This is a genomic window from Mycobacterium sp. 134, assembly GCF_048282715.1.
Lineage (GTDB): Bacteria > Actinomycetota > Actinomycetes > Mycobacteriales > Mycobacteriaceae > Mycobacterium > Mycobacterium septicum.
In genome coordinates this window covers 2,380,429-2,434,370 of sequence record NZ_JBLVUN010000008.1, presented here as the reverse complement: position 1 = coordinate 2,434,370, position 53,942 = coordinate 2,380,429, and the positions used below count along the sequence as shown (strand labels likewise).

Here is a 53,942-nt window from a genome sequence, read left to right as displayed (position 1 = left end):
CTGAGTTGGACTGCACGTTGGCTCGCCGTCTTGTGCGCTGTGGCCATTACGGTCAGCGGGCTGCACCTGATCGCACCCACTCCGCAGCAGCCCGACGGTGGCGTGGCGGTGACAGCGGCATCAGCGGTCGAAGGGTTCGCCGATGGCGCAGTTGCCGCGTTCGGAGACTCGGCGGTGGGTGCAACAACCCAATAACTTTACGGACGCGGCACGCAGCCAGGCCACGGATGGCGTCCGATCCCACAGGACGAGCGACCGCTCCAACAGCAGCAGCCAACGGGGCGCCGACAAGGCAGGGAAGAAAGACCGCAAGTCAGGTTCCAAGAAGCAGCGCGGCAAGAAGAGCGAGAAGAAAAGAACGAAAAAGAAGAAGCAGAGCAGCCGCCATAAGAAGCGCAAACGAAATAAGGGATCGAACTAATCAGATTGTGAGCCGCCATGAGCACAGCACCGTCAAATAAGCTGATCGCCGAACTATCAGTCTTCCCCGATCACGGCACGATCGTCATCGGAGATGCTGGCGAGAGCGTGTTGCCCGACAATCCGCCAACGCGCGGCGAAGCCTTGGCCACCGCAAGTGAGCACACTCTGCTCATCCTCACCATGACCGCCGATACGGCCGACGACCTGGGACGTGATGTCGCCGTGCGGGTTTATCGAGGCTCTGATCCTGCAGGACTCGGTGACCTGGCCTTCGACGGCACCCTGACCTTCACCGAGCCGAACCTGGCAATCGGCGAAATATTGGATACCGCCGAGGATCGCCGCAAAGTCCCGATCAACCGGACAGGACGGGTCCCGCTCCACGTCTACGCACGTACCACGATTCCCGGAGTCCCGGCCAGCGACGCAACAGATATCAACATCCTGCTCGATGACGTCGAGTGACCCGATGAGCGTTGCCCTCAAGCCAAAAGGATAGACATAGTGCCAGACCCGCAGAACGTGTTGATTCTGGAGGCGGAAGTGTTTCCCGACTACCACCGGGTCCATATTGAGGATTTCGACACTTCCGACGGTGCGGAGTCTGGCGAGTCGCCGTGCACCTACACGGACCATTCTGTGCTGGTGAAGACCATAACCTCGGATGAAGCAATTGACAGCGACACCGACATTCGAGTGAGGATTTACAAGGGAACGTCCGAACACTCTCTGTGTGAGCGCATCTATTCGGGCGAATTGACCCTCGACAGTGGATATCTCGCGGTAGGAAATTCAGAAGACACCATCGCCAAGTGCCCCTTTGAGCTCGGTGAAACGATCCATCTCCAGATCTTTGCGGACAGGCCGTCAGCAGCGCGTGAGGTCAACGTACTGATAGATCCCAAATGATCACGGCCAACTCGATGGTGGGGCGGGCGGGGCTCGAACCCGCGACCAAGGGATTATGAGTCCCCGGCTCTAACCAACTGAGCTACCGCCCCCGGGCGCATCTGCGCCGCAATATGGTCGCACACGCCGCAGGCACAGACGCCAATGAGGGGCCGCAGGCAGGCTTGTCGCGGCTACGCTCACCCCATGATCCGCTTTCTGCTGCGCATCGCGATCTTCCTGGGCTCATCGGCCATCGGCTTACTCGTCGCCGCGTGGCTGGTTCCCGGGGTCTCGGTGTCGGCATGGGGCTTCGTCACCGCGGTGGTGATCTTTGCCGTCGCGCAGGCGATCCTGTCGCCGTTCTTCCTCAAGATGGCCAGCCGCTACGCGTCGGCGTTCCTGGGCGGCATCGGGCTGATCTCCACCCTGGCCGCGCTGATCCTGGCCTCGGTGCTCACCCACGGCCTCACCATTCGCGGCATCGGCTCCTGGATCGCCGCCACGGTGGTGGTCTGGCTGGTCACGGCCGTAGCGACGGTGGTGTTGCCTGCGCTGTTCGTCAAGAAGAAGGTCGCCTCGAAGTAGAGCTCGTCGGTGGGATCATGGCGGACGTGCCTTCTCATGCGTTCGCCTCGGACAATGCCGCGCCCGCACACCCGAAGGTGATCGACGCGATCGTCGCGGCCAACGACGGCGCCGTCGCGTCCTACGGCAACGATCCCGTCACGCAGCGTGCGGCCGAGGCCATCAAGACGGCGTTCGACTCCCCCGGCGCCGAGGTGCTGTTCGCGCTCACCGGGACGGCGGCCAACATCATCGCGCTCGCCTCCGCGGTGCGGCCGTGGCAGGAGATCCTGTGCAGCGATATCGCACACTCACTGGTCGACGAGGCCGGCGGCCCGGTCCGGCTCTCCGGCGCTCCGGTGACGAAGCTGCCCAGTGACAACGGCCTGATCGACCCGGCAGTGCTCGACGTTCACGTGGTACGCCGCGGGCCGGTGCATCACTCGCAGCCGCGCATCGTCACCATCACCCAGTCCACCGAGAACGGCCGCGTCTGGACGCCGCAAGTCATCAAGGGCTTCGTCGACCACGCCCACGATCTCGATCTGCTCGTTCACATCGACGGCTCCCGCATCGGCAATGCGATTGCCGCACTGGACATCTCCGCCCCAGATGCCATCGCCGATGCCGACATCGTCACCGTCGGCGGTACCAAGAACGGCATGCTGATGGGCGACGCGATCCTGGTCCGCCGCCCCGAGCTGTTCGACGGAATCCACTTCGTGCAGAAACAGATTGGCCAGCTTGCCAGCAAGCAGCGTTTCATCGCGGCCCAGTTCGAGGCGATACTGCGCGACGGGCTGTGGCTGCAGACGGCCGCCCATGCCAACCGGATGGCCACCCGGCTCAGCACCGGCTTGCAGGCACTCGGCCTGACGCTGGCCTCCCCCACGGAAGCCAACGAGATCTTCGTCGACCTCGACCCCACCGCCTACGCCGCGGTCTCGTCCGGTTACGCCGTCCACCGGCCCGACCCACTAAAGCCCACCGTGCGGTTCGTCTGTTCGTGGGCGACCACCGAGGCCGAAGTCGACGGCGTTCTGGAATTGCTGGCGTAAACCGGCGCGCCGCGCGGGACCATGAAGCGATGAAGGCGTCGCGCCTCGTCGTCGCATCGGCACTGGCCATCGTGGCATGTTCAGCGCCGGCGCCGCCTGCCCTCAAGACCATCGACGCCGCCAACTTTCAGACGGTCGTGGAGAACGCCGCCACCGCGCTACGGGTGCCGGGAGCATTGGTGCTGCTGCAGACCCCGCAGGGCACGTTCATCGCCAAGGTCGGCACCACCGAACTGGGCGCGGCCTCGCCTCCGCAACCCGATACCCACTTCCGGATCGCCTCCAACACCAAGACAATGACGTCCGCGTTGATCCTGCTGCTGGCGCAGGACGGCAAGGTCACGTTGGACAACCCGATCTCGGAGTACGTCCTCGACGTACCCAACGGCAACGCCATCACCTTGGCCGATCTGCTGACGATGCGCAGCGGGTTGTACTGCTACACGTTCGATCCGGCGCTGTCGTCCCAGCTCGACGCGGACCAGGCCCGGGTCTGGACCCCGGCGCAGTTGCTGGCCATCGCGTTCGCCCATCCACCGAATGCGCCGCCGGGCACCACCTATGAATACTGCAACACCAACTACGCGCTGCTGGGCCTGGTGGCGGAGAAAGCCGGCGGCTCACCGCTGGCCGAGCAGTTCAACCGCCGCTTGTTCGGCCCGCTCGGCATGGACGACACCACGCTGCCGGCTGCCGGCGACACGTCGCTGCCCGAGCCCTACTCGCATGGCTACATGTACGGAAAGACGTTGTACGCGTTGGCCGATGAGCCCTACCCAACGGATCTGGTGGCCGCGGCGCGAGCCGGAACGCTGCAGCCGATCGATTACACCCATCAGAATCCGTCGTACGCCACCGCGGCCGGCGGTGCCATCTCCACCGCCGACGACCTGGCGATCTGGATCCGGGCACTCGTCACCGGCACGGTCTTCGACGACCAGTTCACCCAGCGATGGCGCGACAGCCTGCGCCCCGAAGATCCGGACCACCCCGACGGCCAGCAGTACGGCTACGGCATCAGCTATCAGCGCTTCGGGCCACGGGCGGCGATGTACTACCACGGCGGCGAACTTCCCGGGTTCAACTCGTTCATCGGGTACGACCCGGATAACGATGTGGCGCTGGTCATCTGGACCAACCTGACGCTCTCACCGGAGGGCAAGACCACGGCCAACGCACTGCTGCCCACGGTGCTCGACCAGATCTACACCGGTTTGAACCTGGGTTAGCTGTAGATCGGCTGCCCGTCGGCGCCGAGTCGGTACTCCTCGGTGCCCTCGTCGATGCGCGCCGCGTCGGCGCCCAGGGCGACGGCCACCTTGTTGCACGCGTTGCGCATGACATCGAGGGTCAACTCGACGGCCTCGTCCTGCGAGAAGTGTTGGCGTAGTTCATCACCGGACACCTGGGCCGGGGTCCAGATGAGCGCGTCGACGTAGCGCAGCGCGGCCTTGTGGCGATCGGACAGGTCAGAATTCTCGAAGTCGTCGATGCCGTCATAGTCCGACTCGGTGGCACCGGCCTCCAGTGCCGCGGCCTCCCGCAGCGACTTGCACAGTCGGCAGTTGTGCTGACGGGCCCCGCGCAGCCTCACGATCTCGGAGGTCACCGGGTCCAGTTCGCGCAGCCGACCGACGGCGGGGACAAAGGTGTCCAGCACATAGTCCGCCGGGTTGGTGTCGTGGTCCCACACCACGTCGCCGGCGGGCCAGGCCACGTCCAGGGCCGACAGCCCGGCGCGCATCCGCGGCACGAAGTCGGCCACATAGATCAGCGTCGTCACCGTGAACACGTCCCGCCCGAGAAGATCGGCGAACGCGGCCCGCTGCGCGGTGTTGATGCCCGTGACGTCGATGCTGAACTGCTCGGCGAACTCGGTGACCAGCGGGTCGACGGCACCGCCGCGGGTCTCGGCCGGCAGGGGCGGCAGCCCCAGCGTCGAGGCACACACTTCACGGACCGCGGCGTTGATATCGGCCAGCCGCGGCGGCGATACCGCGACCAGGCCGGTCAACTCACTGAGCACATCGGCAGACACACCGGCAGTATCCATCAACACGGGCGTCGTCGTGCGATTACCTGGGCTCCGATTCCAACACCTCCAAACCGGAGGCATAACTCTCCTTGACCACGTCCAGGTGGACCCAGCTGTCGACCACGCCGACCCCGGGCAGCGCCCGGATGGCGTCGAGGATCTCGACCAACTGCGCGGCCGAAAACGCCCGCACGGTGGCCAGCAGATCGAACCGGCCGAGCGTGCGGGCCACGAAGATCACCGACCGCATGCCCCGTAGCGCCGACACCACCTCGTCCCCCGCTCCGGTCAGCCGGATACCGAGCCCGAGCGCACTCTGACGGTCCTGCCCGGAATGGCGGACCACGGCACCGATGCGCACCACCTGCGACTCCACCAACCGCACCACCCGCCGTCGCGCTCCGGCGGGTGAAAGTCCCACCGTCTCGGCGAGATCCACATAGGAGGCCCGTCCGTCATCCTGCAGCGCGCGCAGCAGGGCCAGATCCAGATCGTCGACCTCCACGCTGACGTCACCGACCGGCCCGACAACGTCGCGCAATACCTCGACATAGGTGAGTGTGTCGACACCCACGACCCCTGCCATCTCGCGCAACTCGGCGATCACGCCGTCGATGTCTCGGATCGACCCGACCCGCACCTCGGCGATCAACCCGTACGCACCGCTCGTCAGCGACAGGAACGCGACGTCGACGCGCTCGGCCAGACTCGAGGCGATCCGCGCCACCGGCCCGGCGACCATCACGCTCACATGGGCCAGCGCTCCACGGCCGAGCACGGCGGGATGCACGACGCCGCGGATCACGACCTGCCCGCCGTCGATGAGGCGCTGGGTCCGGGCCGCCGCCGCCGATCGCGATAAGCCCACGCGCTGGGCGATATCGCGGTGAGTCAGCCGCCCATCACCTTCGAGCAGGCTGATGATCGCCTCGTCCACCTCGTCCATCGGGGCACCGCCTGAAAATCGGTCGAAGAATTTTCGTCACAAATCTACCGGCAAAAAGATCGCCGAATCGCTAATAAGGCGCTTCTTCTGATCCAAATGACGCATACAGCAGGCATATCAAAACTATCTACGCCTGAGTCACGATCGAATCGATTGCATGCTCTGATCTGCGGGTTTACCGTAACCCACATCACATTCACATCGGGCAATGCGTCCTCGCCCCGAGTGACAACAGACCCGAACGCGCCCCAACCGCAGAGGAAGTGACAGCATGACCGCCCCGATCGGCCCCGTCGACGCGTCGAAGATCCCCCGCTTTGCCGGCCCGGCCACCTTCGCCCGCCTGCCCCGTCTCGACCAGGTGACCATGGCCTCCCAGAAGGCAGATGTCGTCGTGGCCGGGGTGCCCTTCGATTCCGGTGTCTCCTACCGGCCGGGCGCCCGGTTCGGCCCCACCCACGTGCGCGAGTCCTCACGCCTGCTGCGTCCGTACAACCCCGCCATGGATGTGTCCCCGTTCGAGCTCATCCAGGTCGCCGATGCCGGCGATATCGCGGTGAACCCCTTCAACATTCACGAGGCCATCGAGACCATCGAGGGTGCGGCCCGCGACCTCACCGCCGACGGCACCAAACTCGTGACCATCGGCGGTGACCACACCATCGCGCTGCCCTTGCTGCGCGCGGCCGCCGCCAAGCACGGCCCGGTCGCGCTGGTGCACTTCGATGCCCACCTGGACACCTGGGACACCTACTTCGGCGCCGAGTACACCCACGGCACACCGTTCCGCCGCGCCGTCGAAGAAGGCATCCTCGACACCGAGGCGTTGTCGCACGTCGGCACCCGCGGGCCGTTGTACGGCAAGAAGGATCTCGAGGACGACCGCCGGTTCGGATTCGGCATCGTCACCTCGTCCGACGTGTATTACCAAGGCGTGCGCGAGGTTGTCGACAAGCTCCGGCAGCGGCTCGGGAACCGGCCCGTCTACGTGTCGATCGACATCGACGTGCTCGACCCGGCCCACGCCCCCGGCACCGGCACCCCCGAGGCCGGCGGCATGACCAGCCGTGAGCTGCTGGAGATCCTGCGCGGGTTCCGCGGGCTGAACCTGGTGGGCGCCGACGTCGTGGAGGTCGCCCCGGCCTACGACCATGCCGAGATCACCGGCGTCGCCGCGTCCCACGTCGCCTATGACCTGGTGTCCCTGCTGGCCTTGGGGCCCGATGCGTAACGGCGGCGACCTCGTCGTCGAAACCCTTAGCGCGCTGGGTGTCTCGCATGTATTCGGCATCCCCGGCCAGAATGCGCTGGGCCTGTTCGACGCCATCCGGCGCAGTGACCTGACGTTCGTCAGTTCGCGCGTGGAGAACAACTCCGCGTTCGGCGCCGATGGCTACAGCCGGGTCACGGGCGAGGTCGGTGTGCTGTTCCTGTCCACCGGGCCAGGTGCGTTGACCGCGCTGGGCGCGCTGCAGGAGGCCTACGCCACCGGGGTGCCGGTGCTCGTGATCGCCAGCCAGGTACCGCGATCGGGTATGGGCCTGCGCCGCGGCATGCTGCACCAACTCGACGATCAGAAGGCCAGCGCGGTCAACGTCACCAAAAGCGTTGCCACCGTGCGCCACGCTGCCGAGATTCCCAGCTTGATCGCCGACGCCTACGCGTTGGCACGCTCAGCGCCCGCCGGGCCGACCTGGGTGGAGATCCCGCAGGACGTCCTGTTGGAGCCGACGACGGTGCCGCCGGTGGCCGCGCTCGATGTGGCGCCGACGCAACGCGGCCCGCGGTCCGAGTTGATCCGGGAAGCCGCGGCACTGCTGAATTCCGCTCAGCGACCGGTCATCTTGGCCGGCGGCGGTGTCCGCCGGTCAGCCGGAGGACCCGAAGCGTTGGTGGAGCTGGCCGAAAAGCTGGGTGCGCCCGTGGTATCCACGGTCGGCGGCAAAGGCGCCATCGCCTTCGACCACCCGCTGTCGGCTGCCTCGTGGATCGAGGACCGCTACACCACCGAGATGCTGGAGGACGCTGACGTACTGATAGCCGTCGGCACCGCGATGGGTGAGGTCACCAGCAACTACTTCACGTTCGCCCCGCAGGGCCGGCTCATCCACATCGACGCCGAGGCGCGCGTGCTGGAGGCCAACCACCCCGCGCTCGCCATCCACGCGGATGCGGCGCAGGCCATGAAGGCATTGACCGAGCACGTCGACGCCCGCGACAACTCCGCGGGCGCCGCTCAGGCTGCGGAGTTGCGAAAAGCCGTGCAGGACCGGCTTGCCGGACAGGACCTGGCCACCGAACTTCGTCTGATGGCCGACCTCCGGGCCGCCGTACCCTCGGGCACCGACACCTTCTGGGATATGACGATTGCCGGCTACTGGGCCTGGTCGGTGTGGGACCCACAAGATGGCGGGTTCCATTCCGCCCAGGGCGCAGGCGGTTTGGGTTACGCGTTTCCGGCCGCGCTTGCCGCGGCGATCGCCACCGGCCGGCGCACCTTCGCGGTGTCCGGTGACGGCGGGAGCATGTACTCGATCGCCGAACTGGCCACCGCCCGTCAGCACGACGCCAACGTCACCTGGCTGATCGTCGACGACGGCGGCTACGGCATCCTGCGCGAGTACATGACGGCCGAGTTCGGCACCGCGACCGCCACCGAACTGGCCCGCCCCGACTTCGCCCGACTCGCAGCCAGTTTCGGGATCCCGGCCCACACCGCCACGCCCGACAACGTCGGAGAGATCGTGGCCGCCACATTCGGCACCGACGGTCCCGCCGTGGTTGTCCTGCCCGCAGTGCTGAAGATGTTCGCTCCCACTCACCTCTGACCGAAGGATTGACATCGTGGGTAAACCAGTCGATATCGCGATCGTCGTGATCTATCTCCTCGCGATGCTCGCCTTCGGGTTCTGGGGTAAGTCCCGGACCAAGGACTCCGCGGACTTCCTGGTCGCGGGCCGACGCCTCGGGCCCACGTTGTACACGGGCACCATGGCGGCCGTCGTACTCGGCGGCGCCTCGACCGTCGGCGGTGTGGGCCTGGGCTACAAGTGGGGGGTTTCCGGCATGTGGCTGGTGGTGGCAATCGCCATCGGCCTGCTGGCCCTGAGCCTGTTCTTCGCCGGACCCATTCAGCGCCTTCGCGTCTACACCGTCGCGCAGATGCTGAGCCTGCGCTACGGAGTCGACGCGACCTCGGCTTCCGGGCTGGTCATGGCCGCCTACACGCTGATGCTGTCGGTCACCTCGACCATCGCCTACGCGACGGTGTTCAACGTGCTGTTCGGCACGGGCCGAACGCTTTCGGTGATCATCGGCGGCGTGGTCGTCATGCTGTACTCGTCGATCGGCGGCATGTGGTCCATCACCCTGACCGACATGGTTCAGTTCGTCCTCAAGACGATCGGCGTGTTCTTCCTGCTGCTGCCGTTCACCTGGCACCGGGCCGGCGGCTTCGACGGCATCCGGGAGCGTGCCGGTGATGCGGTGTTCGACCTGACCGCGATCGGCACCGACACCATCATCACGTTCTTCGTGGTCTACAGCTTCGGAATGCTGATCGGACAGGACATCTGGCAGCGGGTGTTCACCGCACGCTCCCCCCAGGTCGCCCGATGGGGTGGAACGACGGCTGCGCTCTACTGCGTGCTGTACGGAATCGCCGGGGCGTTGATCGGCTTGGCCGCATCGACCTTCATGCCCGACGTCAAGGCCAAGGACGACGTGTACGCCCAGATCGCGGAAGCGATTCTGCCCGTCGGGATCAGCGGCATCGTGCTCGCCGCGGCCGTCGCCGCGATGATGTCGACCGCATCGGGCGCGCTGATCGCGACCGCCACGGTGGCCCGCACCGACATCAAGCCGCTGCTGCTGCGCCTGGTGGGGCGCAGTCCTGCCGAGGCCGAAAACCCGGAGGTGGACGTGCATTCCGACCGCCGCTATGTTGCGGTGCTCGGCGTCATCGTCATCATCATCGCCGCACTGCTCAACGACGTGGTCGGTGCCCTGACCATCGCCTACGACATCCTCGTCGGCGGCTTGCTGGTGCCGATCCTCGGCGGGTTCCTGTGGAAGCGGGCCACCGGTGCCGGTGCGCTGGCGGCGATGGCGGTCGGCACGCTCGTCACGCTGGGCACCATGGCGGTCGTCGGGGACGTGCTGGCCAACGAGCCCATCTACTACGGCCTGGTTTCCAGCCTGATCACGTACATCGTTGTCAGCCTGGCGACTCCCCGCACGTCCACGGAGGTGCTGCAGGTGTGGGACGACCGGCTGGCCGGACGCGATACCGCCGAGGTCGACGAGGTGGCCGCTACCTAGCTCCGTCCCGTTCCCACGGCCAGGTCATGAGCGCCCACACCACAGTCACCAAGGCACTGGCCACCAGGACGTAGACCGGCCACGGCCCCATCAGATCGAGCAGCGACGCGGTGGCGGGCTTGGCGTTGAGGAACCCATAGTTGGTACCTGCAATGCCGTTGAACGCCATGGTGACTCCGGCCCACAACGTGGTCACCACCACCACGAATCGATAGTCACGCCAACGGGGGCGCATGCCGCGACCCCAGGTCAGATAGATCGCCGCCCAGACCACGAGCAGGTGGATCGACCAGAACGCCAGGAACTCGTAGTGCGGGAAATCCGGGCTCTTGAGCACCGGCGAGATCAGCGCCTGCGTGCTCAGCACCAGACCCCAGTAGTAGGTGAGCACATACGCCCAGTGCCGCTGCGACCACAGCGCGTAGGCGCCGACGACGGTCGCCAAGTCGGTCAACCGCAACGGCACGGACCGTTCGATGGACGGCGGGATGAGCGTGTAGGCGAGCATCGCGACGTAGATCGCGGCCGTCAGTGCGCCGAGGATGCGGCCGAACACCCGGGATTGGCGTTCGGTCTGACGGCGGCCCAGCCAGACCACCAGCACCGCCCCGACGACAAACACGGCGATGGCGGCCCAGTGCGACGGACCGTAAGCCGTGAATTGCCGCCCCGACAGCACATCGGCCTCCCTAGCTCATTGCGCTTGGCTCACCGAGGACATGTGGAAGTCCGGGATCCGCAGCGTCGGCATGGACGCGCGGGTGGCCCAGTCACCCCATTCGCGCGGCAGGGTGACCTCACTGATGCCGGCTTCCGTGGCGCGCCGCAACAGATCCAGCGGGCTCTCGTTGAACCGGAAGTTGTTCACCGCGGCGGTCACCTCGCCGTCTTCGACCAGATAGACGCCGTCCCGGGTCAGCCCGGTGAGCAGCAGTACGGTCGGGTCGACCTCGCGGATGTACCACAGTGTGGTCAGCAGCAGGCCGCGTTCGGTGCCGGCGATCATATCTGCCAATTCGGTTGTGCCACCGGTCATCAGCAGATTGTCGGCGGGCACCGCGACCGGCGTGCCGTATTCGGCGGCCACGGCCCGCGGATAGGCAAGTGCGTTGACCACCCCGTCGCGGATCCAGTCCACCCGGCCGATGTCCATCCCGTTGTCGAAGATCGACACCCGCTCCGAGGAACTCGGCACGGCGACGAACGGTTGGCAGGCCAATGACTGCGCGAACGGGTCGGAGTACAGCGTCAGGCCCAGATCGGTGAGCTTCTCCCCCACCCGGGTCCCGCCCGGCGCCGACAGCGCGCTGCGCCCTTCCTGCGCCCCGCGGCCGTCCATCGCCCAGGTCAGATAGATCATCATGTCGGCCACGGTCGAGGGCGGCATGAGCGTCTCGTAGCGGCCGGCCGGCAACTCGACGGTCCGCTGCGCCCACCCCAGCTTCAGCGACAGCTCGTCCAGCATCGAATCTACCTGTACGTCAACGAAATCCGGGGTGCTCACCCCGGCCCACACACTCGCCCCGTCGCGCTTGGCGTTGATCTCCACCGATCCGGTCGGCTGGGTGTAGCGACGGCGCAGGCCCGTCGAGGTCGCCAGGAACGTCGTCTCCATGACGTGGCGCGCATATCCGTAGAGCTGGTCGGAACCGGCGAAGCCCTTGGCCAGGTCTTCGGCGATGCCGGTGAACACCCGCGCACCGGTGCCCACCACCGGCGCATCCCAGTCAGCCGGCGACCCCGCACCCGGCAACGGCGGTGCGGCATCACGGGCCTCGGGTGAGGCCACCGCGGCGCGCTGGGCGGCGGCCACCAGGTCGGGGATCACCGCCGGATCCACTTCGGTGGAGCGCACCGATCCGACATGCGCGGTGTCCCCTCGGCGCACGATCGAGATCACCGTGATGGTGCGGCTGACCGTCTCACCGTTGGTGGTCATCGAGTTACCGGCCCACCGCAGCGATGCGTCGGCCCGCTCGGTGACCAACACAATCGTCTCTGTGCCCGGATCAGCTGCGGCCAAGGCGATGTCGACGACCTGCTGTGCGCCGATCATCGGCCGCCCTCCGTCCGGGTGTTCAGTACGTTGATGCCGCGGAACAGGGCGCTCGGGCAGCCGTGGCTGACCGGGGCCACCTGCCCGGGCTGGGCCTTGCCGCAGTTGAACGCCCCACCCAGGCGCCAGGTCGACGGTCCGCCGACAGCCTCCATCGCGCCCCAGAAATCGGTCGTGGTGGCCTGGTACGCCACGTCGCGCAACTGCCCGTCGAGCCGGCCGTCGCGAATCCGGTAGAACCGCTGGCCGGTGAACTGGAAGTTGTACCGCTGCATGTCGATTGACCAGGACTTGTCGCCCACGACGTAGATGCCGTCGGACACCCGTGAGATCAGATCCTGCGTGCTGAGATCTTCCGGCCCCGGCTGCAGCGACACATTGGCCATCCGCTGGATCGGGACATGGTGTGGCGAGTCGGCATATGAACAGCCGTTGGAACGGGTCTGCCCGAGGCGGGGAGCGAACACCCGGTCGAGCTGATAGCCGACGAAGACGCCGTCACGCACCAGGTCCCAGCTCTGCGCCCGCACCCCCTCGTCATCGAAACCGACGGTGGCCAAGCCGAATTCCACGGTGCGGTCCGCCGTCACGTTCATCACGGGCGAGCCGTAACGCATGGTGCCGAGCTTGTCCGGGGTGGCGAACGACGTCCCGGCGTAGGCCGCCTCGTAGCCGATCGCCCGGTCGTATTCGGTGGCGTGCCCGATCGATTCGTGAATCGTCAGCCACAGATTGGACGGGTCGATCACCAGGTCGGTGGGGCCCGCGACCACTGAGGGCGCCTTGGTCTTCTCGGCGAGCAGTGTCGGCAGCTCGGCCAGCTCAGAAGTCCAGTCCCACACGTCGTCGCCGGCCAGCGCTTCCCAGCCCCGCGCCATCGGTGGGACCAGCGTGCGCATCGTCTCGAACGACCCGGCCGCCGAATCGACGGCGACCGCCTCCATCGTCGGCATCACCCGCACCCGCTGCTGGGTGATCGAGGACCCGAAGCTATCGGCGTAGAAACTCTGCTCCTTGACCGCGTGCACTCCCGCCGACACGTGGTCCACACCGTCGGCCGCCAGCAACCGGCCGGAGTATTCACCGAGCAAGGCGATCTTGTCGGCGGCCGCGACGATGAACGGGTCGACACCGTAATCGGACACCCAGGTCACATCGGTATAGACCGGTTCGCCGGCCAACTCGATGCGCTCGGCGTTCAGCGGAGCGAGCGTCGTGGCCACCTGCACCGCGCGGCGGGCCGTCTCGGCCGCCACCTCGGGCGCGAGTTCGGCATGGGAGGCGAACCCCCACGCGCCGTCCACGATCACCCGCACCGCCAGGCCCACCTCGCGGTTGACCACAGACATCTCCAACTCGCCGTCGCGCAATTGGATGATCTCGGTGGTGATGCGGTGAATCCGCAGATCGGCATAGCTGGCGCCGGCGGCGGCCGCCGCGGACAGTGCCGCGTCAGCCAACTCGAACCGGGGCAGCTCCAGGAAGTCGGCGTCCACGCGTCGTTGAGCTGTCACGCTCCTACGGTAGCGGCGACGCGGGGTGACTTGGTTCAGGCGGGAGCAACGCGGCGCAGCCAGGCTTCGACATCGCGGTGGCGGGTAAAGCGGACGATGTGCAGGTGGGGCACCTGCGATCCCAGCGCAGGGACGGTGTCGCGGAGCTTGTTTCGGGTGCGGAATCCCCAGCGCAAGATGTGATCGCGATCGGTGAAGATCGTGCGCAGCGGCGGTTCGGTGTTGCCGTTCCACAATTCGAGGCGGCCGAGGCGTCGGCGAAGGGTGCGCCGCGTCAGCTGGCGCAGCGCCACCGGGGTCGGCAGGTCCAGCCACAGCAGCGTGTCCGCACGCGCCAAGATCTGGCCGCGCACGGCGCGGTACTGCCATTCGATCACCCAGGAATCTCCCGCGATGAACCGCTCGACGTCGCCGATGAACGTGGTTCGCGGTTCCCACCCGGGCCCGTGATAGAGGCTGTCGATCTCGACGTACGGAAGATCGAAAGCGCGCGACAGACGCGTCGCAAGAGTTGACTTGCCCGAACCCGATACCCCGGCGACGGCGATGCGCCGCGGCTCCCAGGTCACTGGATCTTGAGCCGTCAACACCCGACCGATCGTAGCGAGGCCTAACGTGAGGACATGGCAGAGCTCAGCAGGCGGACAGTCCTAGGTGGTGCGGCAGTGGCCGCCGGCGCGGCCGCGGTCGGATTCGGCGGCTACGAACTGCTGGGCAGACGCGGCCCGGATACGGCCGGCCGGCCCAACATCCTCGTCGTCATCGTCGACCAGATGCGGGCCCCGCAGTGGTTCCCCGATACCCAGCAGCTCGGCGCGTTGTTGCCGAGCCTGGACCGGCTGCGCGCCCGCAGCACCTCGTTCGGCTCGCACTACAGCGCGTCGAACATGTGCACGCCGTCGCGCGGGGTGCTGACCACCGGGCTGTACTCCCACCAGACCGGGTGCCTGTACACGGGCGAAGGCCCCACCGAGTCGACGCTGGCGGCCCGGTTCCCGACCTGGGGGACGATGCTGCGCGACGCCGGCTACCGCACCTGGTGGTGGGGCAAGTGGCACCTGGGCAGCGTGGCCGACAACACCCCCGACGGCCTGGACGTCCACGGCTTCTCCGGCGGCACGTACCCGTCCCCCAACGGAGCACCGAACCAGGGCCTGCAGCAGGACCCGTCGATCGTCGATCAGTTCGCCGGGTGGTTCGACGCGCACGCGAACGAGGGCCCCTGGTGCACGACCGTGTCCCTGGTCAACCCGCATGACATCTGCTGGTGGCCGAAAAATCCTTTGCCAGAAGACGTTCCGCACCGGTTCAGTGCGAAGCCGGTCAACTTCGAGACCGCCGATGACCTGCATCGCCGCGGGAAGCCGCAGTTGCAGATCGACTACATGAACTTCATGTCGCCGCTGATGACCGGCGCGATGGACTACACCGGGCCCGAGTCGGCCGCGCAGTGGGCGCGTTGCCTGGACATGTACCTGTGGCTGCATCAGCAGGTGGACACCCAGATCGGCCGCGTGCTTGACATCCTGGCGGCGCGGCCGGACATCGACGACAACACCGTCGTCGTGTTCACCTCCGACCACGGCGAGTACGCGGGGTCGCACGGCCTGCGCGGCAAGGGCGCCGCGGTCTACGAGGAGAGCATCCGGGTGCCGCTCTACATCCGCGACCCGTCGGGTCACCTGACACCCGACCCGGGCGACAGTCGCACCCAGCTGACTTCCAGCGCCGACCTGGCGCCGCTGTTGCTGACCATCGCGCACGGCGGGACGGACTGGCGCTCGGACTCCCGCTACTCCTACCTGGCGAGCCGCGCCGACATCGCCGGGATCGCCGCCGATGCGGCGGCACCGGGGCGGCCGTGGATCGCGCACGCCACCGACGACATGTCGGTGGAGGAGATGGCCGCCTTGATGAAATCCCCACTGGCAAAGAAGTTCTTCGGCACGGACGGCCCGCCCACCGAGATCCCGACGTCGGCACCCAGCCACATCGTGGCCGTGCGTACCCAGGATGCCAAGCTCGGCATGTACACGTACTGGAAGCCCGGCAGCATGGACATCGACACCTCGCGGCCCATCCAGCACGAGTTGTACGACTACTCAACCGATTCCGGTAGTCAGGAACTCGACAACCAGGCCGGCCGCAGTGCCAAGCAGGCCGACCTGCAGGCATTGCTCGACCACGAGGTGCTGCCCGAACTGCGGGCCCCGCTGCCGGAGTTCCTCAACGAGGCGCAGGAGCAGGGACTGGCGAACATGAAGGAGCTCGCCACGTTGCGCGGAGGCTGAGCCGACAAATACGGCACGGAGGCTGAGCCGACAAATGCAGCACGGAGGCTGAACCGGTAGCTGAAATCGCTTCCCGGCGCCGCCTGACGTACTAGCGTCCTTCCGACGGTCGTTGGTCCGCTAGGAGGTTGGCGTCATGCGCGTGTTGGTCACCGGCGGTACCGGATTTGTGGGTGGGTGGACCGCGAAAGCGATTGCCGACGCCGGTCATTCCGTCCGATTTCTGGTGCGCAATCCGGACCGGCTGCACACCAGCGTCGCCAAGCTCGGGGTCGACGTCGCCGACCACACGGTCGGCGACATCACCGACCGCGACTCGGTCATGCGTGCGCTCGAGGGTTGCGACGCCGTCCTGCACAGCGCGGCGCTGGTCGCCACCGATCCGAGCCAGACCGCGCAGATGATGAGCACCAACATGGACGGTGCGCGCAACGTTCTGGGCGGCGCGGCAGAACTCGGCCTCGATCCGATCATCCACGTATCGAGCATCACCGCGCTGTTCAACCCCGATGTGGAAACGCTGGAAGCGGACCTGCCGGTGTTCGGCGGCACCGACGGCTACGGGCGGTCCAAGGCGCAGGTCGAGATCTACGCCCGCGGAATGCAGGACGCCGGTGCGCCGGTGAACATCACCTATCCCGGCATGGTCATGGGTCCGCCGGTCGGCAACCAGTTCGGCGAGGCCGGCGAAGGTGTCGCCGCCGCACTGCAACTCGGCGCGATCCCCGGTCGCAGCGCGGCCTGGACCATCGTCGACGGTCGTGACCTGGCCGCCCTGCATGTTGCTCTGCTCGAGCCGGGCCGCGGACCCCGCCGCTATATGGCGGGCGGACACCGCATTCCGGTGGACCAACTCGCCAAGCTGCTCACCGAGGTCGGCGACAAGACCATGTTCGCCGTCCCGGTTCCCGACACCGTGCTGCGTGTCGCCGGACAGGTACTCGACCGGATGGGTCCCTTCCTGCCGTTCCAGACACCGTTCACCGAGGCGGGGATGCAGTACTACACGCAGATGCCGGCGTCCGACGACTCACCGAGCGAACGGGACTTCGGCATCACCTACCGTGATCCGCGAATCACGCTGGCCGACACCGTCGCCGGCTTTCGAGACCTCAACGGCTGACGGCCGGAAGCGGTCCGTTGAGGACCTGCTTCCGGCCGCCGGCCGTTGTTCGGTTGGTGTCAGTTCTCGCCGACCTGGCCTGCGGTCTGCACCATCGGGGCCGAGGGGGCCGCACCCCCGAGCTGGCGGGCCGCGAAATCAGCTGCCTGGATTGCCATCCCGTTGTCCTTGTAGGAGCTGTGGGCGGCGCGGCTCAGTCCCCCGGGCGCACAGATGGGGTCGCCGGGTGCGCACAGCTGGATGGTCTTGGCGACGTAGGGCGCACCGATGGCGATGGGCGGTGCGCTGCGGTCGGCCAGGCCCAGAACCCACTCGTCGGGTGTTCCGAACAGGGCCACCGCCGCGATGTGCGAGGCGATCGACGCCGGCATCGGGCCGCTGATACCGGCGGGCAGGACATACCCGGCCGGGACCGCGCTCGAAGTGGTGTAGCCCGCCACCGCGGCGCCCTGCGAGTAGCCGCCGAGCACGATCTTGGTCGCCGGGCAGGTCGCCGCGATCGACTGGATGCGGTTGCTGGCATCAGCGATGCCGTCGGCCGCCTGGCCGAAGTCCAGCGATGCCGGATAGTTCACGCCGTACACGTCGACCGTTTTGCCTGGCAGATCGGCGGTCAACGCGTCGACGAATGCCTGGCCGGTGGCGCCCACTCCGGGTGCCTCGTTGGTGCCACGGGCGAACACGACCTCGACGTCGGCGCACCCGTCGGCGGCATTGGCCGAGGCGATCGGGCCGGCCAGCGAGCCGAGCACCATGGCGGCCAGGGCGAAGACTGTGAAGACCGTGGACTGCGCCACCTTGGTGATTGAAGCGCCCGTGCGGGCTCGCTGCGGTGTGCTCATGAGATTTCTCCCCCAGTCCCTGTTTGCTGCGATTACCTGCTACAAGCGCGAGGCAGCGAATTCGATTCCGGAGGAGTCAAGTGATCTACGTCATCTGAGCAAATTGCGTGCGCCGGGATGGCACGGCGGCATTCCGGCGTTGAGGATGGGCGCTCGGGTGCCCGGCGTGGCGTCCGAAGGTCACGAACCGCTTTAATGGCTCGATGGCCACCTCGCGTGTCCGCACCACCGCACTGGGGTACGCGCTTGTCGCCCCCAGCCTGTTCGGCGTCGTCACGTTCTTGTTGCTGCCCATGCTCGTGGTGATCTGGCTGAGCCTGCAACGGTGGGACCTGCTCGGCCCGATCAAGTATGTGGGACTGGACAATTGGACGTCGGTGCTCACCGATTCGTCGTTTGCCACCTCCCTGGCGATCACGCTGCTGTTCGTAGTTCTGGTGGTGCCCACCCAAACCGCACTGGGACTGATCGCGGCGTCGCTGCTGGCCCGAGGCCTCCCCGGCACCGGCTTCTTCCGCACCGTGTACGTGTTGCCGTGGATCTGCGCGCCGCTCGCCATCGCGGTGTTGTGGAAATGGATCCTGGCGCCCACGGACGGGGCGCTGAGCACTGTGCTGGGCCGGCAGGTGGACTGGCTCACCGACCCGGGGCTGGCACTGCCGGTGGTGTCGGCGGTCGTGGTGTGGACCAACGTCGGCTACGTGACGCTGTTCTTCCTGGCCGGCATCCTCAACATCCCGGCCGACGTCCACAACGCCGCCCGCACCGACGGCGCCACCGACTGGCAGCGGTTCCGCCACATCACCCTGCCGATGCTGCGCCCGACCATGTTCTTCGTCCTGGTCACCGGAATTGTCAGCGCCGCGCAGGTATTCGACACCGTGTACGCACTGACCGCGGGCGGGCCCCAGGGCCGCACCGACCTGGTGGCCCACCGGATCTATGCCGAGGCGTTCGGTGCGGCCGCGGTGGGCCGCGCCTCCGTGATGGCCATCGTGCTCTTCGTCATCCTTGTCGGGATCACGCTCCTCCAGCACGTCTACTTCCGCCGCAGGATCAGCTATGACCTCACGTAACGCACTGATCTACGTGGGACTGCTCCTCGGCGCGGTGATCACGCTGCTGCCCTTCGGCCTCGGGTTGCTCACCTCGTTCACCTCGGCCCAGCAGTTCGCCACCGATCCTCCGCTGTCACTACCCGAGCCGCCGACGTTGGAGAACTACGCCGGGCTGTCCGACGCCGGGTTCGGACGCGCCATCGTGGTGACGGCCTTGATGACCGCCGTCATCCTGCTGGGCCAGCTGGTGTTCTCGGTGCTGGCCGCCTATGCCTTTGCCCGGCTGCAATTCCCCGGCCGCGACGCGTTGTTCTGGGTCTACATCGCCACGCTGATGGTGCCCGCGACGGTGACTGTGGTGCCGCTGTACCTGATGATGGCCGAGGCCGGGTTGCGCAACACCTTCTGGGCGCTGGTGCTGCCGTTCATGTTCGGCTCGCCGTACGCGATCTTCCTGCTGCGCGAGTACTTTCGGTCCATTCCCGGCGATCTGATCAATGCCGCTCGCCTCGACGGCGCCCACACGCTGGACGTGATCACCCATGTGGTGGTACCCGCCAGCCGGCCGATCCTCGTCACCTTGGCGTTGATCACCGTGGTGAGCCAGTGGAACAACTTCCTGTGGCCGCTGGTGATCACCAGCGGCAGCAAGTGGCAGGTGCTCACGGTCGCGACGGCCGGGTTACAGACGCAGTACAACGCCCAGTGGACGCTGGTGATGGCGGCGACCACGGTGGCGATCGTGCCGCTGATCGTGTTGTTCATCGCGTTCTCGCGCAACATCGTCCGTTCGATCGTCGTGACGGGGATCAAGTGATCACCGAAATCAACGCCATGGTTGTGATATCGCCGCGGCATCGACCATTGCGTCCATCTCGCGGCAAGGAGCGGCCATGAGACGCTCCACCCTCCTGGCCGCGGGACTGGCACTGACCATGGCCGTGCTGCTCGTCTTCGCCGTGCTGCTGGGCCACACGACCGAACCCGAAGGGCGCACCGTGGTCACCGTGCGCCTGTGGGACCCGCAAGTCGCGGCGGCCTATCGGGAGTCCTTCGCCGAGTTCGGCAAGGAACACCCCGACATCGAGGTGCGGGTCAACACCGTCGCCTATTCGGCGTACTTCGACAGCCTGCGCACCGATGTGGCCGGCGGGAGCGCCGATGACATCTTCTGGCTGTCCAATGCCTACCTCGCCGGTTATGCCGACAACGGCCGGCTGCTCGACATCGGACAGACATTGGGCGCCAACGCCGCCCGGGCCTGGGAACCCTCGGTGGTCAACCAGTTCACCCGGAACGACGCGCTGTGGGCGGTTCCGCAACTGACCGACGCCGGTATAGCGGTGTACTTCAACGCCGACCTGCTCGACGCCGCGGGAGTGGACCTCGCCGAACTGACCACGCTGCGGTGGTCGAACGGACCCGACGACACCCTGCGGTCGCTGGCGGCCAGGCTGACCGTGGACGAGCAGGGCCGTTCGGCCGGCACCGACGGTTTCGACGCCGGCCGCATCCGCCAGTGGGGCTACAACGCCGCCAACGACCTTCAGGGCATCTACCTCAACTACATCGGCTCTGCGGGCGGCATCTTCACCATCGGCGACCGCTTCGCGTTCGACAACCCGCAGGCCGTCGAGGCGTTCACCTACCTGGTTCGGCTGATCAACGACGATCACGTCGCGCCGCCGGCAGCGGCCACCAACAGCAACGGCGACTTCTCCCGTAACGCCTTCCTGCAGGGCCGGATGGCCCTGTTCCAGTCCGGTACCTACAACCTGGCCGCCATTGCCAACCAGGCCCGGTTCCGGTGGGGTGTTGCGATGCTGCCTGCCGGGCCCAAGGGCCGGGTCAGCGTCACCAATGGCATTGCCGCAGCAGCGAACTCGGCGACCCGTCACCCCGATGCGGTGCGCGAGGTGTTGTCCTGGATGGGCAGCAAGCGCGGCAACGAATACCTGGGTGTCAAGGGTGCCGCCATCCCGGCCGTACTGCGGGCCCAGCCGGTCTACCGCAATTTCTGGAAATCGCGTGGAGTCGATGTCAGCCCCTTCTTCCTGGTGCTGCACGGGCCACGCATCCCGGCGCCGGGAGCCGCGGGCTTCCCGGCCGGATACCAGGCCCTCAAGCCGTATTTCGACGAGATGTTCCTGGGCCGCGGCGATGTCGAGCAGTCTCTGGCCGACGCCCAGTGGGCAGCCAATTCCGCAGCAGCCCGCTGAGCCGGCGCGAATTACCGACCCCTGACCGCCGGCACGTCGCTTACATTGGGCTGATGCCCCAGCACACCAGTGCATCCCGCCGCCACCGCATGACGGTGGCACTGTTTGCCGCGGCCTTGTTGGCTGCCGCGCCGGCCTGCGCAGCCGGGCACTCCCCCAATTCCTCGGCACCGGCGGCACCTCAGAGCGATGCCGGATTCGCCCCGGCCGCCCCGGTGCCCGAAGCCGGCCCGGGGATGAAGAACGCGCCGATACCCGCCGAGGTCAAGCGCGACATCGTGAAGACCGCATCGATGTCGATCACCGCAGGCAACCCGGCGGCGGTAGCGGACAAGGCCGTATCGCTGGCCACCGATGCCGGCGGCCGCGTCGACAGCCGCTCCGAGGATGCCGGCTCCAGTTCCGGCCGCGCCCATATCTCCCTGGCGCTGCGGGTCCCGGCCGCCAAACTCGAAGGCACCCTCGACGAGTTCAAGAAGCTCGGCACGGTCCAGACCGTCGAGGTCCGCGCCGACGACGTCACCTCGCAGCGCGTCGATCTCGACGCCCGCATCAAGGCACTGCAGACCTCGGTGGACCGGCTGCTGGGGATCATGCGGGACGCAAAGGATCCCGAGGCCCTGATCCAGGCCGAGAACGCGTTGTCACAGCGCCAGGCAGACCTCGACAGCCTGCGCGCGCAGCGTACCCAGCTGGGTGACCAGATCGACTACAGCACGGTCAATCTCGACATCACCGCAGAGCAGATCGGCGGCCCCGCCCCGCAGTATCGGGGGTTCTGGGGTCAGGTCGAACGCGGCTGGCACGGCCTGGTCTCGATGGCATCGGGGGCCGTGATGCTGTTCGGCCTGCTCCTGCCATGGCTGGCGGCCGTGCTCATCGCGGCTGTGGTCGTCGTGGCCGTCGTCCGGCTGACCAGGTCGCGTCCCAGGCAGACGTCAGCGGCGGGGCAGGCTGGTGGGCAGGACGGTCAGCTCCAGGGCCAGGGCGGTGCCACAGACGAGAACGAGGATGGCGAAGGCGATCCAGTCGCGCGACCGGGGTCGTGACGGTGCCGCCGAGATCTGGCCTGCCCCACCGCGCGCGGTGATGGCATCGCCCATCTCGTCGCCCCGGCGCAACGCCACGGTGACGGCGGCGGCCAGCAGATCGACCAGATTGGACACGCGTTGTTTGCGCCGGGCCCGGAACGTCTCGGCCGGTTCGACGGGGCGCAACCGATGGGCCGCATACAACGTGCGGAACTCGTCGATCAGCATCGGGAAAGCCCGCAGTGCCAACGCGATCGTCACCGCCCAGTCGTGCACGGGGATGCGGAACAGCCGTAGCGGGCGGCCCAACGTGGCCACCGCAGGGGCGACATCGGCGACATTCGTCGTCCAGGACACCAGGGCGCCCAGGCCCAACAGCACGATGGCCAGCGCCGTGACGCGCAGGTAGTTGAGCAGCCCGCCCAGACCGACCTGCACCGACCCGATGTCGATCACCGGGGAACCGCCCGCCAGTGCGGCGAGCGCCCCGCCCAGCGCCACCAGGATCCACAGAAAGAACGGAATCGACGGCAGCACGCCGCGCGGAATGTGCGCCAGCCTCGCCGTCACCAGGACCAGCACCGCGACAGCCGCGATCGGCACCCATCCGGGATAGAACGTCAGCAGAAGGCCGATGCCGGCGACGGCGAGCAGTTTTGTGCCTGCCCACAACCGGTGGATGACGGTGTCGCCGGGGACCGGGCGCAACAGCACGACGGGCTTGCGCTGTCCTCGCGTCGGCGCGGTCATCGGGTACCTCCGGCAGCTGTCGGGGCGAGGGCCAGTTCACCGTGATGCAGGTGCAGCGTGCGCGGGCACAGGCCCTCCAGGCCGGTGAAATCGTGCGAGATGACGACGACGGTCAGCCCGTTGTTGTGCCGCAGATCCTCAAGCAACCGCAGCAGTCCCCGTTGGCTGGCCGCGTCCAGTCCGGCCAGCGGCTCGTCGAGGATCAGCGCCCGCGGCGACCGGGCCAGCAATCCGCCCAGGACGACGCGACGCATCTGCCCGCCCGAGAGTTGGTCGATGCGGCGCTGCGCCAGTGCCGCATCCAATCCGACCATCTCCAGGGCACCCGCGATGCGGTCGTTCTCATGCGCCGAGAAGCCTGCGGCCGAGGCGATTTCACGTCCCACGGTGCTGCGCATCAATTGCAGCCTGGCGGCCTGGAACGAGATCGCCACCGAGCCCACTTGCTGTGCCACCGGCACCCCGTCGAGCAGGCACGCGCCGTAGGTCGGAACCGTCAACCCGGCCATGATCCAGGCCAGGGTCGATTTGCCCGAACCGTTCAGGCCGTGCACCAGGACCCCGTCACCTTCGTTGACGGTGAAGGTGATGTCACGCAAAGCCGTTTTCGCCCAAGGGGTTCCGCTGGCGTATTCGTGCCCGACGCCGGTCAGCTCCAGCACCGGCGCACTGCTGTGAGCGACGGGCGTGGCCGCGACCGGTACCGCGGAGGTCTGCACCATGTCGGTGTTGTCGGCGGTGCCGCCGTTGCCGCTGAGCTGCACCGTGCGGTCGGCCGAATCGGCCTCGTCGTTGTAGTGCGTGATGTGCACCAGCGACATCTGGTGATGTTCGGTCAGCCCGGACAACACGTTCATCAGGGTGTCGCGGCCCCGTTGATCGACCATGCTGGTGACCTCGTCGGCGATCAGCAACGAGGGTTCGCGGGCCAGTGCCCCGGCGACCGCGAGTCGTTGCAGTTCCCCACCGGACAATCCTCCGGTGTCACGTTCGGCCAGGCCGTCGAGCCCGACTTCGGCCAGGAGCCGCTCCACGTCGGCGGTCGCGCCGACGGGCAGACCCCACACCACGTCGTCGGCCACCCGGGTCCCGAGTACCTGGCTTTCCGGATGCTGCATCACCACTGCGGTGCCGCCGATGCGGCCCAGGCCCACGGCGCCGGCCCGTTCGATGCTGCCCGAAGTGGGTTGGCGTCCGGCCAACATGAGCATGAGAGTGGTCTTGCCCGAGCCGTTCGGGCCGGTGACCGCGACATGCTCGCCGGGCTGCAATTCCATCGACACCGGGCCCAGCGCGTCGCGCTCGACGCCTGGGTAGCGGAACCGCACATCGGTCAGCCGGGCCGGGACCGGAGCGATCGTCGCCCCGTCCTCCTCGCCGTCGGCGTCGAGTTTGTGGACGTCGGGGACCCCGAGCAGCCGGGCCAGGATCCGTGAGAGCGCCCACCAGCCGATCATGCTGACCGAGGTGATGCTGGTGATGCCGAGGAACAGCATCAACACGGGCCAGTAGTCCAGCATCGTCGCGAAGATGGTCCTGATCGGTTCGGCCGCCACGTCGACCACCGGGATGCGCTCGAGCACCTTGGCGATCCCTTCGATGCCCGCGCTGAGCGAGTCGAAGATCAGGCTGCGCAGCCTGGTCAGCACGGTCAGCGCCACGATGATCGCGGATCCGAACAGCGCCCCGGCCACGATGGCGGCGCAGAACGCCGTGCCGGTGCCGCGACCGCGGCGCTTGACCACGCCGGTCAGCCCGCCGATGTAGGCGCAGTCGACGACGGTCATCGCTCCGCCCATGCCGGCGATCAGGAAGGCGATCGTGCCGGCGGCGACGGTGGCGGCCAGCAGCACCCGCAGCCGGTAGCGGTAGGCCAGCAGCCCCATCGGCACCGTTCCCAGCACCGAGAGGCCGGCCGCGAACGGCACCACCACGGCGATGATCGCGGTGGCCGCACAGAGCGCCGCCATCACCGAAGCCTGCGCAAGCTCGCCGGGGGTGAGGCCGCGCCGAGGCGTCGTCGCCGGGGGTTTCGCGGTCATCGTTCGATTCTGCCAGCCGCGATCGCGGCCGTCGGGGGCCCGTCATGTGACCGAGAGCACGCGGGCCGACTAGACTACATAGTAAATCTATGTAAATATGATGGGCATGCCGACCCCGACCGAGGATGTAACGGTAACCGACGAATCCGCGCTGGGCGCCGACCTGCTGTCGGTCGTCGCCCGGTTGAACCGGCTGGCCACCCAACGCGCCCGGCTACCGCTGCCCTGGGCCCAGGCCCGGCTGCTGTCCACGATCGAGGACCAGGGCGAGGCGCGCATCTCCGACCTGGCCTATCTCGACCACTGCTCGCAGCCGACCATGACCACCCAGGTTCGCCGTCTCGAAGACGCCGGCCTGGTGTCACGCACCACCGATCCCGGCGATGCCCGCGCGGTGCTGATCCGGATCACCGAGCAGGGCCGCCGGACCCTGGATCAGGCCAGGGCGGATCGCGCCGCCGCGATCAACCCCCGACTTGAGCGGCTCAGCGCCGAGGAGCGCCAGACATTGGCGGCCTCCGTCGACATCATTCGGCGGTTGCTCACCGATGTCGCCGAGCATCCGCTCGCTCACGAAAACTAGATAGGAGTCACCGCCCTGATGTGGCGCCAACCCAAGGCCGTATGGGCCGTCGCTTTCGCCTCCGTCGTCGCCTTCATGGGCATCGGACTGGTCGATCCCATCCTCAAACCGATCGCCGACAACCTCAACGCCACGGCTTCGCAGGTGTCGTTGCTGTTCACCAGCTATATGGCGGTGATGGGTGTGGCGATGCTGATCACGGGTGTGGTGTCCAGCCGCATCGGCCCCAAGCGCACGCTGCTGCTCGGCTTGGTGATCATCATCGCCGGCGCCGGCCTGGCCGGGATGAGCGAGACCGTGATGCAGATCGTGGGCTGGCGCGCACTGTGGGGCCTTGGCAACGCCCTGTTCATCGCCACGGCGCTGGCCACCATCGTCAACTCCGCGAAAGGCTCTGTGGCGCAAGCCATCATCCTCTATGAGGCGGCGCTGGGCCTGGGCATCGCGATCGGCCCGCTGGTCGGCGGGGTGCTCGGTTCGATCTCGTGGCGCGGCCCGTTCTTCGGCGTCTCGGCGCTGATGGCCTTCGCCCTGGTGATCACGGCGTTCCTGTTGCCGGCCACCCCGCGCGCCGAACGTGCCACCACGCTTGCCGATCCGTTCCGGGCGCTGCGCCACCGCGGACTGCTCGGCGTCGCGATCACCGCGCTGCTCTACAACTTCGGTTTCTTCACCCTGCTGGCCTTCACCCCCTTCCCGCTGGACATGACCGCCCATCAGATCGGGCTGATCTTCTTCGGCTGGGGCCTGGCGTTGGCGTTCACCTCGGTGGTGGTCGCCCCGCGGCTGCAACACCGTTTCGGCACGGTGCGGGTGCTGATCCTCAACCTGCTCGCCTTCACGACGGTGCTGGCCGTGATGGCGGTGTGGACCGATTCCAAGACCGTCCTGGCATCGGGTGTGGTGGTCGCCGGCCTGTTCATCGGCATCAACAACACGCTCATCACCGAGACCGTCATGAAGGCGGCCCCGGTCGAGCGGGGTGTGGCCTCGGCGGCCTACAGCTTCCTGCGCTTCGGCGGCGCCGCGGTCGCGCCGTGGCTGGCCGGAGTGCTCGGCGAGCAGGTCAGTGTGCACCTGCCCTACTGGGTGGGCGCGGCCGCAGTGCTGGCCGGCGCCGGTGTGCTGACCCTGACGCGGCCGCACCTGGTCGGAATCGACGTCGAGGAGTCCGAACTCGACGAGCTGACCGACGAGGCCACCGCGGTCACCGTCGGCAGCGACACCTAGCCGCCGGGGGCGAATCCAGCCCCGAGCGCCGGCAAAGCTCCCCACAATGGGTGACATGTCGCAACAGTTCGACGGCGAGGCCCGGTTGTCGTGGGTTCTGGCCGGACTGGCCGGAGTGCTGGGGGCAGCCGCGTTCACCCATTCGGCGGGGTACTTCGTCACCTTCATGACCGGCAATACCGAGCGGGCCTTCCTCGGACTGTTCCAGGGTGAGGAGTGGCTGGCGATCGGGGCCGCACTGCTGTTGCTCTCCTTCGTCGGCGGGGTGGTGATCGCCTCGTTGTGCCGTCGCCACCTGTGGGTGAATCACCCCCATGGCGCGACCGTGCTGACGACGCTTGCGCTGGTGGTGTCCACCGTGGTCGACATCATCGAGCGCGGCTGGTCGGCCCGCGACGTTCCTTACGTCCCAATCCTGTTCGTGGCCTTCGGTATCGGCGCATTGAACACGTCATTCGTCAAGGATGGCGAGGTGTCGATCCCGCTGAGCTACGTGACCGGGACTCTGGTCAAGCTCGGGCAGGGAATCGAACGCCACATCAGCGGAGGCCAACTCAGCGACTGGCTGGGGTATTTCATGCTCTGGGCCGGTTTCGCCGGCGGCGCCATCGTCGGCGGCTTCATCAGCGTGGTGGTCAGCGGATCCCAGATGCTGCTGGTGGCCACCGTCGTCTGCGCGATCACCGCGGCGTATACGTACTTCTACTTCGATCGTCACGCGTTGTTGAAATAGCGCGCGGAGTCGGCCCTCTCGTCGAGATTGACGTGAGGGTCGCGATCCGGTGAGTTTCACGACCGTGGTGTCAATCTCGATGCGCCGAACGCGCCTACAAAGCGAACAACAGGAACTGCGTCACCTGGGTTGGTGAGAAATTGTCGTCGCTGACCGCGATCACCGACTGCCGACCGTCGGCCAGCTTGGGCCCCAACGTGATTCCCTCGATGTTGTCGAGGGGCATCAGACCTGGCGTGGTGGTCAGATCGGATAGCAGCGTCTTGGTCATCTCGGCGGAGCCCTCGACCACCTGAGCCTGGTAGATCCGCACCGCGACGTGCGTGCCGTAGCCGCGCTCGATCACCAGAAAGCTGCCGTCGTCGAGCGCGACCAGATCCGACAACCCGTTGTCTCCACGCGGCCCGGCGCTGACCGGGTCCAGCGGATAGGTGTACTGGCCGTCCACCGCCCCGGACGCCGCGTCGAAGCGGACGACGCGGGTGCGCGCACCGTGCTGCTCATCCGGTGGCGGACCGTCGTCGTCAGCCGGGCCCCTCCATGGCCGCCCAGAGATACCGGCCGTCCGGCGTGAGCGTGAGCCCTTCCAGCGTGCTGTTGCGTCGCGGACCGTGTTCATCGGCCGACATCCGGAACCCGTCGGGCAGGGCGAACTCGCCGAGGAAGCTGCCGTCGAGGGCGGCGCTCCGCACCCAGGGGTCCAGCAGGATCGGCGCACCCTGTCCCTCGACCCGCCGCTCCCCCTCGCTGGTCCAGTACAGGCGCTGCCTGCGCGCGTCGAAGGCGATCGCCTCGGGGTCGGGCGGCACCGCAGGCGGGTACACGTCGATGTTCAACGGGCCGAACGGCTGTGCGTCACGGTCCAGCCACGGATGGGTGGCGACGAACTCGACATCACCGATGCTGTTGTCCGACAGCGTGATCCGCGCGGTGTAGAAGCGCGCAGGGCCTTTGGCGGAGCGGTCGTCGCTGATGATGTAGTACAGGTCAGCGGCCTGGTCGTAGCTGATTCCCGACAGCCCGCCGATTACCGTGCCGTCCAGCACCGCTCCGGAAGGCACCTGACGCTGGCCGAGGTAGTCCAGTTGCGGCGTGGCGTGCGCCGGACCACACGCCGACAGCACCAGGGCGCCGGCCAGCAGGATTCGACGCAGCATCAGGTGATGACGGCGCCGACCAGGATGCCGACGGCGTAGGTCGCCGCGATCGCAACAGCCCCGAACAGCAGTTGCCGCAGCCCCGCGATGGCCACCGGCTTGCGGGTGAACTTCGCCGCCACCCCTCCGGCGATCAACAGACCCACCCCGCCGCAGGCCAGCCCGGCCCACAACGACTCGAAGCCGAGCAGATACGGAATGAGCGGGATGATCGCGCCGATCGCGAACAACACGAACGACGAGCCGCCGGCTATCCACGGCGACGGCTTCTCCGTCGGGTGGACCCCCAGTTCCTGCACGAGATGGAAGTTCAAGGCCCGGTGCTCGTCACGGTGGATCTCCTCGCTCGCCTTCACCGCGGTTTCGGGCGTCATCCCCATCTCCTGCAGCATGGCCACCAATTCGGCCTGCTCGGCCTCGGGGTACTTGCGAAACGACCTGCGCTCGACCCTGACCTCGGAATCGACCTGTTCGTTGGCCGTGAGCACCGAGGTGTACTCGCCGAGCGCCATCGAGAAGGCACCGGCCAGCAGTCCGGCCACACCGCTGAGCACCACGGTCTGAGCCGGAGCGCTGGCCCCGACACCCGCGATCAGCGCGGTGTTGCTGACCAGACCGTCCATCGCGCCGAAGGTTGCTGCTCGTAGCCAGCCTCCGGTGACGTCGGCATGGCGGTGATAGCTCACATGCGGCAAGCCTGTGGGAGACACCGATTTACCGACCGATTCCGGCATGCCGCCAGTCTTTCGCGGCGAGGTCGAGGTTGTCCAGGAAGGCTTGCCTTTCCGCAGATGCAGGGCCAACCGGCCTACTACAACCGTCACACGCGTTACCGTCGGATATGACCTCCACTGCCGAACATCTGCGAAATGCGCTGGACGGCCGCTGGCGCGACGTCAAAAACGCCATGCGGGCCAGGTTGTCCGACGAGATCTTCCGACCGCACTACACCCCCAACACAGTGATCGCCCGGGCGAAGGTGGGCGAGCAGCTCAAGATCATGGCCGCAGCCGGTGCTGCCGAGGACGGCTTCCGCAAGGAGCACGGCGGCAACGGCGACGTCGGCGCAGCCATCACTCAGATCGAGATGCTGGCCATGAGCGACCTGTCCCTGATGGTCAAGGCCGGGGTGCAGTGGGGCCTGTTCGGCGGCGCCATCGAGAACCTGGGCACCGAACGCCATCACAAGGCCTACGTCCGGCCGCTGATCGACCTGGACCTGTTGGGTTGTTTCGCGATGACCGAAACCGGCCACGGCAGCGATGTGCAGTCGCTGGAGACCACCGCCACCTACGATCCGGCGACCCAGGAATTCGTCATTCACTCCCCCACCCCCACCGCGCGCAAGGACTACATCGGTGGGGCCGCCGAAACCGCTCGGGTGGCAGCAGTTTTCGCGCAGTTGATCACTCCAGACGGCGAGGTCCACGGCGTGCATTGTCTCGTGGTACCGATCCGCGACGACGAGGGCAACGACCTGCCCGGGGTGACGACGTCGGACTGTCATTACAAGGGCGGGCTACCTGGCGTCGACAACGGCCGCATCGTGTTCGACCACGTACGGGTCCCACGGGAGAACCTGCTCAACCGGTACGCCGACGTCGCTCCCGACGGCACGTACAGCTCACCGATCGAAAACTCGGGGCGCCGGTTCTTCACGATGTTGGGCACACTGATCCGCGGCCGGGTCACCGTCGGCGGCAGCGCCGCTGCGGCGGCGCGGGTGGCACTGGACATCGCCACCCGATATGCGCTGGAACGCAGGCAGTTCGAGGCCCCGAAGAGCACCGAGGAAGTCCTCATCATGGACTACCTGGTGCACCAGCGCCGGCTGCTGCCGCTGATCGCCAAGTCCTACGCGCTGCAGTTCGCCCAGAACGAACTGGTGGCCAAGTGCCATGCGTTGCAGACTTCCGACGATCCCGACGCCGAGGAGCAGCGCGAACTGGAGGCCCGCGCGGCGGGCCTGAAAGCCGCCAACACCTGGCATGCCAGCCGCGCTATCCAGGAGGCTCGCGAAGCCTGCGGCGGCGCAGGCTATCTCGCCGAGAACCGGCTGATCGCCCTGCGCGCCGACACCGACGTGTTCACCACCTTCGAGGGCGACAACCATGTGCTCACCCAGCTGGTGGCCAAGGAGCTGCTCACCGCCTACGCCGACGACATCAAAGGCATGAGCCCGGTCGAATGGGTCCGGTTCGCAGCCAACTTCGCCGGTGAGCGGGTACTCAAACGCACTGCCGCAGAGACCATCATCCAGACCGTCCTGGACACCCGCCAGGACAACGAGGAGGAAGGCAGCCTGTTCAACCGCGGCACCCAGGTCAAGATGTTCGAGGACCGCGAGGAGTACATGCTTGCCTCGGTCGCGCGGCGGCTGCAGGGCAAGTCCAAGGAGATGTCGGCCTTCGACGCGTTCAACGCCGTACAGGACCATGTGCTGCACGCCGCTCAGGCGCACATCGACCGCGTCATCCTGGAAGCGTTCGTCGCCGGTATCGACGCCTGCGAGGACGAAACCGCTCGCGAACTCCTCGACGATGTCTGCGACCTGTACGCGCTGTCGGTGATCGAGGACGACAAGGCCTGGTTCATCGAACACCGCTACCTGTCCACCGAACGCGCCAAGGCCGTGACGCGCGGGATCAACGAACGCTGCCGCTCACTGCGCCCGCACGTCGAAACCCTCGTCGACGGGTTCGGTATCCCCGAGCAGCTGCGCTACGCGGCGATGCTCGACCCCGCCGAGCTGGTCAACGGCTGAGGCGCCTCAGGGCTTCGGAATCGGGTCGACGGCAACCAGTTTGCCGTCGTCCCCGATCCGGAACCGCACGGTGGCGATTCCGGTAGGCGACTTGGGTGAGTCGTGGCCCTGCTGCCACTGGTAGTTCACCACCACGCTGTCGTCGGCGTTGGTGACCACGTTGATGTAGGGCCGCGGCTCCGGGGTGGCCGGGCCGATGGGGGTCTGCCGGTCGAAGAACAGCAGCTGCCCGACGCTGTTGGGCTCCGGGTTGGTCTGGCCCACCTGGACCCAGTACAGCCGGCAGTTGCTGGTGTGCCCGGTGCCGATCTGGGTCCATTCCTTGCCCGCAGCGGGCGCGGGCAATTTGGCGATCTGATCGGCGACCGTGTCGGCGCTGGGGCCGTCCGACGGCGCGCAGGTATCGGGCTTCGGCGGCGGCGCGGACGACGGACTCCAGCCGCAACCAACCGCGAGGAAACCGATGAAGGCGACGATGGCGATCAGCCGTGGGTGCACTCCCCAAGGGTAGCCAATCAGACCGGCTCAACGAGTGGGCTGACGGCGGCGCGCCGATAGGTGACACTGTTTGCGATCTGACCGCTCACGACCACTGACCCCAAGGAGACACTGATGGCTTGGTTCCTCGCCATGGAAGGCCCCGCCAACAAGGCCGTCCTGTACCAACTGCAGGAATCAGTCAACGTCCAACAGATCGCCGAGGAGATGGCCAGCGCGGCCACCCTCGATCGCGCCGTCCCCGTCCCGGCCGTGCTCGCCAACAACCGGCAACAGGTGACGGTCTATGTGCGGCCAGCGGCTTGGGGCGTGTGGACGTTCTACCAACTGTCCGAAGAGGAGCGGAAAGCCCTCGCGTCGGCGTCCAATCCACTGGTGGAGGCGCTTACCCAGGCGGCCCGTCAGGCCCAGACCCGGCCCCAATCCTAGGGACTGGGGTTTGAGAACTTGCTCCCCCGATTGGACTCGAACCAATAACCGCCCGATTAACAGTCGGGAGCTCTGCCAATTGAGCTACAGGGGACTACCTTCCGCGGAAGCTCCGCGGCCGAGCGTTGACTCTAGCGTACGGACCGCCGCCGCCGCCAACTCGCTCCCAGACGGGCGCGTTGGGGCGGCGGTGAGGCAGGATGGAGCACACGCACCTGTCGTCTGGGAGGGACACTGTGATCCGCTATGCCGCCGTTATCGCCGTCGGCTACGTGCTGGGCGCCAAGGCCGGGCGACGTCGCTATGAGCAGATCGCCAGCACCTACCGTGCGGTGACCGCCAATCCGGCCACCAAGGCGGTGATCGACGCCGGACGACGCAAGATCGCCAAGCAGGTGTCGCCCGACCCGCAGTTCCTCACGCTGACCCCCATAGACGCAGAAACGTCGGTGTACTCCACCAAGGAGTCCACCGACGCTTCAGCGAAACGTAGCTGGTAGGGGCCTAGCCGATCCCCTGGTTGATCGACGTGCCCGGCAGCAGCGGACCGGTCACCACGCCGTTCTGACCGACGCCCACCCACGGCGTCCCGACGTTGGCGGGCATGCCGTTGGAGTAGGACAGGCACTTGCCGTCTTCTTTGTTGCCGAACCAGGCCAGGCAGGCCGGCTGGGCCGAGACCTCGGGGCCGGACGTGGACGTCGCGAGGAACGCCGGGGCAGCCGCTGCCGCCCCTGCGACCAGCGCGAATGCGCCGACTGCAACGTAACGCCGCGTCTGCGTGCTGAACAATGTCACCGGGATTGCCTCTTTCGCGTGTAGGGGCCCGACTGCCGTCACCCTATCGCGATGTGGGTGATCACGCAGTCAGGTCGTCGCCGCTGGCCTGTTCGAGCAGGCTGCGCCGGTAGGACTCCATGGCCACCAGGTCACCGAACAGAGCGTGATATTCGTCTCCCTGCTCCACCGGCGACATGCGTTGCAGCTTGGACTTCACCTCGGCGATCTGGCGGCCGACCCAAACTTCCTGCAGGCGGGCCAGCACGCTGCTGATGTAGCGCGGCAGGTGCTCGTCGTCCTCGACGTTGATGGCCTCGACGCCCAGCTCGTTGACCAGGCTGGCCGCCGCCGGCGACGTGGTCTGCTCGCGGACGGCCTCGATCCACTGGGCCCCGGATTTGCCCGATGCCGTGCCGCCCGCCGCCTCGATCGCCGAACGCACCGCGGCATACCCGGGGTGGGTGAAGCTCTCGACGGTCAGCGAGTCGAACACCGGTCCGGCGATCGCCGGATACTGCAGCGCGGCCTTGAGCGCCTCGCGCTGCGGCCACAGCGTCGGATCGGTCGGGTTGGGGCGCGACACCGGAGCCGCCGCTGGACTGGCCTGCTGCCGCGCGGGCTGACGTCGCGAGTCCTTGCGGCCGCCGCTGGCGTCCTCCCGCACCCGGCCGATCACCTGGGCGACGTTGTCCCAGCCGACCCAGCCGGCCAGCTGCCTGGCGTACTCGTCGCGCAGGGTCCGGTCCTTGATCCGGGCCGCGATCGGCACGCAGCGCCGCAGCGCCGCCACCCGGCCCTCGGCACTGTCCAGGTCATGTTCGGCCAGCGCGCTGCGAATCACGAACTCGAACAACGGGGTTCGCCGTGCCACCAGGTCGCGCACCGCACCGTCACCGGAACGCAACCGAAGATCGCAGGGATCCATCCCGTCGGGAGCCACCGCCACGAACGACTGCCCGGACAGGTTCTGCTCGCCCTCGAACGCCTTCACCGCGGCAGCCTGGCCGGCGGCGTCTCCGTCGAACACGTAGATCAACTCGCCGCGGAAGAAGTTGTCGTCCATCATCAGCCGGCGCAGCATCGACAGGTGCTGCTCACCGAACGCGGTGCCGCACGACGCCACCGCGGTGGTCACCCCGGCCATGTGCATGGCCATGACATCGGTATAGCCCTCGACGACGACGGCCTGATGCCCCTTGGCGATGTCACGTTTGGCGCGGTCCAGCCCGAACAGCACCTGCGACTTCTTGTACAGCACGGTCTCGGGGGTGTTGACGTACTTGGCCTGGTTCTGGTCGTCGTCGAACAACCGGCGCGCGCCGAAGCCGATGGTCTCGCCCGAGGACACCCGGATCGGCCAGAGCAGCCGGCGATGGAACCGGTCCATCGGTCCGCGCTTGCCCTCCCGGCTCAGTCCGGCCGCCTCCAGCTCCTTGAACTCAAAGCCCTTGCGCAGCAAGTGCTTTGTCAGCGTGTCCCACCCCGACGGCGCGAAGCCGCACCCGAACTGGGCAGCCGCGGCGGCGTCGAAGTTGCGTTCGGTGAGGTACTTGCGCGCCTCGGCGGCTTCGTCTGAGGTCAACGCCTCGGCGTAGAACTCCTGGGCTGCCGCGTTGGCGGCCAGCAGTCGGCTGCGGCTGCCCCGGTCGCGCTGGACGTTGGTGGTCGACGCGCCGGTGTAGGTGACGGTGTAGCCGACCTTGTCGGCCAGCAATTCGACCGCCTCGACGAACGTGACGTGCTCGATCTTCTGGATGAAGGCGTACACGTCGCCGCCCTCGCCACAGCCGAAGCAATGGAAGTGGCCGTGGTTCGGCCGCACGTGGAACGACGGGGACTTCTCGTCGTGGAACGGGCACAGGCCCTTCATCGAGTCGGCCCCGGCCCGCCTCAGCTGGACGTAGTCGCCGACGACATCTTCGATCCGGACTTTTTCACGGATGGCCGCGATATCGCGATCTGAAATCCGGCCGGCCACCGGCTCATTCTAGAGGTCGGGGTGAGCGTGCCTCGTGCACTCGTTCCAACCGGCTCTCTGTGTAGGACGCGATCTGGTCGACCACCACCCGTAGCCGGGCGCCATCGTCGGCGGCGAGGTCGAACTCTGGCGCGAACTGCGGGTCCAGACTGCCCGGCGCCTGCGCCCACAATGCGAGGGCGACTTCGTGGATGAGCGTGCGCTGATCGGCCTGGATCTGCAGGTGCCGGTGGTCGGACATGATGAACTGCAGCGCCAGCATCTTGAGCAACACCACCTCGGCCCGCACCAGCGGTGGCACGGACAGCTCGGCGTCAAACCGCCGCAACGGCCCGTCGCCGGCGACCGCCCGGGTCTGGGTGATCGCCGCATTGGCAAAGCGGCCGACGAGTTCACTGGTCAGGGTCTTCAGCGCCACCGAGGACGCCAGGGTTCCGTCGTACTTCCCCACTGCGGCCACCACCGGAACATGTGACAGCCGCTCGGCGGCGGCCAGTAGGTCGTCGCGACCGACCGTGGGAAACGATCTGGCGCCCAGGTCCGCCAGCGAGGCGGCGGCATCGGGATCGCCGAGCACCCGCAGGTCGATGCGCCCGGAGATGACGCCGTCCTCGACGTCGTGCACCGAATAGGCGACGTCGTCGGCCCAGTCCATCACCTGGGCCTCCAGGCACGGCCGCTCGGCGGGCGCGCCGGCTCGCACCCAGGCGGCGGCATCGGCATCGTCGTCGTAGAAGCCGTACTTCCTGCGGGTGCCGAAGCTGGGCCATGGATACTTGGCCACCGCGTCCAGCGCGGCCCGGGTCAGGTTGAGCCCGGCCGAACGCCCCTCGGCGTCAAGGACTTTGGGCTCCAGCCGGGTGAGGATCCGGAAGTTCTGGGCGTTGCCCTCGAACCCGCCGAACGGTTTGGCGATCTCGTCGAGGGCACGCTCGCCGTTGTGCCCATAGGGCGGGTGGCCGATGTCGTGGGCCAAGCCTGCCAGGTCGACCAGGTCGGGATCGCAGCCGAGTCCGATCGCCATACCGCGGCCGATCTGGGCTACCTCAAGTGAATGGGTGAGACGGGTGCGCGGAGTGTCACCGTGCCGCGGACCGACCACCTGGGTCTTGTCGGCCAGCCGCCGCAGCGCCGCGCTGTGCAGCACGCGGGCCCGGTCGCGGGCGAAGGCGGTCCGGTGCTCGGTGTCGGTTCCGGGCAGCGCAGCACCCTTGGGCGCCTCGACCACCAGACGTTGCCGGTCGAAGTCGCTGTAGCAGGCCTGCGTATCCGCGTTCACCGACGCACAGTCTGCCAGGAAGCGACGCTGAGACCCCGCAGCGCATTAGATTGACGGTCATGCGTATCGCCCGTGTGCTGTCCATGCTGCTCGCGATCCTGATTGCCGGACTGCTGGTCGCCCCCGGCGCCACCGCCGAACCGCCGTTGCGGCTGGCCACCCAACTCACTGACAACTCCGGGGCCCTCTCGGCAGCCCAGCGCGGCAACGTCCAGCGCGCGATCGACAGACTCTACGAGGAGCGCCACATCAAGCTGTGGGTGATCTTCACCGAGGATTTCGCCGGCCAGGGCCAGTCCGGCTGGGCCCAGAAGACCATGCAGCTGAGCGATTTCGGTGACGACGACGCGCTGCTCGCGGTCGCCACGGTGGACCGGGCGTTCGCCTTCCAGGTGCCCTCCACCGTCACCACCTCGGCCCGCGCCGACGACATCCGGCGCGACAGCATCACCCCGGCCCTGCGCCGTGACGACTGGGCCGGCGCGGCGATCGCAGCGGCCAACGGCCTGAACTCCCAGCCCGAATCCCCCGCCGCGCCCGGCATCTCGTGGCCGGGCGTGCTGATCGCCCTCGGCGTGATCCTGGTACTGGTCGGCCTGCTGTGGTGGTGGTCGCGCCGGCGCCGGGCCAAGCGCCGCCACGCCGAGTTCGAGGCCGCCAAGCGAGTCGATCCGACCGACGCCAACGCATTGGCCGCGGTGCCGCTGGAGGCGCTCGACGAGCTGTCCCGCTCGATCGTGGTCGACGTCGACAATGCCGTGCGCACCAGTGAGGCCGAGCTCGAACTGGCTGTCGAGGAGTTCGGGGCCAAGCGCACCGAGCCGTTCACCGCGGCCCTGGCGAACGCGAAAACCGCCCTGGCCCAAGCCTTCACCGTGCGCCAAACCCTCGATGACGACGTGCCCGAGACGCCGTTGCAGCAGCGGGAAATGCTGACCCGGGTGGTGGTGTCGGCAGCCAGGGCCGACCGTGAGCTCGACGCCCAGAGCCAGGCGTTCGAGCAGCTGCGCGATCTGGTGATCAACGCCCCGACGCGGCTGGACGCCATGACCCAGCAGATGGTCGACCTGACCGCCCGCATCGACCCGTCCCGGCAGACCCTGGACACCCTGCACACTCAGTTCGACGCGACCGCACTGACTTCGGTGGCGACCAATGTGGACACCGCCAAAGAGCGGCTGGCGTTCGCCGATCGCAGCATCACCTCGGCCCGCGCCCTGGTATCCCGGCCGGCCACCGACCAGACCGCACTGGTGGACGCGGTGCGCTCGGCCGAGTCGGCCCTGGACCAGGCCCGCACCCTGTTCGATGCGGTGGACAGCGCGGCGTCCGACATCAACCGGGCGCTGGCCGGCCTGCCCGCTGCCATCACCGACATTCAGGCCGGGATCGACCAGGCGAATTCGCTACTGGGGCAACCCGGTACGCCCCAGGCCGACAAACTCGGTGCTGCCCGTGACGCCGCGAAGAAGGCTGCCGACGATGCGGCGGCCAACGGGAAGGCAGACCCGCTCGGCACGTTCACCCGGCTGACCAAGGCCGATGCCGAACTCGATCAGCTGCTGGCCGGCGTGCACGAACAGCAGGAGGCTGCCGAGCGGCTGGCCCGGGCGCTGGAACAGGCGCTGTTCACCGCCCAGTCCCGGATCAAGGCGGTATCGGACTTCATCGAGACGCGGCGCGGCAGCATCGGACCGGAGGCCCGCACCCGGCTGGCCGAGGCGCAACGGCAGCTTCAGGCCGCCGAAGCCAAGCGGGCCGAGAATCCCAACGAGGCGGTGGCGCACGCCAACGGCGCGTCGACACTGGCCGCGCAGGCGCAGGGTCTGGCCAACGATGACGTGCGTGCCGCGCAGCGGTCGTACACCACGCAGTACGGCGGCGGTGGCGGCTCCGATATGGGTGCCGTACTCGGCGGCATCCTCATCGGCAATGTCCTGCGCGGCGGCGGCGGTTTCGGTGGCGGCTTCGGCGGAGGGTACGGGGGCGGCTGGGGCGGTGGCCGCAGCATGGGCCGCCCGACCTCCTATGGCGGCGCGTCGCATTCGTCGGGCCGCAGCTACGGCGGCGGTGGCGGTCGCTTCTGATCGCGCGCTAACTACGCGCCGTGTCGACAAGCGTGACCTCCGACGTCGCAACCGGAGTGCCGTCCTTGCGACGGAAGCCGATGCCCACGGGGTCACCGGTGTCCGTCTCGATGAAGCGGTAATCGCTGCTGTCCGGCCGGGCCAGGTGGACGTGACCCCACTGCCCGATCGCCGCCAACACCGGGATCAGGTCGTGTCCGGCGTCGGTCAGCACGTACCGACTGCGGGTCCGGTCACCCGGCTGCTGATAGTCGACGACGTCGAGGATGCCGGCCGCCACCAGTTCGGATAGCCGTGCGCTGAGTACGTCGGGGGCCACCCCCAGTTGTTCGCGGAACTCCGAGAATCGCGACTTGCCCATCAGCGCCTCACGGATGATCAGCATGGCCCACCGCTGCCCCAGCACCGACATGGTGCGGGCGATCGGACAGGCATTGTCAGTCCACGGATCGGTGCGCATGCCGATATTCTATCTGAGTTGGGAATACCTACTCAGCTGATTGACTTGACGAAGGTGATGTTCGTGCAGTCAACCGAGTTCCAAGGAGAATCGAAATGTCCCATCAGATCGAGGGCGCAACAGTAGTGGTCACCGGCGGGCAGAGAGGGCTGGGCAAAGCGATCGTGGACGAACTCCTCGCCCGCGGCGCCGCCAAGGTCTATGCCACGAGCCGTAGGCCCGAGCCGAGCAGCGACCCGAGGGTGGTTGTCGTCGAAGCCGAGGTCACCGACGCCGATTCGGTCGCCGAGCTGGCCGCACTCGCCGGTGACGCAACGATCGTCGTCAACAACGCCGGCGTAACCGGTGGGAAGTCACTGCTGCACAGCGACCTCGACGAAATCCGTTCCGTGCTCGAAACCAACCTGTTCGGCCCGTTGCGCGTGACGAGGGCATTCGGCCCCCAGCTGGCCGGGGCACACTCGTCAACATCGCCTCGGTGCTGTCGTGGCTGCCCGGCTTCGGCGCCTACGGCGTCTCGAAAGCCGCGCTGTGGTCGGCGAACAACTCGCTGCGCCTGGAGCTCGACGGCCAGGGCACCGATGTGATCGGCGTATACCTGGGCTACACCGATACCTCGATGATCGCCGATCTCGATGTCCCCAAGAACGATCCGGCCGACGTCGCGCGCCAGATCGTCGACGGCATCGAATCCGGAGCCACCGAGGTGCTGGCCGACGAACTCACCCGGCAGACCCGTGCCGGGGCGTTCGCCTGAGCCCGGGGAGGAAGAACCATGTCAACCTATCGGGCCTTTCAGGTCACCGGCCAACGCAACTTCGAACTCGTGGAGCGCGAGGTAGTGCCACCCGAACCCGGACATGTTCGGGTGCGAGTAGACAGCTGCGGGGTGTGCCACAGCGACGCCTTGGCCGTCGAAGGTCTGCGCGCCGCACCCGAGCGTCCCGTGGTCCCCGGTCATGAGATCGTCGGTGTCGTCGACGCGGTCGGCGACGGAGTCACCGCCTGGGTGCCGGGTGACCGCGTCGGAGTGGGATTCCTCGGCGGCCAGTGCAACGAGTGCGAGTTCTGTCGCCGTGGCGATTTCGTCAACTGCACCGATCAGCCGCAGCCCGGCACCACCGAGGACGGCGGGTACGCAGAAATGGTGTACGTGCGCGCGACCGGGCTGGTGCGGGTTCCCGACCAGCTGGCCGCCGACGTCGCCGCTCCCCTGCTGTGCGCGGGCGTCACGACGTTCAACGCACTGCGGGCGAGCACGGCAGGCCCGGGAGCACTGGTCGCGATCCAGGGCATCGGCGGACTGGGCCACCTCGGCGTGCAGTACGCCAAGAAACTTGGCTACCGCGTCGTGGCCGTTGCGCGCGGGTCGGAAAAGGCCGAATTGGCAACAGCTTTGGGCGCCGACCACTACATCGACGGCGCTGCGGAGGATCCCGGTGTTGCCCTGGCCGCCTTGGGTGGCGCTGCAGCCGTCATCGCGACGGCGGCCAGCGGCTCCTCGATGAGCCCGCTGGTGGCCGGGTTGCGTCCCCGCGGACAGCTCGTGGTCGTCGGCGCCGCACCGGATCCGATCGAGGTGAACACCGCCGACCTGATCTTCGGCGGGCGCAGCGTGATCGGCAGCCTCACCGGCTCGGCCATCGAGAACGAGGACAACCTGGCGTTCGCCGCGGCCACCGGCGTGAGCCCGATGATCGAGGTCATGGCCTTCGAGGAGGCACCGAAAGCCTACGAGCACATGATGTCCGGGCAGGCACGTTTCCGGGTCGTCCTCGACGTCGCGGGATCACTGCGGTGACGCCCCGCAGCTCGGCAGTCGACCACACGAACCGGCGGCTACTGATCGCGCTGCCCGATCACTACGACCGGGCCCGCAGGCGCTACGAATCACTGGTTCCGGCAGTCGATCTCACCGCATACGACGGCGCGTCGGACTGGGACGAGGTGGTCGCTGTGGCGAATCAGCAAGCCCCGCATGGCTTCATGCGGTACTTCAGCATGGACGTCGCACCGACGATGGCATTGTCCGGCTCGACGTGGCAGGCCACCGAGTACCTGATGGGCAATCACACCATCGCCGAACGCATGTTCCGCCACGATCCGTCGGTCATGCTGCATGCGCCGTTGCGCGCGCTGCTCTATGCCGGCCCGGATGGCACCGTGCTCGCCGTCGACCAGCCGAGCCTGCTGTTCAGCAGCTACGGCGACCCGGCGATCGCCGCGGTCGGCCGCGACCTCGACAGGTTGTTGGCGACGCTGATCGGCCTGCTCGGGGGCGACGTCCCGGTGCAGCTGCTCGCACGGGCAACCTAGGCGCCCTTGAGCCGCACCGCCAGGTAGTCCGACACCTTGTCCAGCGCGATGCGTTCCTGGGTCATGGCGTCGCGCTCACGGATGGTGACCGCGTTGTCCTCCAGGGTGTCGAAATCGACCGTCACGCAGTACGGCGTGCCGATCTCGTCCTGGCGGCGGTAGCGCCGGCCGATGGCACCGGCGTCGTCGAACTCGACGTTCCAGAACTTCCGGAGTTCCGCGGCCAGATCCCGCGCCTTGGGCGACAGGTCGGCGTTGCGCGACAGCGGCAGCACCGCGGCCTTGACCGGGGCCAGCCGCGGGTCGAGTTTGAGCACGGTGCGCTTGTCCACGCCGCCCTTGGCGTTGGGGGCCTCGTCCTCGGTGTAGGAGTCGACCAGGAACGCCATCAGCGAGCGGGTCAGGCCGGCTGCCGGCTCGATCACGTACGGCACGTAGCGGGTGTCGGTGCCCTGGTCGTAGAACGACAGGTCGGCACCGGAATGCTTCGAGTGCGTGGACAAGTCGAAGTTCGTGCGGTTGGCGATGCCCTCCAGCTCACCCCACGGGTTGCCGGCGAAACCGAACTTGTACTCGATGTCGACCGTGCCGTCGGAGTAGTGCGACAGCTTCTCCTTGGGGTGGTCGTAGAGGCGCAGGTTGTCCCGGTTGATGCCGAGGTCGATGTACCACTGCAGCCGGGTCTCGATCCAGTACTTGTGCCACTCACCCGCGGTCGAGGGCTCGACGAAGAATTCCATCTCCATCTGCTCGAACTCGCGGGTGCGGAAGATGAAGTTGCCCGGCGTGATCTCGTTGCGGAAGCTCTTACCGATCTGGCCGATACCGAACGGCGGCTTCTTGCGCGCCGTGGTGACCACGTTCGCGAAGTTGACGAAGATGCCCTGGGCCGTCTCCGGACGCAGGTAGTGCAGACCCTCCTCGGACTCGATCGGGCCGAGGTAGGTCTTGAGCATCATGTTGAAGTCGCGCGGCTCGGTCCACTGGCCCTTGGTGCCGCAGTCGGGGCAGACGATCTCGTCCATCGGCACCGAGTCCGGGTCGTCGAGACCCTTCTTCAACGCGTAGGCCTCCTGCATGTGGTCCTGCCGGTGCCGCTTGTGGCAGTTCAGGCACTCCACCAGCGGGTCGTTGAAGACGTCGACGTGGCCGGAGGCCACCCACACCTGGCGCGGCAGGATGATCGCGCTGTCCAGGCCGACGACGTCGTCGCGCCCGGTGACCATGGACTTCCACCACTGGCGCTTGATGTTCTCCTTGAGCTCGACACCGAGCGGGCCGTAATCCCACGCAGACTTGGTGCCGCCGTAGATCTCACCGGACTGGAAGACCAGGCCACGGCGTTTCGCCAGGTTCGCAACGGTATCGATGATGGATGCCACGGTGCATCAGCGTAGCGACCAGCCCGCCGCCGGCGATAATCCGCCGCGACCGCGGGAGCGGTTGACATGCGATATCGCGCATGTATTGTGGCCCGTAATGGAAACGATTTCCAATATCACGGTAAATCAACACGACGACGCCCGCGAGCACAATGCCGCCCCGCCGTCGGAAATGCCGTCGCGTGAGGTCCTCGACACCGCCGGCGAGTTGCTGCGTGCGCTGGCCGCGCCGCTGCGGATCGCCATCGTCCTGCAGCTGCAACAGTCCCAGCGCTGCGTCCACGAATTGGTCGACGCACTCGCCGTGCCGCAGCCGCTGGTGAGCCAGCACCTGCGGATTCTCAAGCAGGCCGGGGTGGTGGCCAGCGAGCGCGCGGGACGTGAGGTCCTCTATCGCCTCGTCGATCATCACCTGGCCCACATCGTCGCCGACGCGGTCGCCCACGCCAGCGAGGAAGAGCAGTGACGGGGGCGGTCCGGTCCACCCGGCAGCGCGCGGCCATCGCCGACCTGCTCAACGAAACCGAAGGATTCCGCTCAGCCCAGGAGTTGCACGACGAACTGCGCCGCCGCGGCCAGGGCATCGGCCTCACCACGGTGTACCGCACCCTGCAGGCCATGGCCACCACCGGCAGCGTCGACACGTTGCGCACCGATACGGGCGAGTCGGTCTACCGGCGTTGCTCGGAGGACCACCATCACCACCTGGTGTGCCGGGAGTGCGGCGCCACCGTCGAGATTTCCGGCGGCCAGGTCGAGTCCTGGGCCGCCGACGTGGCCCGCGAGCACGGTTTCTCCGACGTCAGCCACACCATCGAGATCTTCGGGATGTGCCGCGGCTGCAGCGACGGGATCAACTGACCCGATCGCGCGCCAGGGCCAGCACGGTGTCACGGGTCAGCGGAGCGAGCTCGACATCCCCGGGCGCATGGAGGTCTATCCAGGTCATCTCGGCGATCTCGGCCTGCGGCTGCGGCTCGCCGTCCAGGCTCACCAGGTAGAGCCACGCGTCGACGGAGTGGCCGGGTTCATTGGCTGCCGGTGCGCTGTGGCGGCCGAGCTCTTCGGCTTCGGGCAGCGCGAATCCGACCCCGAGTTCCTCGCGGACCTCCCGAGCCAGGGCCTCGATCGGCTGCTCCCCCGGTTCGATCTTCCCGCCCGGCTGCATGAATGCCGTCGTGCCGCGCTTGCGGACCACCAGCAGCCGATCACGCTCGTCGAGCACCACGGCGGCGACGATGGTGATGACCGGACGGGTCACGACATCAGATCCCGGCGGACATCGGCGCCGGTGGCCAGAACCATGAGGATCAGCGTGCGCAGCGCGTCGTCGGTGAGCCCGGCCGCCGGGAAGTTGTAGCGCAGCATCACGTCGGCGACCTTCTTGGCCGGCCGCTTGCGCGCAGCGCCCTTGGGGGTCGCGCCGTTGGTCGGTGTCTCGACCAATTTCTCCACCAACACCACCGTGCCCAGCATGGTCTTGCTGGCATGGTCGGACACCCGTTCGCGAATCTTGTTGTTCAGCGGCAGGTCCCAGGCCAGCGGCTGGGTCAGCGAGACCATCTCCAGATCCTCGGCGATGGCCACCACCCGCACCGACGCCACCGAACCGTCGACGGTCACCGTCAACGCGTTGTCCTCTTCCTCGACGACGGACATCACCTCGCCGAGCGCCGAGGACAGCCGCTGCAGAAGATCCGTCACGTCAGGCCCTCCCGAAGCGCCGGTTGCGGTTCACGTACTCCTCGCACGCCGCCCACAGGTCGCGCCGGTCGTAATCCGGCCACAGCTTGTCCTGGAACACGAACTCGGCGTAGGCCGACTGCCAGAGCAGGAAGTTGCTGGCCCGCTGCTCCCCCGACGTCCGGATGAACAGGTCCACATCGGGGATGTCGGGACGGTGCAGATGCTTGGCGAACGACGCCTCACTGATCCTGTTCGGGTTGATCTTGCCCGCGACGGCCTCGGCGGCCAACGCCTGCGCCGCTTCGACGAGCTCGGTACGCCCGCCGTAGTTGACGCAGTAGTTGACGGTGATGACGTCGTTGCCGACCGTCATCTCCTCGGCAATGTCGAACTCCTTGATGACGCTGCGCCACATCCTGGGCCGCGACCCGACCCAGCGCATGTTCACTCCCATGGCATTCAGGTTCTCCCGGCGGCGGCGCACCACCTCCCGGTTGAAGCCCATCAGGAACCGGACCTCTTCGGTGCTGCGCTTCCAGTTCTCGGTGGAGAACGCATAGACGCTGAGGTGTTTGATGCCCAGTTCGATGGCGCCGCAGGTGATGTCGATCAGCACCGCCTCGCCCATCTTGTGTCCCTCGGTGCGGCCCAGGCCACGCTGGGTGGCCCAGCGACCGTTGCCGTCCATCACCACGGCGACGTGATTGGGCACCTGGTCGGCAGGGATCCGGGGCGCGACCGCCTTGGAGGTGTGCTGGGGCGGGCGGGCGAAGCGGCCGTTGGTGCCGGCCGGAATCTCCGGGAAGACGACGGGCCAGGTCGAGGTGTCCGGGAAGACCGGATAGTCCTCAGGCGCCGGGGGCAGCTGTGGGTAGGTCGACTTGCCCCGCTTCCCGTCCTTCGTCAATGCCATGGCCCATATCCTGCCTGACCAGCGTCGAGCGCTGTTCGGCGACTGTCCGATCGATGCGGTACACCCGCTCGACCAGAGGCAATGTCCGCAGCTGGCGCTCCAGGTGCCACTGCAGGTGCGCTGCGATCAGCCCACTGGCCTGGCTGCGATGCCCTGATGAGGAGGCCTCGGCGTACTCCCAGTCACCCTCGTGCAGCGCCGACATCAGCTCCAACACGGGCTGCGGCGGGGTGCTGGATCCGCTGGGCCGGCAGTGCACGCAGACACTGCCGCCGACGGCGACGTGGAATGCCCGGTGCGGACCCGGCGCGGCGCAGCGGGCGCACTCGGTCAGCGCCGGCGCCCACCCGGCGATCGTCATCGCCCGCAGCAGGTAAGAGTCCAGCACCAGTTCGCGGGCCCGGCGCCCGTCTGCGATGGCCCGCAGCGCTGCCACCGTGAGGCGGTGCAGGTCGGGCATCGGTGCCCGCTCCTCGCCGGCCAGCCGCTCGGCGGTCTCCAACATCGCGCACGCACTGGTGTAGCGGCCGTAGTCACTGACGATGTCGGCGGCGAACGCGTCGATGGCCTGCACCTGGGTGACGATGTCGAGGTTGCGTCCCGGATGCAGCTGCACGTCGATGTGGGCAAACGGCTCCAGCCGCGCGCCGAACTTGCTGCGGGTACGCCGGACCCCCTTGGCCACCGCGCGCACCAAACCATGGTCGCGGGTGAGCAGGGTGACAATCCGGTCGGCCTCGCCGAGCTTGTGCTGGCGCAGCACCACCGCCCGGTCCCGGTACAGCCGCATCGTGACAGTGTCGCACCATGGCCGGACAGGTTCCGTTATGCACCGCCGATATTCTCGAAAGTGATGGCCAAATCTGCGACTTCCGACCCGAGCTCCCCCCGATTTCCCACCCTGACAAATCAGCTCTACCAACTTGCCAGCGGCGCAGTCACTTCTGAAGAACTGGTACGTCAGTCCTTACATGCCATCACCGCGAGCCAGTCCACCCTCAACGCGTTCCGCGTCGTACTGACCGAGCAGGCGCTGGCCGATGCCGCCAAGGCCGACACGGTTCGCGCGACCGGCAAACAACTCCCACTGCTGGGAATCCCGATCGCGGTCAAGGATGATGTCGACGTCGCCGGGGTGCCCACCCGGTTCGGCACCGACGGCTCCACCCGCGTCGCCGCCGCCGACGCCGAAGTGGTGCGCCGCCTGAAGGCCGCCGGCGCGGTGATCGTCGGCAAGACCAACACCTGCGAACTCGGGCAGTGGCCGTTCACCGGCGGACCGGGCTTCGGGCACACTCGTAACCCCTGGTCACGCAAGCACAGCCCGGGTGGGTCCTCGGGTGGCAGCGCCGCGGCCGTCGCCGCGGGGCTGGTGACCGCGGCCATCGGATCCGACGGTGCGGGCAGCGTCCGCATCCCCGCGGCGTGGACGCATCTGGTCGGCATCAAGCCGCAGCGCGGACGCATCTCCACCTGGCCGCTGCCCGAGGCCTTCAACGGCATCACGGTCAACGGTGTGCTGGCCCGCACCGTCACCGATGCGGCCCTGGTGCTCGACGCCGCATCGGGTAACGCCGAGGGCGATCTCCACAAGCCGGCACCGATCCAAGCCGCCGAGAATGTCGCCCGCGCGCCCGGACCGCTGCGGGTGGCCATGTCGACGAAGTTCCCGTTCACCGGTTTCCCGGCCACGCTGCACCCCGAGATCGGCGATGCCTTGCAGGGCGTCGCCGATCAACTCGGGCAGCTGGGTCACACCGTGGTGGCCAAAGACCCCAACTACAGCCTGCGGATGTCATGGGATTTCCTGGCCCGCTCCACCGCAGGCCTGCTGGACTGGACCGACCGGCTCGGCGACGTGTCCTATGACGAGCGCACCCTGGCCAACATGAGGATCGGTCGGCTGCTGTCCCAGCACATCCTTCGCAAAGCCCGGGCGCACGAGGCCGCCGTACAGCGGCGGATGTCCTGGATCTTCAACCTCGTCGACGTCATCATCGCGCCGACCACCGCCCAACCTCCGCCGCTCACACACGAATTCGACCGGCGCGGTTGGTCTGCCACCGAACGCAGCTCGATCGCCGCCTGCCCCGTGACCTGGCCATGGAACCTGCTGGGCTGGCCATCGATCAATGTGCCCGCGGGCTTCACCTCCGACGGGCTGCCGATCGGTGTCCAGTTGATGGGGCCGGCCGACAGTGAGCCGCTGCTGATCTCACTGGCCGCCGAGTTGGAGGCGATCACCGGGTGGGCGGCCAAGCAACCCGAGATCTGGTGGAATGCCCCGTCGCAGACCGACGCGTCACAGGCCGCCGCCGCGATCAACGCGCTCGACGGGTAGGTCGGTCAGAAGGCCGCCACGTTTCGTATCGCCTCCACATCGCCGGCAAAATTGGTGCGATTGACCCAACGCGCTCGTTGTTAGGCTCAACTGCGCGGTGTGGGGCCACCGCGAACGAAATTCATTGAGCTGTCGGGAGGGTCGATCAGCGTGCACATCGATGCGGCTACGGGCGATACGCGGGGGCCCATGTGACGGGGTCAACAGGATCAGAGGGCGATGCGAGCAGCAAGGGGCCCAGCAAATTCGGCGTCGCGTCAACCGCCTGGAGCACCTACAGCGATCTCAAAAAGCTGATGGAAGGCGACCCGATCGGAGCGGTCGGACTGTTGGGGGATGCCGGCAAGTGGGCGCAGTTGCTCATTCCCGAAGCCATCGCCACGCCGGTGATCCAGGGCGGCTTGTACGTCCTGACGGGAGTCAGCAAGACCATGGGTGTCGGAAGCCCCGACACCGGTGGCTCCTTCAGCGACGGCGCCAAACTGTTTCAGTCCAACGGGAAATCCCTCGAAGGCGCCTATCCCACAGAGTCGTGGTCCGGCTCTGCCTCTGGCGCCTACACGTCGCAGAACTCGCACCAGATCCAGCGTGCGTCAACGATGCTGGAAGCCGACAACGCCATCGTCAGGGTCTTGTCCACTCAGGCGGGGCAGGTCGACCATGCCCGGACTCAAGTCGACTGGGCGGCAAAAGGTTTGGCCGCAATGATTCCGGTGGCAATGGCGCTGGAGGCCACGGTTTTCGGCGCCCCGGAGTCGATTGCCCTCCAGTTCGCCGCGGTGGCCACAGCGAGCGGGTTCGCCGGCGTCGCGGTCGGCAATCTGATGAACTACGCGCAAGACAATGCGGCGCAAATACGAGAAGCCACGGAGAAGTACCGTCAGGCGGGAGCGGCGAACACGTCCGGGACGGGTTCGCCTGCCTCACCGGCTGACTCCGGTAGCCAGAATGGGTCCGACAAACCGGGCAGTCCGACCGGACAGGACACCCCCGGCCCCCAGAGCGGACCCACGAGCAATGGAAATCCGGGGGGCCAATCCGGCGGTGCGTCGAGTGCCGGCAGCGGGTCCGGAACCGGCAGTGGGAGCGGGTCACCGACGACGCCGTCGATGCCGGGTACGACTGGCGCGCCTGCCGGTGCCAGTACGGCTGCAAGCACTGGTACCGGTTCAGGTTCGGGTGGCATGCCATCGCTTCCGCAAATGGGCGGTGGTTCCGGTGGCGGCGGAGCCAGCATGCTCGGCGGTCTCATGGGCGCCGCCGGACAGGTTGCGCAGGCCGTGACTCAGGCAGTGCAACAAGCCAATCAGCAGGACCAGAACGGGGAGAAAGGCACCGGCACCGATGATGGTCGGCCCGGCGATTAGCCGGCGCGGCTCCCGCCGCCCAGCCCGCTCAGGCCTTGGAACAGTCCGATACGGCACCGGAACAGTCCGGCGCCGCGGCAAATACCGAATCACATGCCGGGCGTGCGCCAATCGGCACTCCATTCAATACCGGCGCCGCGAGTCCGACCGCACCTCGGCATCTCACAACGAACCTCTAACCGGGAAAGAAGCAATTCATGTCCGACGAATTGAACGTTCTCACTTCGGATCTCCGAGACATGTCGACCACGCATGACGCGGCCGCCGCCGGATTCTCCGCAGCGGGCGATACGACGTCGTTCGTGGAATGGAAGGTGCTGGCAACGCACGGACCGATCTGCTGGTCGTCTCAACAGGCACTGTGCGAAGCGAACGAGGCGCGCAAGTCCGCTGCCGAAACGATGATGAATACGTCCAACGACCTGTCCCAGAAGCTGACCAGCGCGGCTTCGCAGTATGACCAGACCGACGCGCAAGAATCCGGCAGCCTCGGCCGGACCATGCACTGCTGATCACCCATGCCCGATCACACCTGGGACGATCCAGATCCCGATGACGAACAGTTCCCGAGGGAACTCGATGCTCTGGATTTCGGCGACGCTGGACGCAGTGACGACGACCACGACGACCTGTCCGGGCTCGACGCGTACACCGTCGACGAAACCCCCGCCGCTTCGACGGCTGATACCTCCGCACCGGCCATACCCGTTGACGACGATTCGGACGACACCCCGGGACCTGTCACCTTTGGCGTAACCAACGCGGCCGGAACGATAACCGCGCAAGCCACGATCTCGGGCGCGATCAACCGGATCGAGCTGTCCTCGTCGATCACCACGATGACCGAATCGGACCTCGCACGCGACATCATGGTCACCGCCAAGCTGGCGAACCTACAAGGCCGGGCCATCCAGCGCGCGATGGTCCAAAGCCTGCTCATGTATCAGGGAATGGATCCCGATGTCGCCGCGCAGTTCATCGACGACATCACCGACCTGCCTACACCGGCACAGTCCGAGGCGGCCCAAGCCGAGGCCATGGCGGAGTATCTGCGAGGCGAACATTGATCGTCGACAGCGACGCGGACAGCGACCGGGGCCACGATGCTGATCGGCCCAAGTTCGTCGGTCAGTTAGGATTTTGCAGGCTATCGAGTAGGGCAAGGGGGCTGCCGCAGTGAGCTATCCGGATCCGTACCATCCCCAGCAGCAACCTCCGCGGGGGCCGTATCCGCCCGCGCCGCCCGGACCCTACGGATACGGTTATCCGCCCAACGTTGCACCCAACGGTGGCTACCCGCCCGCTGCACCTCACGGCGCCCAGCCACAACCGCCGTATTACCCACCGCCCACCACAGCCGAGCAACAGGGCGCCAAGCGGAACGACGGTAATTCGTGGGGATGGCAGCTCATGGAGGCGCTGTTGAATGTCTTCAGCGGCTCCACGTCACACGGACTGGGCGACAGCGCACGAGATCGCGTCAAGACCGCGCTGATCCTTGTCGGCGTAGGGATTCTCGGGATCGCGATCCTGATCGCGATTGTGGTGTTGATAAGCAAATAGCGGCGACGCGCCTGCCGGGCCGGTCAGAAGCCCAGGCGACCCAGCTGCTTGGGATCGCGCTGCCAGTTCTTGGCGATCTTGACCCGCAGGTCGAGATAAACCTTTGTGCCGAGCAGCTTTTCGATCTGAGTCCGGGCGGCGGTACCGACCTCGCGCAGCCGCGCGCCGCCCTTGCCGATCACGATGCCCTTCTGGCTGTCGCGCTCGACGTAGAGGATCGCGTGCACGTCGATCAGGGGATTGTCGTCTTCCCGCCCTGGCCTTTCCGAAACCTCCTCGATGACCACCGCCAACGAGTGCGGAAGCTCGTCGCGCACGCCTTCCAGCGCCGCCTCGCGGATGAGCTCGGCCATCAGCACTTCCTCGGGCTCGTCAGTGAGCTCGCCGTCGGGGTAGTACGCGGGCCCCGGCGGAAGTTTGGAGACGAGGACATCGGTGAGCACGTCGAGTTGTTCGTTGGCAGTGGCCGAGACCGGCACGATGTCGGCATCGGGCCCCAGGAGTTCGCTGACGGCCATCAATTGTTCGGCGACCCGGTCCTTGGGCACCTTGTCGATCTTGGTGACGACAGCGATCAGCGTGGTCCTGGGCGCGACCGCGCGAATCTGCTGATAGATCCAGCGATCACCGGGACCGATGCGCTCATCGGCGGGGATGCACAGACCGATCACGTCGACCTCGGAGTAGGTGTCCTTGACCAGGTCGTTGAGCCGCTGCCCGAGCAGCGTGCGCGGACGGTGCAGCCCCGGGGTGTCGACCAGGATGATCTGGAAGTCCTCACGGTGCACGATGCCGCGGATGGTGTGCCGGGTGGTCTGCGGCCGGTTCGAGGTGATCGCGACCTTCTGGCCCACCAGCGCGTTGGTCAGCGTCGACTTGCCGGTGTTGGGCCGGCCGACGAAACAGACGAAACCGGAACGGAACTCACTCATCGTTCTCCCCCATCACCGAAACTGCGGTGAGATCGCAATCTGCACCTGAAACACGATCTGAGCGCAGTCTCGGCGGCGTCACAGCGGTGTTCCCGCCCGATCGGTGACGATCACCGCGGCGTCGGCGGACAGTTCCCGCACCGCCGCGACACCCGCGTCGTCAGCGGCACCGCCGACCAGCACTGCGGCCTCGAGCCCGGTGGCACCGCTGGACACCGCGGCAGCCACCGCCGCTTGCAACGCAGTCAGCTGCAGCGCCGCCAGGGTCACCGGGGCGCCCGCATAGGTACGGCCGTCCTGGTCGCGCACCGCCGCGCCCACTGACGCCTCGGCCCGGCCCATCGCCCCGCGGGCCAGCACCACGAGCTTGTTGTCTTCTGCCTCGAGCTCAGTCATCGGTACCTCGGGTCTCCTGTTTCTCAGATTCAGCCGGGCTGACCAGAATTGTGCCGATCCGCACCCGTCCACGGTGGTCGGAATCCCCCTCGGCGCGCAGCCTCAGGCCGTCCCACGTGACTTCGGCGCCGGGCAGCGGCACCCGGCCCAATTCGAAGGCCACCAAGCCGCCGACGGTGTCCACGTCGAGATCCTCGTCGAACTCCATTTCGTAGAGTTCGCAGAGATCTTCGATCGGCAGCCGTGCCGACACCCGGTACTGCCGGTCACCGAGATCCTCGACCGGAACCACCTCACCGGCGTCGTACTCGTCGACGATCTCGCCGACGATCTCCTCCAGCACGTCCTCGATCGTGACCAGGCCGGCGATCGCGCCGTACTCGTCGACGAGCAGGGCCATGTGGTTGCGGTCGCGCTGCATCTCGTTGAGCAGTTCGTCGAGTGGTTTGGAATCCGGGACGAACACCGCCGGGCGCATCACCTGCGCGACGTTGGTGTCACGACCGCCGTTGGTCGAGTAATACGTCTGCTGGACAAGGTCTTTCAGGTAGACCACGCCGACGATGTCGTCGACGTTCTCCCCGATCACCGGGATGCGGGAATGTCCGCTGCGCACCGCCAGTGACGTCGCTTGACCTGCCGATTTGTCACTTTCGATCCACACCATCTCGGTGCGCGGCACCATGACCTCGCGGGCCGGGGTGTCGCCGAGCTCGAACACCGACTGGATCATCCGGCGTTCCTCGTCGGCCACCACGCCGCGCTGCTGGGCCAGGTCGACGACTTCACGTAGCTCGATCTCAGAGGCAAACGGTCCGTTGCGGAAGCCGCGGCCGGGAGTAAGCGCGTTACCGATCAACACGAGCAGCCGGCTGATCGGGGTGAGCAACACCGAGATCGCCTGCAGCGGCAGCGCCGAGATCAACGCGATGGAGTAGGCGTTCTGCCTGCCGACCGTGCGCGGGCCGACGCCGATGGCCACGAAGCTCGTCACCACCATGATCGCGGCCGAGGCAACCAGACCCCAGCTGACACCGAGGTGCCCGTCGAGGAAGGACACGAGGAGGACCGTGGCGCTGATCTCGCAGGTGATCCGCAGCAACACAACAAGATTGATATACCGGGGCCGTTCGGCGACGACCCGGCTGAGCCGTGCAGCGCCGGGACGTTCGTCGCGGACAAGCTCTTCGATCCGCGCGATCGAGACGGTGGACAGCGCGGCGTCGATGGCCGCGAACAGGCCCCCGAACCCGACGAGAACCACGGCGCCGAGCAGCGGAAGTAAGCCGGTCACGGTTCGTCGAAGTATCGGGACTTGTCCAGCAGGCGCTGATCTTTCTGGCTCTGCCGGTCGGCGTGATAGGCCTCGACCTGATCAGCCACCCACTCCTCGAGGAGCTGACGCTGCAGCGCGAACATCTCTTTTTCCTCGTCCGGCTCGGCATGGTCGTAGCCGAGCAGATGCAGCACCCCGTGCACGGTCAGCAGCGCCAGCTCCTGGCCGAGCGAGTGCCCAGCCTTGGTGGCCTGCTGCTCGGCGAATTCCGGGCACAACACGATGTCGCCGAGCATGGACGGACCCGGCTCGGGTGAGTCCGGTCGGCCTCCCGGCTCCAGCTCGTCCATCGGGAAGCTCATCACGTCGGTGGGCCCCGGCAGGTCCATCCACCGCATGTGCAGGTCGGCCATCGCGGCACTGTCCAACAGCACCATCGACAGTTCGGCGGCCGGATGCACGTCCATCTTGGCGATGACGAAACGCGCGACGCTGATCAGTTCGTCCTCGGAGACATCGATGCCCGACTCGTTGGATACCTCGATGCTCATGCGGTTCCCCCGCAGATTCGAGTCCCGCGCACCGTCCGTTGATTCGCTCCGCAAGCGTTGCTCATCGGCGGGGCCGTC

Annotated in this window: 58 protein-coding genes, 2 tRNA genes and 1 pseudogene (1 of these 61 running past the window's edge); 32 read left to right on the top strand and 29 right to left on the bottom strand. The window is 67.2% G+C overall.

The annotated features are described in order from the left end of the window. Nucleotides 1–142: 142 nt before the first annotated feature. The 3 genes from ACNQVK_RS16405 to ACNQVK_RS16395 are packed head-to-tail and all read left to right on the top strand — an operon-like array spanning nucleotide 143 to nucleotide 1,332. Nucleotides 143–421, top strand: coding sequence for a hypothetical protein (locus ACNQVK_RS16405; RefSeq protein WP_418030359.1), 279 nt, complete (start codon nucleotides 143–145; stop codon nucleotides 419–421). Between the two features lie 17 nt (nucleotides 422–438). Beyond that, nucleotides 439–888, top strand: coding sequence for a hypothetical protein (locus tag ACNQVK_RS16400; RefSeq protein ID WP_418030358.1), 450 nt, complete (start codon nucleotides 439–441; stop codon nucleotides 886–888). A gap of 39 nt (nucleotides 889–927) precedes the next feature. Further along, on the top strand, nucleotides 928–1,332 hold the full coding sequence (locus tag ACNQVK_RS16395) for a hypothetical protein (RefSeq protein ID WP_418030357.1): 405 nt from the start codon (nucleotides 928–930) through the stop codon (nucleotides 1,330–1,332). Between the two features lie 15 nt (nucleotides 1,333–1,347). On the opposite strand, the gene ACNQVK_RS16390 is transcribed toward ACNQVK_RS16395, so the two are convergent. Continuing rightward, nucleotides 1,348–1,424, bottom strand: a tRNA-Ile gene (locus ACNQVK_RS16390). A 94-nt stretch (nucleotides 1,425–1,518) separates the two neighbouring features. On the opposite strand from ACNQVK_RS16390, the gene ACNQVK_RS16385 reads away from it, so the two are divergent. From ACNQVK_RS16385 to ACNQVK_RS16375, 3 genes are read left to right on the top strand one after another with little or no spacing between them, the layout of a single operon-like run. Then, on the top strand, nucleotides 1,519–1,899 hold the full coding sequence (locus ACNQVK_RS16385) for a phage holin family protein (RefSeq protein ID WP_418030356.1): 381 nt from the start codon (nucleotides 1,519–1,521) through the stop codon (nucleotides 1,897–1,899). Nucleotides 1,900–1,916: 17 nt separating this feature from the next. Further along, nucleotides 1,917–2,936: a threonine aldolase family protein gene (locus ACNQVK_RS16380; protein WP_418030355.1), complete on the top strand. Its 1,020-nt coding sequence runs from the start codon at nucleotides 1,917–1,919 to the stop codon at nucleotides 2,934–2,936. Nucleotides 2,937–2,965: 29 nt separating this feature from the next. After that, nucleotides 2,966–4,165 (top strand): serine hydrolase domain-containing protein, encoded by a 1,200-nt coding sequence (locus ACNQVK_RS16375; RefSeq protein WP_418030354.1) that lies wholly within the window; start codon nucleotides 2,966–2,968, stop codon nucleotides 4,163–4,165. Here the strand turns inward: ACNQVK_RS16375 and ACNQVK_RS16370 are convergent. Both ACNQVK_RS16370 and ACNQVK_RS16365 read right to left on the bottom strand, forming a co-directional pair. Further along, a complete protein-coding gene (locus ACNQVK_RS16370) occupies nucleotides 4,162–4,989 on the bottom strand; it encodes a carboxymuconolactone decarboxylase family protein (RefSeq protein WP_418030353.1) in 828 nt (275 codons plus the stop codon). The genes ACNQVK_RS16375 and ACNQVK_RS16370 overlap by 4 nt on opposite strands. Nucleotides 4,990–5,011: 22 nt before the next feature. After that, complete coding sequence (locus tag ACNQVK_RS16365) at nucleotides 5,012–5,917, bottom strand: Lrp/AsnC family transcriptional regulator (protein ID WP_418030352.1); 906 nt, start codon at nucleotides 5,915–5,917, stop codon at nucleotides 5,012–5,014. A gap of 271 nt (nucleotides 5,918–6,188) precedes the next feature. On the opposite strand from ACNQVK_RS16365, the gene speB reads away from it, so the two are divergent. The 3 genes from speB to ACNQVK_RS16350 are packed head-to-tail and all read left to right on the top strand — an operon-like array spanning nucleotide 6,189 to nucleotide 10,237. After that, nucleotides 6,189–7,148, top strand: coding sequence for an agmatinase (speB, locus tag ACNQVK_RS16360; RefSeq protein WP_418030351.1), 960 nt, complete (start codon nucleotides 6,189–6,191; stop codon nucleotides 7,146–7,148). Beyond that, nucleotides 7,141–8,745 (top strand): thiamine pyrophosphate-binding protein, encoded by a 1,605-nt coding sequence (locus ACNQVK_RS16355; protein ID WP_418030350.1) that lies wholly within the window; start codon nucleotides 7,141–7,143, stop codon nucleotides 8,743–8,745. The genes speB and ACNQVK_RS16355 overlap by 8 nt, the downstream gene beginning before the upstream one ends. 16 nt (nucleotides 8,746–8,761) lie before the next feature. Next, nucleotides 8,762–10,237: a sodium:solute symporter gene (locus tag ACNQVK_RS16350; protein ID WP_418030349.1), complete on the top strand. Its 1,476-nt coding sequence runs from the start codon at nucleotides 8,762–8,764 to the stop codon at nucleotides 10,235–10,237. Here ACNQVK_RS16350 and ACNQVK_RS16345 read toward each other — a convergent pair. The 4 genes from ACNQVK_RS16345 to ACNQVK_RS16330 are packed head-to-tail and all read right to left on the bottom strand — an operon-like array spanning nucleotide 10,230 to nucleotide 14,397. After that, the gene (locus ACNQVK_RS16345) at nucleotides 10,230–10,916 is read right to left on the bottom strand and encodes a TIGR02206 family membrane protein (RefSeq protein WP_418030348.1); all 687 of its coding nucleotides are present in this window, start codon (nucleotides 10,914–10,916) and stop codon (nucleotides 10,230–10,232) included. The two genes, ACNQVK_RS16350 and ACNQVK_RS16345, sit on opposite strands and share 8 nt — an antisense overlap. 15 nt (nucleotides 10,917–10,931) lie before the next feature. Beyond that, entirely contained in the window at nucleotides 10,932–12,293 is a 1,362-nt protein-coding gene (locus ACNQVK_RS16340; RefSeq protein ID WP_418030347.1) for a metallopeptidase TldD-related protein, read from the bottom strand. Next, on the bottom strand, nucleotides 12,290–13,807 hold the full coding sequence (locus ACNQVK_RS16335) for a TldD/PmbA family protein (RefSeq protein WP_418030346.1): 1,518 nt from the start codon (nucleotides 13,805–13,807) through the stop codon (nucleotides 12,290–12,292). The genes ACNQVK_RS16340 and ACNQVK_RS16335 overlap by 4 nt, the downstream gene beginning before the upstream one ends. Nucleotides 13,808–13,842: 35 nt before the next feature. Beyond that, nucleotides 13,843–14,397: an AAA family ATPase gene (locus ACNQVK_RS16330; protein ID WP_418030345.1), complete on the bottom strand. Its 555-nt coding sequence runs from the start codon at nucleotides 14,395–14,397 to the stop codon at nucleotides 13,843–13,845. A gap of 33 nt (nucleotides 14,398–14,430) precedes the next feature. Between ACNQVK_RS16330 and ACNQVK_RS16325 the strand changes: the two genes are divergently transcribed. Both ACNQVK_RS16325 and ACNQVK_RS16320 read left to right on the top strand, forming a co-directional pair. Continuing rightward, complete coding sequence (locus tag ACNQVK_RS16325; protein ID WP_418030344.1) at nucleotides 14,431–16,098, top strand: sulfatase-like hydrolase/transferase; 1,668 nt, start codon at nucleotides 14,431–14,433, stop codon at nucleotides 16,096–16,098. Between the two features lie 136 nt (nucleotides 16,099–16,234). Next, the gene (locus ACNQVK_RS16320) at nucleotides 16,235–17,221 is read left to right on the top strand and encodes an SDR family NAD(P)-dependent oxidoreductase (protein ID WP_418030343.1); all 987 of its coding nucleotides are present in this window, start codon (nucleotides 16,235–16,237) and stop codon (nucleotides 17,219–17,221) included. A gap of 59 nt (nucleotides 17,222–17,280) precedes the next feature. Here the strand turns inward: ACNQVK_RS16320 and ACNQVK_RS16315 are convergent, their stop codons facing one another. Continuing rightward, nucleotides 17,281–18,063, bottom strand: coding sequence for a cutinase family protein (locus ACNQVK_RS16315; protein WP_418030342.1), 783 nt, complete (start codon nucleotides 18,061–18,063; stop codon nucleotides 17,281–17,283). Nucleotides 18,064–18,266: 203 nt separating this feature from the next. On the opposite strand from ACNQVK_RS16315, the gene ACNQVK_RS16310 reads away from it, so the two are divergent. The 4 genes from ACNQVK_RS16310 to ACNQVK_RS16295 all read left to right on the top strand — a co-directional run bounded on the left by ACNQVK_RS16310 (nucleotide 18,267) and on the right by ACNQVK_RS16295 (nucleotide 22,389). Further along, on the top strand, nucleotides 18,267–19,139 hold the full coding sequence (locus tag ACNQVK_RS16310) for a carbohydrate ABC transporter permease (RefSeq protein WP_418030341.1): 873 nt from the start codon (nucleotides 18,267–18,269) through the stop codon (nucleotides 19,137–19,139). Further along, entirely contained in the window at nucleotides 19,126–19,938 is an 813-nt protein-coding gene (locus tag ACNQVK_RS16305; RefSeq protein WP_418030340.1) for a carbohydrate ABC transporter permease, read from the top strand. The genes ACNQVK_RS16310 and ACNQVK_RS16305 overlap by 14 nt, the downstream gene beginning before the upstream one ends. A 76-nt stretch (nucleotides 19,939–20,014) precedes the next feature. Next, nucleotides 20,015–21,340, top strand: coding sequence for an ABC transporter substrate-binding protein (locus ACNQVK_RS16300; protein WP_418030339.1), 1,326 nt, complete (start codon nucleotides 20,015–20,017; stop codon nucleotides 21,338–21,340). Between the two features lie 53 nt (nucleotides 21,341–21,393). Then, nucleotides 21,394–22,389 carry a DUF4349 domain-containing protein gene (locus ACNQVK_RS16295; protein WP_418030338.1) on the top strand — a complete coding sequence of 332 codons (996 nt, stop codon included), beginning with the start codon at nucleotides 21,394–21,396 and terminating at the stop codon, nucleotides 22,387–22,389. On the opposite strand, the gene ACNQVK_RS16290 is transcribed toward ACNQVK_RS16295, so the two are convergent. After that, nucleotides 22,279–23,121: an energy-coupling factor transporter transmembrane component T family protein gene (locus tag ACNQVK_RS16290; RefSeq protein ID WP_418030337.1), complete on the bottom strand. Its 843-nt coding sequence runs from the start codon at nucleotides 23,119–23,121 to the stop codon at nucleotides 22,279–22,281. The genes ACNQVK_RS16295 and ACNQVK_RS16290 overlap by 111 nt on opposite strands. After that, nucleotides 23,118–25,163, bottom strand: coding sequence for an ATP-binding cassette domain-containing protein (locus ACNQVK_RS16285; protein ID WP_418030336.1), 2,046 nt, complete (start codon nucleotides 25,161–25,163; stop codon nucleotides 23,118–23,120). The genes ACNQVK_RS16290 and ACNQVK_RS16285 overlap by 4 nt, the downstream gene beginning before the upstream one ends. A gap of 106 nt (nucleotides 25,164–25,269) precedes the next feature. Between ACNQVK_RS16285 and ACNQVK_RS16280 the strand changes: the two genes are divergently transcribed. The 3 genes from ACNQVK_RS16280 to ACNQVK_RS16270 are packed head-to-tail and all read left to right on the top strand — an operon-like array spanning nucleotide 25,270 to nucleotide 27,709. Then, a complete protein-coding gene (locus ACNQVK_RS16280; protein WP_418030335.1) occupies nucleotides 25,270–25,746 on the top strand; it encodes a MarR family winged helix-turn-helix transcriptional regulator in 477 nt (158 codons plus the stop codon). 18 nt (nucleotides 25,747–25,764) lie between these two features. Further along, the gene (locus ACNQVK_RS16275; protein WP_418030334.1) at nucleotides 25,765–26,976 is read left to right on the top strand and encodes an MFS transporter; all 1,212 of its coding nucleotides are present in this window, start codon (nucleotides 25,765–25,767) and stop codon (nucleotides 26,974–26,976) included. Between the two features lie 55 nt (nucleotides 26,977–27,031). Further along, on the top strand, nucleotides 27,032–27,709 hold the full coding sequence (locus tag ACNQVK_RS16270; RefSeq protein ID WP_409552415.1) for a YoaK family protein: 678 nt from the start codon (nucleotides 27,032–27,034) through the stop codon (nucleotides 27,707–27,709). A gap of 94 nt (nucleotides 27,710–27,803) precedes the next feature. Here the strand turns inward: ACNQVK_RS16270 and ACNQVK_RS16265 are convergent, their stop codons facing one another. Genes ACNQVK_RS16265 through ACNQVK_RS16255 form a run of 3 tightly spaced genes read right to left on the bottom strand, consistent with a single transcriptional unit; the run spans nucleotide 27,804 to nucleotide 29,600 of the window. Further along, nucleotides 27,804–28,328 carry an esterase-like activity of phytase family protein gene (locus ACNQVK_RS16265; RefSeq protein ID WP_418030333.1) on the bottom strand — a complete coding sequence of 175 codons (525 nt, stop codon included), beginning with the start codon at nucleotides 28,326–28,328 and terminating at the stop codon, nucleotides 27,804–27,806. After that, nucleotides 28,234–28,866, bottom strand: a complete 633-nt coding sequence (locus tag ACNQVK_RS16260; RefSeq protein WP_418030332.1) for an esterase-like activity of phytase family protein — start codon at nucleotides 28,864–28,866, stop codon at nucleotides 28,234–28,236. The genes ACNQVK_RS16265 and ACNQVK_RS16260 overlap by 95 nt, the downstream gene beginning before the upstream one ends. Continuing rightward, nucleotides 28,866–29,600: a VIT1/CCC1 transporter family protein gene (locus ACNQVK_RS16255; RefSeq protein WP_418030331.1), complete on the bottom strand. Its 735-nt coding sequence runs from the start codon at nucleotides 29,598–29,600 to the stop codon at nucleotides 28,866–28,868. Before ACNQVK_RS16255 ends, ACNQVK_RS16260 begins: the two co-directional genes overlap by 1 nt. Before the next feature lie 107 nt (nucleotides 29,601–29,707). On the opposite strand from ACNQVK_RS16255, the gene ACNQVK_RS16250 reads away from it, so the two are divergent. After that, complete coding sequence (locus tag ACNQVK_RS16250; RefSeq protein ID WP_418030330.1) at nucleotides 29,708–31,630, top strand: acyl-CoA dehydrogenase; 1,923 nt, start codon at nucleotides 29,708–29,710, stop codon at nucleotides 31,628–31,630. 6 nt (nucleotides 31,631–31,636) lie between these two features. Here ACNQVK_RS16250 and ACNQVK_RS16245 read toward each other — a convergent pair whose 3' ends face one another. After that, nucleotides 31,637–32,128, bottom strand: a complete 492-nt coding sequence (locus tag ACNQVK_RS16245) for an LppP/LprE family lipoprotein (protein WP_418030329.1) — start codon at nucleotides 32,126–32,128, stop codon at nucleotides 31,637–31,639. A gap of 114 nt (nucleotides 32,129–32,242) precedes the next feature. Between ACNQVK_RS16245 and ACNQVK_RS16240 the strand changes: the two genes are divergently transcribed. Beyond that, nucleotides 32,243–32,557, top strand: a complete 315-nt coding sequence (locus ACNQVK_RS16240) for a hypothetical protein (RefSeq protein WP_070189115.1) — start codon at nucleotides 32,243–32,245, stop codon at nucleotides 32,555–32,557. A gap of 21 nt (nucleotides 32,558–32,578) precedes the next feature. Here ACNQVK_RS16240 and ACNQVK_RS16235 read toward each other — a convergent pair. Next, nucleotides 32,579–32,651, bottom strand: a tRNA-Asn gene (locus ACNQVK_RS16235). Nucleotides 32,652–32,793: 142 nt separating this feature from the next. Here ACNQVK_RS16235 and ACNQVK_RS16230 point away from each other — a divergent pair. Next, complete coding sequence (locus tag ACNQVK_RS16230; RefSeq protein WP_418030328.1) at nucleotides 32,794–33,057, top strand: hypothetical protein; 264 nt, start codon at nucleotides 32,794–32,796, stop codon at nucleotides 33,055–33,057. A 4-nt stretch (nucleotides 33,058–33,061) separates the two neighbouring features. Here the strand turns inward: ACNQVK_RS16230 and ACNQVK_RS16225 are convergent, their stop codons facing one another. The 3 genes from ACNQVK_RS16225 to ACNQVK_RS16215 all read right to left on the bottom strand — a co-directional run bounded on the left by ACNQVK_RS16225 (nucleotide 33,062) and on the right by ACNQVK_RS16215 (nucleotide 36,594). After that, nucleotides 33,062–33,355 carry a DUF7155 family protein gene (locus ACNQVK_RS16225; protein WP_205264042.1) on the bottom strand — a complete coding sequence of 98 codons (294 nt, stop codon included), beginning with the start codon at nucleotides 33,353–33,355 and terminating at the stop codon, nucleotides 33,062–33,064. Nucleotides 33,356–33,416: 61 nt separating this feature from the next. Next, entirely contained in the window at nucleotides 33,417–35,315 is a 1,899-nt protein-coding gene (dnaG, locus tag ACNQVK_RS16220) for a DNA primase (protein WP_418030327.1), read from the bottom strand. Nucleotides 35,316–35,319: 4 nt separating this feature from the next. Continuing rightward, nucleotides 35,320–36,594 (bottom strand): deoxyguanosinetriphosphate triphosphohydrolase, encoded by a 1,275-nt coding sequence (locus tag ACNQVK_RS16215; protein ID WP_418030326.1) that lies wholly within the window; start codon nucleotides 36,592–36,594, stop codon nucleotides 35,320–35,322. Between the two features lie 59 nt (nucleotides 36,595–36,653). Between ACNQVK_RS16215 and ACNQVK_RS16210 the strand changes: the two genes are divergently transcribed. After that, on the top strand, nucleotides 36,654–38,681 hold the full coding sequence (locus ACNQVK_RS16210) for a TPM domain-containing protein (protein WP_418030325.1): 2,028 nt from the start codon (nucleotides 36,654–36,656) through the stop codon (nucleotides 38,679–38,681). A gap of 7 nt (nucleotides 38,682–38,688) precedes the next feature. Here the strand turns inward: ACNQVK_RS16210 and ACNQVK_RS16205 are convergent, their stop codons facing one another. Further along, a complete protein-coding gene (locus ACNQVK_RS16205) occupies nucleotides 38,689–39,141 on the bottom strand; it encodes a winged helix-turn-helix transcriptional regulator (protein ID WP_418030324.1) in 453 nt (150 codons plus the stop codon). Nucleotides 39,142–39,236: 95 nt separating this feature from the next. Here ACNQVK_RS16205 and ACNQVK_RS16200 point away from each other — a divergent pair. The 3 genes and pseudogenes from ACNQVK_RS16200 (at nucleotide 39,237) to ACNQVK_RS16190 (ending at nucleotide 41,457) form a co-directional block, all read left to right on the top strand. Further along, a pseudogene (locus ACNQVK_RS16200) lies at nucleotides 39,237–39,898 on the top strand (SDR family oxidoreductase). Nucleotides 39,899–39,916: 18 nt separating this feature from the next. Then, a complete protein-coding gene (locus ACNQVK_RS16195; RefSeq protein WP_418030323.1) occupies nucleotides 39,917–40,942 on the top strand; it encodes an alcohol dehydrogenase catalytic domain-containing protein in 1,026 nt (341 codons plus the stop codon). After that, a complete protein-coding gene (locus ACNQVK_RS16190; RefSeq protein WP_418030322.1) occupies nucleotides 40,939–41,457 on the top strand; it encodes a DUF302 domain-containing protein in 519 nt (172 codons plus the stop codon). The genes ACNQVK_RS16195 and ACNQVK_RS16190 overlap by 4 nt, the downstream gene beginning before the upstream one ends. On the opposite strand, the gene ACNQVK_RS16185 is transcribed toward ACNQVK_RS16190, so the two are convergent. After that, nucleotides 41,454–42,839 (bottom strand): glycine--tRNA ligase, encoded by a 1,386-nt coding sequence (locus ACNQVK_RS16185; RefSeq protein WP_418030321.1) that lies wholly within the window; start codon nucleotides 42,837–42,839, stop codon nucleotides 41,454–41,456. The genes ACNQVK_RS16190 and ACNQVK_RS16185 overlap by 4 nt on opposite strands. Nucleotides 42,840–43,011: 172 nt before the next feature. Between ACNQVK_RS16185 and ACNQVK_RS16180 the strand changes: the two genes are divergently transcribed. Continuing rightward, complete coding sequence (locus tag ACNQVK_RS16180; protein ID WP_418034183.1) at nucleotides 43,012–43,305, top strand: ArsR/SmtB family transcription factor; 294 nt, start codon at nucleotides 43,012–43,014, stop codon at nucleotides 43,303–43,305. Then, complete coding sequence (locus ACNQVK_RS16175) at nucleotides 43,302–43,700, top strand: Fur family transcriptional regulator (protein ID WP_418030320.1); 399 nt, start codon at nucleotides 43,302–43,304, stop codon at nucleotides 43,698–43,700. Before ACNQVK_RS16180 ends, ACNQVK_RS16175 begins: the two co-directional genes overlap by 4 nt. Here the strand turns inward: ACNQVK_RS16175 and ACNQVK_RS16170 are convergent. The 4 genes from ACNQVK_RS16170 to recO are packed head-to-tail and all read right to left on the bottom strand — an operon-like array spanning nucleotide 43,693 to nucleotide 46,228. Beyond that, nucleotides 43,693–44,100: an NUDIX hydrolase gene (locus ACNQVK_RS16170; RefSeq protein ID WP_418030319.1), complete on the bottom strand. Its 408-nt coding sequence runs from the start codon at nucleotides 44,098–44,100 to the stop codon at nucleotides 43,693–43,695. The two genes, ACNQVK_RS16175 and ACNQVK_RS16170, sit on opposite strands and share 8 nt — an antisense overlap. After that, nucleotides 44,097–44,543 (bottom strand): hypothetical protein, encoded by a 447-nt coding sequence (locus tag ACNQVK_RS16165; RefSeq protein WP_418030318.1) that lies wholly within the window; start codon nucleotides 44,541–44,543, stop codon nucleotides 44,097–44,099. The genes ACNQVK_RS16170 and ACNQVK_RS16165 overlap by 4 nt, the downstream gene beginning before the upstream one ends. Nucleotide 44,544: 1 nt before the next feature. Then, nucleotides 44,545–45,438: a decaprenyl diphosphate synthase gene (locus ACNQVK_RS16160; protein ID WP_418030317.1), complete on the bottom strand. Its 894-nt coding sequence runs from the start codon at nucleotides 45,436–45,438 to the stop codon at nucleotides 44,545–44,547. Further along, on the bottom strand, nucleotides 45,374–46,228 hold the full coding sequence (gene recO / locus ACNQVK_RS16155) for a DNA repair protein RecO (RefSeq protein WP_044524257.1): 855 nt from the start codon (nucleotides 46,226–46,228) through the stop codon (nucleotides 45,374–45,376). Before recO ends, ACNQVK_RS16160 begins: the two co-directional genes overlap by 65 nt. A gap of 63 nt (nucleotides 46,229–46,291) precedes the next feature. Between recO and ACNQVK_RS16150 the strand changes: the two genes are divergently transcribed. The 5 genes from ACNQVK_RS16150 to ACNQVK_RS16130 all read left to right on the top strand — a co-directional run bounded on the left by ACNQVK_RS16150 (nucleotide 46,292) and on the right by ACNQVK_RS16130 (nucleotide 50,709). Next, a complete protein-coding gene (locus tag ACNQVK_RS16150) occupies nucleotides 46,292–47,779 on the top strand; it encodes an amidase (RefSeq protein ID WP_418030316.1) in 1,488 nt (495 codons plus the stop codon). 191 nt (nucleotides 47,780–47,970) lie between these two features. After that, nucleotides 47,971–49,146 (top strand): EspA/EspE family type VII secretion system effector, encoded by a 1,176-nt coding sequence (locus ACNQVK_RS16145; RefSeq protein WP_418030315.1) that lies wholly within the window; start codon nucleotides 47,971–47,973, stop codon nucleotides 49,144–49,146. Nucleotides 49,147–49,343: 197 nt separating this feature from the next. After that, nucleotides 49,344–49,658, top strand: coding sequence for an ESX-1 secretion-associated protein (locus ACNQVK_RS16140; protein WP_418030314.1), 315 nt, complete (start codon nucleotides 49,344–49,346; stop codon nucleotides 49,656–49,658). 6 nt (nucleotides 49,659–49,664) lie between these two features. After that, entirely contained in the window at nucleotides 49,665–50,213 is a 549-nt protein-coding gene (locus ACNQVK_RS16135) for a hypothetical protein (RefSeq protein WP_418030313.1), read from the top strand. 343 nt (nucleotides 50,214–50,556) lie between these two features. Next, nucleotides 50,557–50,709 (top strand): hypothetical protein, encoded by a 153-nt coding sequence (locus tag ACNQVK_RS16130; RefSeq protein ID WP_418030312.1) that lies wholly within the window; start codon nucleotides 50,557–50,559, stop codon nucleotides 50,707–50,709. Nucleotides 50,710–50,732: 23 nt separating this feature from the next. Here the strand turns inward: ACNQVK_RS16130 and era are convergent, their stop codons facing one another. The 5 genes from era to ACNQVK_RS16105 all read right to left on the bottom strand — a co-directional run. Beyond that, nucleotides 50,733–51,641 carry a GTPase Era gene (era, locus tag ACNQVK_RS16125; protein WP_418030311.1) on the bottom strand — a complete coding sequence of 303 codons (909 nt, stop codon included), beginning with the start codon at nucleotides 51,639–51,641 and terminating at the stop codon, nucleotides 50,733–50,735. Nucleotides 51,642–51,719: 78 nt separating this feature from the next. Beyond that, on the bottom strand, nucleotides 51,720–52,037 hold the full coding sequence (locus ACNQVK_RS16120; RefSeq protein ID WP_418030310.1) for a cytidine deaminase: 318 nt from the start codon (nucleotides 52,035–52,037) through the stop codon (nucleotides 51,720–51,722). Beyond that, the gene (locus tag ACNQVK_RS16115) at nucleotides 52,030–53,331 is read right to left on the bottom strand and encodes a hemolysin family protein (RefSeq protein WP_418030309.1); all 1,302 of its coding nucleotides are present in this window, start codon (nucleotides 53,329–53,331) and stop codon (nucleotides 52,030–52,032) included. Before ACNQVK_RS16115 ends, ACNQVK_RS16120 begins: the two co-directional genes overlap by 8 nt. After that, the gene (ybeY, locus tag ACNQVK_RS16110; RefSeq protein ID WP_418030308.1) at nucleotides 53,328–53,864 is read right to left on the bottom strand and encodes an rRNA maturation RNase YbeY; all 537 of its coding nucleotides are present in this window, start codon (nucleotides 53,862–53,864) and stop codon (nucleotides 53,328–53,330) included. Before ybeY ends, ACNQVK_RS16115 begins: the two co-directional genes overlap by 4 nt. Nucleotides 53,865–53,925: 61 nt before the next feature. Further along, a protein-coding gene (locus ACNQVK_RS16105; RefSeq protein WP_418030307.1) for a PhoH family protein crosses the window boundary here: on the bottom strand, nucleotides 53,926–53,942 show its end. Its footprint extends 1,030 nt past the window's final position; the window shows 17 of its 1,047 coding nt (coding positions 1,031–1,047); its start codon lies beyond the right edge, outside the window; its stop codon occupies nucleotides 53,926–53,928.

Bases quoted from the DNA above. Each gene is read 5' to 3' on its own strand.
- ACNQVK_RS16195 (WP_418030323.1), top strand. From the start codon at position 39,917: ATGTCAACCTATCGGGCCTTTCAGGTCACCGGCCAACGCAACTTCGAA.
- ACNQVK_RS16130 (WP_418030312.1), top strand. From the start codon at position 50,557: ATGGAGGCGCTGTTGAATGTCTTCAGCGGCTCCACGTCACACGGACTG.
- ACNQVK_RS16405 (WP_418030359.1), top strand. From the start codon at position 143: ATGGCGCAGTTGCCGCGTTCGGAGACTCGGCGGTGGGTGCAACAACCC.
- ACNQVK_RS16150 (WP_418030316.1), top strand. From the start codon at position 46,292: ATGGCCAAATCTGCGACTTCCGACCCGAGCTCCCCCCGATTTCCCACC.
- ACNQVK_RS16400 (WP_418030358.1), top strand. From the start codon at position 439: ATGAGCACAGCACCGTCAAATAAGCTGATCGCCGAACTATCAGTCTTC.
- ACNQVK_RS16160 (WP_418030317.1), bottom strand. From the start codon at position 45,438: ATGGCATTGACGAAGGACGGGAAGCGGGGCAAGTCGACCTACCCACAG.
- ACNQVK_RS16285 (WP_418030336.1), bottom strand. From the start codon at position 25,163: ATGACCGCGAAACCCCCGGCGACGACGCCTCGGCGCGGCCTCACCCCC.
- ACNQVK_RS16205 (WP_418030324.1), bottom strand. From the start codon at position 39,141: ATGCGCACCGATCCGTGGACTGACAATGCCTGTCCGATCGCCCGCACC.
- ACNQVK_RS16355 (WP_418030350.1), top strand. From the start codon at position 7,141: ATGCGTAACGGCGGCGACCTCGTCGTCGAAACCCTTAGCGCGCTGGGT.
- ACNQVK_RS16315 (WP_418030342.1), bottom strand. From the start codon at position 18,063: ATGAGCACACCGCAGCGAGCCCGCACGGGCGCTTCAATCACCAAGGTG.
- ACNQVK_RS16305 (WP_418030340.1), top strand. From the start codon at position 19,126: ATGACCTCACGTAACGCACTGATCTACGTGGGACTGCTCCTCGGCGCG.
- ACNQVK_RS16250 (WP_418030330.1), top strand. From the start codon at position 29,708: ATGACCTCCACTGCCGAACATCTGCGAAATGCGCTGGACGGCCGCTGG.
- ACNQVK_RS16295 (WP_418030338.1), top strand. From the start codon at position 21,394: ATGCCCCAGCACACCAGTGCATCCCGCCGCCACCGCATGACGGTGGCA.
- ACNQVK_RS16340 (WP_418030347.1), bottom strand. From the start codon at position 12,293: ATGATCGGCGCACAGCAGGTCGTCGACATCGCCTTGGCCGCAGCTGAT.
- ACNQVK_RS16180 (WP_418034183.1), top strand. From the start codon at position 43,012: ATGCCGTCGCGTGAGGTCCTCGACACCGCCGGCGAGTTGCTGCGTGCG.
- ACNQVK_RS16265 (WP_418030333.1), bottom strand. From the start codon at position 28,328: ATGAACACGGTCCGCGACGCAACAGCACGCTGGAAGGGCTCACGCTCA.
- ACNQVK_RS16325 (WP_418030344.1), top strand. From the start codon at position 14,431: ATGGCAGAGCTCAGCAGGCGGACAGTCCTAGGTGGTGCGGCAGTGGCC.
- ACNQVK_RS16140 (WP_418030314.1), top strand. From the start codon at position 49,344: ATGTCCGACGAATTGAACGTTCTCACTTCGGATCTCCGAGACATGTCG.
- ACNQVK_RS16365 (WP_418030352.1), bottom strand. From the start codon at position 5,917: ATGGACGAGGTGGACGAGGCGATCATCAGCCTGCTCGAAGGTGATGGG.
- recO (WP_044524257.1), bottom strand. From the start codon at position 46,228: ATGCGGCTGTACCGGGACCGGGCGGTGGTGCTGCGCCAGCACAAGCTC.
- ACNQVK_RS16135 (WP_418030313.1), top strand. From the start codon at position 49,665: ATGCCCGATCACACCTGGGACGATCCAGATCCCGATGACGAACAGTTC.
- ACNQVK_RS16240 (WP_070189115.1), top strand. From the start codon at position 32,243: ATGGCTTGGTTCCTCGCCATGGAAGGCCCCGCCAACAAGGCCGTCCTG.
- ACNQVK_RS16375 (WP_418030354.1), top strand. From the start codon at position 2,966: ATGAAGGCGTCGCGCCTCGTCGTCGCATCGGCACTGGCCATCGTGGCA.
- ACNQVK_RS16255 (WP_418030331.1), bottom strand. From the start codon at position 29,600: ATGCCGGAATCGGTCGGTAAATCGGTGTCTCCCACAGGCTTGCCGCAT.
- ACNQVK_RS16275 (WP_418030334.1), top strand. From the start codon at position 25,765: ATGTGGCGCCAACCCAAGGCCGTATGGGCCGTCGCTTTCGCCTCCGTC.
- ybeY (WP_418030308.1), bottom strand. From the start codon at position 53,864: ATGAGCATCGAGGTATCCAACGAGTCGGGCATCGATGTCTCCGAGGAC.
- speB (WP_418030351.1), top strand. From the start codon at position 6,189: ATGACCGCCCCGATCGGCCCCGTCGACGCGTCGAAGATCCCCCGCTTT.
- era (WP_418030311.1), bottom strand. From the start codon at position 51,641: ATGAGTGAGTTCCGTTCCGGTTTCGTCTGTTTCGTCGGCCGGCCCAAC.
- ACNQVK_RS16385 (WP_418030356.1), top strand. From the start codon at position 1,519: ATGATCCGCTTTCTGCTGCGCATCGCGATCTTCCTGGGCTCATCGGCC.
- ACNQVK_RS16280 (WP_418030335.1), top strand. From the start codon at position 25,270: ATGCCGACCCCGACCGAGGATGTAACGGTAACCGACGAATCCGCGCTG.
- ACNQVK_RS16370 (WP_418030353.1), bottom strand. From the start codon at position 4,989: ATGGATACTGCCGGTGTGTCTGCCGATGTGCTCAGTGAGTTGACCGGC.
- ACNQVK_RS16310 (WP_418030341.1), top strand. From the start codon at position 18,267: ATGGCCACCTCGCGTGTCCGCACCACCGCACTGGGGTACGCGCTTGTC.
- ACNQVK_RS16260 (WP_418030332.1), bottom strand. From the start codon at position 28,866: ATGCTGCGTCGAATCCTGCTGGCCGGCGCCCTGGTGCTGTCGGCGTGT.
- ACNQVK_RS16210 (WP_418030325.1), top strand. From the start codon at position 36,654: ATGCGTATCGCCCGTGTGCTGTCCATGCTGCTCGCGATCCTGATTGCC.
- ACNQVK_RS16300 (WP_418030339.1), top strand. From the start codon at position 20,015: ATGAGACGCTCCACCCTCCTGGCCGCGGGACTGGCACTGACCATGGCC.
- ACNQVK_RS16290 (WP_418030337.1), bottom strand. From the start codon at position 23,121: ATGACCGCGCCGACGCGAGGACAGCGCAAGCCCGTCGTGCTGTTGCGC.
- ACNQVK_RS16270 (WP_409552415.1), top strand. From the start codon at position 27,032: ATGTCGCAACAGTTCGACGGCGAGGCCCGGTTGTCGTGGGTTCTGGCC.
- ACNQVK_RS16120 (WP_418030310.1), bottom strand. From the start codon at position 52,037: ATGACTGAGCTCGAGGCAGAAGACAACAAGCTCGTGGTGCTGGCCCGC.
- ACNQVK_RS16320 (WP_418030343.1), top strand. From the start codon at position 16,235: ATGCGCGTGTTGGTCACCGGCGGTACCGGATTTGTGGGTGGGTGGACC.
- ACNQVK_RS16380 (WP_418030355.1), top strand. From the start codon at position 1,917: ATGGCGGACGTGCCTTCTCATGCGTTCGCCTCGGACAATGCCGCGCCC.